This window comes from Aminobacter anthyllidis (assembly GCF_018555685.1).
GTDB lineage: Bacteria > Pseudomonadota > Alphaproteobacteria > Rhizobiales > Rhizobiaceae > Aminobacter > Aminobacter anthyllidis.
This window is the reverse complement of record NZ_JAFLWW010000015.1, coordinates 56,527-113,100: the sequence shown is the minus strand read 5'-3', so window position 1 is coordinate 113,100 and position 56,574 is coordinate 56,527. Positions and strand designations below refer to the sequence as shown.

49 protein-coding genes and 1 pseudogene (1 of these 50 only partly in view) are annotated in these 56,574 nt (G+C 63.8%); 27 read left to right on the top strand and 23 right to left on the bottom strand.

Going from position 1 to position 56,574, the window contains the following annotated elements; translation table 11 throughout:
• Positions 1–191: 191 nt before the first annotated feature.
• From J1C56_RS31130 to J1C56_RS31115, 4 genes are all read right to left on the bottom strand, one after another.
• A complete protein-coding gene (locus J1C56_RS31130; RefSeq protein WP_214393784.1) occupies positions 192–803 on the bottom strand; it encodes an AlbA family DNA-binding domain-containing protein in 612 nt (203 codons plus the stop codon).
• 77 nt (positions 804–880) lie between these two features.
• Complete coding sequence (locus J1C56_RS31125; protein WP_214393783.1) at positions 881–2,791, bottom strand: DUF262 domain-containing protein; 1,911 nt, start codon at positions 2,789–2,791, stop codon at positions 881–883.
• Between the two features lie 51 nt (positions 2,792–2,842).
• The gene (locus tag J1C56_RS31120; RefSeq protein WP_214393782.1) at positions 2,843–3,178 is read right to left on the bottom strand and encodes a hypothetical protein; all 336 of its coding nucleotides are present in this window, start codon (positions 3,176–3,178) and stop codon (positions 2,843–2,845) included.
• A 164-nt stretch (positions 3,179–3,342) separates the two neighbouring features.
• Entirely contained in the window at positions 3,343–5,631 is a 2,289-nt protein-coding gene (locus tag J1C56_RS31115; RefSeq protein WP_214393781.1) for an NADP-dependent malic enzyme, read from the bottom strand.
• Positions 5,632–5,835: 204 nt separating this feature from the next.
• Here J1C56_RS31115 and mutS point away from each other — a divergent pair, with 204 nt between their 5' ends.
• Together mutS and J1C56_RS31105 are read left to right on the top strand one after the other, a co-directional pair.
• A complete protein-coding gene (gene mutS / locus J1C56_RS31110) occupies positions 5,836–8,484 on the top strand; it encodes a DNA mismatch repair protein MutS (protein ID WP_246592211.1) in 2,649 nt (882 codons plus the stop codon).
• A gap of 33 nt (positions 8,485–8,517) precedes the next feature.
• A complete protein-coding gene (locus tag J1C56_RS31105) occupies positions 8,518–8,916 on the top strand; it encodes a VOC family protein (RefSeq protein WP_214393779.1) in 399 nt (132 codons plus the stop codon).
• A 47-nt stretch (positions 8,917–8,963) separates the two neighbouring features.
• On the opposite strand, the gene arsK is transcribed toward J1C56_RS31105, so the two are convergent.
• The 5 genes and pseudogenes from arsK to J1C56_RS31085 form a co-directional block, all read right to left on the bottom strand.
• The gene (arsK, locus tag J1C56_RS31100; RefSeq protein ID WP_338001538.1) at positions 8,964–10,193 is read right to left on the bottom strand and encodes an arsenite efflux MFS transporter ArsK; all 1,230 of its coding nucleotides are present in this window, start codon (positions 10,191–10,193) and stop codon (positions 8,964–8,966) included.
• Positions 10,194–10,215: 22 nt separating this feature from the next.
• Positions 10,216–10,941 carry an arsenical resistance protein ArsH gene (gene arsH, locus J1C56_RS31095; protein ID WP_214393778.1) on the bottom strand — a complete coding sequence of 242 codons (726 nt, stop codon included), beginning with the start codon at positions 10,939–10,941 and terminating at the stop codon, positions 10,216–10,218.
• Entirely contained in the window at positions 10,916–11,338 is a 423-nt protein-coding gene (gene arsC, locus J1C56_RS31090) for an arsenate reductase (glutaredoxin) (RefSeq protein WP_214393777.1), read from the bottom strand. Before arsC ends, arsH begins: the two co-directional genes overlap by 26 nt.
• Positions 11,338–11,430 (bottom strand): annotated as a pseudogene (locus J1C56_RS33850) (arsenic resistance protein); the annotation flags it as partial. The gene arsC and the pseudogene J1C56_RS33850, both read right to left, overlap by 1 nt.
• The gene (locus tag J1C56_RS31085) at positions 11,409–11,741 is read right to left on the bottom strand and encodes an ArsR/SmtB family transcription factor (protein ID WP_214393776.1); all 333 of its coding nucleotides are present in this window, start codon (positions 11,739–11,741) and stop codon (positions 11,409–11,411) included. The pseudogene J1C56_RS33850 and the gene J1C56_RS31085, both read right to left, overlap by 22 nt.
• A 42-nt stretch (positions 11,742–11,783) precedes the next feature.
• Between J1C56_RS31085 and J1C56_RS31080 the strand changes: the two genes are divergently transcribed.
• Positions 11,784–12,332, top strand: coding sequence for a DUF6428 family protein (locus J1C56_RS31080; RefSeq protein ID WP_214393775.1), 549 nt, complete (start codon positions 11,784–11,786; stop codon positions 12,330–12,332).
• A 269-nt stretch (positions 12,333–12,601) separates the two neighbouring features.
• On the opposite strand, the gene J1C56_RS31075 is transcribed toward J1C56_RS31080, so the two are convergent.
• Both J1C56_RS31075 and J1C56_RS31070 read right to left on the bottom strand, forming a co-directional pair.
• On the bottom strand, positions 12,602–13,090 hold the full coding sequence (locus J1C56_RS31075) for an SRPBCC family protein (RefSeq protein WP_214393774.1): 489 nt from the start codon (positions 13,088–13,090) through the stop codon (positions 12,602–12,604).
• Entirely contained in the window at positions 13,087–13,419 is a 333-nt protein-coding gene (locus tag J1C56_RS31070) for an ArsR/SmtB family transcription factor (RefSeq protein WP_214393773.1), read from the bottom strand. The genes J1C56_RS31075 and J1C56_RS31070 overlap by 4 nt, the downstream gene beginning before the upstream one ends.
• A gap of 214 nt (positions 13,420–13,633) precedes the next feature.
• Here J1C56_RS31070 and J1C56_RS31065 point away from each other — a divergent pair, with 214 nt between their 5' ends.
• From J1C56_RS31065 to J1C56_RS31050, 4 genes are all read left to right on the top strand, one after another.
• Positions 13,634–13,789, top strand: coding sequence for a hypothetical protein (locus J1C56_RS31065; RefSeq protein WP_214393772.1), 156 nt, complete (start codon positions 13,634–13,636; stop codon positions 13,787–13,789).
• 93 nt (positions 13,790–13,882) lie between these two features.
• Positions 13,883–14,869 carry a methyltransferase gene (locus J1C56_RS31060; RefSeq protein WP_214393771.1) on the top strand — a complete coding sequence of 329 codons (987 nt, stop codon included), beginning with the start codon at positions 13,883–13,885 and terminating at the stop codon, positions 14,867–14,869.
• Positions 14,870–15,015: 146 nt separating this feature from the next.
• Positions 15,016–15,681, top strand: coding sequence for a helix-turn-helix transcriptional regulator (locus J1C56_RS31055; protein ID WP_214393770.1), 666 nt, complete (start codon positions 15,016–15,018; stop codon positions 15,679–15,681).
• A gap of 80 nt (positions 15,682–15,761) precedes the next feature.
• Positions 15,762–16,886, top strand: coding sequence for an epoxide hydrolase family protein (locus tag J1C56_RS31050; protein ID WP_214393769.1), 1,125 nt, complete (start codon positions 15,762–15,764; stop codon positions 16,884–16,886).
• A gap of 60 nt (positions 16,887–16,946) precedes the next feature.
• Here J1C56_RS31050 and J1C56_RS31045 read toward each other — a convergent pair whose 3' ends face one another.
• The gene (locus J1C56_RS31045; RefSeq protein ID WP_214393768.1) at positions 16,947–17,972 is read right to left on the bottom strand and encodes a helix-turn-helix domain-containing protein; all 1,026 of its coding nucleotides are present in this window, start codon (positions 17,970–17,972) and stop codon (positions 16,947–16,949) included.
• A 139-nt stretch (positions 17,973–18,111) separates the two neighbouring features.
• Between J1C56_RS31045 and J1C56_RS31040 the strand changes: the two genes are divergently transcribed.
• Positions 18,112–19,167, top strand: coding sequence for an alpha/beta hydrolase family protein (locus J1C56_RS31040; protein WP_214393767.1), 1,056 nt, complete (start codon positions 18,112–18,114; stop codon positions 19,165–19,167).
• A gap of 60 nt (positions 19,168–19,227) precedes the next feature.
• On the opposite strand, the gene J1C56_RS31035 is transcribed toward J1C56_RS31040, so the two are convergent.
• The gene (locus J1C56_RS31035; RefSeq protein WP_214393766.1) at positions 19,228–19,854 is read right to left on the bottom strand and encodes a TetR/AcrR family transcriptional regulator; all 627 of its coding nucleotides are present in this window, start codon (positions 19,852–19,854) and stop codon (positions 19,228–19,230) included.
• 109 nt (positions 19,855–19,963) lie between these two features.
• On the opposite strand from J1C56_RS31035, the gene J1C56_RS31030 reads away from it, so the two are divergent.
• Both J1C56_RS31030 and J1C56_RS31025 read left to right on the top strand, forming a co-directional pair.
• The gene (locus J1C56_RS31030; protein WP_246592187.1) at positions 19,964–20,524 is read left to right on the top strand and encodes a GFA family protein; all 561 of its coding nucleotides are present in this window, start codon (positions 19,964–19,966) and stop codon (positions 20,522–20,524) included.
• The gene (locus tag J1C56_RS31025; protein ID WP_214393765.1) at positions 20,508–20,810 is read left to right on the top strand and encodes a DUF6958 family protein; all 303 of its coding nucleotides are present in this window, start codon (positions 20,508–20,510) and stop codon (positions 20,808–20,810) included. The genes J1C56_RS31030 and J1C56_RS31025 overlap by 17 nt, the downstream gene beginning before the upstream one ends.
• Positions 20,811–20,822: 12 nt before the next feature.
• On the opposite strand, the gene J1C56_RS31020 is transcribed toward J1C56_RS31025, so the two are convergent.
• On the bottom strand, positions 20,823–21,341 hold the full coding sequence (locus J1C56_RS31020) for a Clp protease N-terminal domain-containing protein (RefSeq protein WP_214393789.1): 519 nt from the start codon (positions 21,339–21,341) through the stop codon (positions 20,823–20,825).
• A gap of 10 nt (positions 21,342–21,351) precedes the next feature.
• Positions 21,352–21,570, bottom strand: coding sequence for a hypothetical protein (locus J1C56_RS31015; RefSeq protein ID WP_214393764.1), 219 nt, complete (start codon positions 21,568–21,570; stop codon positions 21,352–21,354).
• A 388-nt stretch (positions 21,571–21,958) separates the two neighbouring features.
• On the opposite strand from J1C56_RS31015, the gene J1C56_RS31010 reads away from it, so the two are divergent.
• A complete protein-coding gene (locus tag J1C56_RS31010) occupies positions 21,959–24,418 on the top strand; it encodes an EAL domain-containing protein (protein ID WP_214393763.1) in 2,460 nt (819 codons plus the stop codon).
• 71 nt (positions 24,419–24,489) lie between these two features.
• Positions 24,490–24,795: a hypothetical protein gene (locus J1C56_RS31005; RefSeq protein ID WP_214393762.1), complete on the top strand. Its 306-nt coding sequence runs from the start codon at positions 24,490–24,492 to the stop codon at positions 24,793–24,795.
• Between the two features lie 19 nt (positions 24,796–24,814).
• On the opposite strand, the gene J1C56_RS31000 is transcribed toward J1C56_RS31005, so the two are convergent.
• Complete coding sequence (locus tag J1C56_RS31000; RefSeq protein ID WP_214393761.1) at positions 24,815–25,660, bottom strand: aldo/keto reductase; 846 nt, start codon at positions 25,658–25,660, stop codon at positions 24,815–24,817.
• Between the two features lie 663 nt (positions 25,661–26,323).
• Here J1C56_RS31000 and J1C56_RS30995 point away from each other — a divergent pair.
• Complete coding sequence (locus J1C56_RS30995) at positions 26,324–28,315, top strand: TonB-dependent receptor domain-containing protein (protein ID WP_338001537.1); 1,992 nt, start codon at positions 26,324–26,326, stop codon at positions 28,313–28,315.
• A 186-nt stretch (positions 28,316–28,501) separates the two neighbouring features.
• Here the strand turns inward: J1C56_RS30995 and J1C56_RS30990 are convergent, their stop codons facing one another.
• Positions 28,502–30,994, bottom strand: coding sequence for a heavy metal translocating P-type ATPase (locus J1C56_RS30990; protein WP_214393759.1), 2,493 nt, complete (start codon positions 30,992–30,994; stop codon positions 28,502–28,504).
• Between the two features lie 138 nt (positions 30,995–31,132).
• Between J1C56_RS30990 and J1C56_RS30985 the strand changes: the two genes are divergently transcribed.
• The 9 genes from J1C56_RS30985 to J1C56_RS30945 all read left to right on the top strand — a co-directional run bounded on the left by J1C56_RS30985 (position 31,133) and on the right by J1C56_RS30945 (position 42,728).
• On the top strand, positions 31,133–32,200 hold the full coding sequence (locus J1C56_RS30985; RefSeq protein WP_214393758.1) for a glycosyltransferase family 10 domain-containing protein: 1,068 nt from the start codon (positions 31,133–31,135) through the stop codon (positions 32,198–32,200).
• 79 nt (positions 32,201–32,279) lie between these two features.
• The gene (locus J1C56_RS30980) at positions 32,280–35,075 is read left to right on the top strand and encodes a [protein-PII] uridylyltransferase (protein ID WP_214393757.1); all 2,796 of its coding nucleotides are present in this window, start codon (positions 32,280–32,282) and stop codon (positions 35,073–35,075) included.
• A 228-nt stretch (positions 35,076–35,303) separates the two neighbouring features.
• Entirely contained in the window at positions 35,304–36,902 is a 1,599-nt protein-coding gene (gene murJ / locus J1C56_RS30975; RefSeq protein WP_214393756.1) for a murein biosynthesis integral membrane protein MurJ, read from the top strand.
• A 134-nt stretch (positions 36,903–37,036) separates the two neighbouring features.
• A complete protein-coding gene (locus J1C56_RS30970; protein ID WP_246592183.1) occupies positions 37,037–38,299 on the top strand; it encodes an acyltransferase family protein in 1,263 nt (420 codons plus the stop codon).
• Positions 38,300–38,423: 124 nt separating this feature from the next.
• Positions 38,424–38,975, top strand: a complete 552-nt coding sequence (locus J1C56_RS30965) for a dTDP-4-dehydrorhamnose 3,5-epimerase family protein (RefSeq protein ID WP_246592180.1) — start codon at positions 38,424–38,426, stop codon at positions 38,973–38,975.
• Between the two features lie 2 nt (positions 38,976–38,977).
• Positions 38,978–40,291 (top strand): glycosyltransferase family 2 protein, encoded by a 1,314-nt coding sequence (locus J1C56_RS30960; protein ID WP_214393754.1) that lies wholly within the window; start codon positions 38,978–38,980, stop codon positions 40,289–40,291.
• 81 nt (positions 40,292–40,372) lie between these two features.
• Positions 40,373–41,440 carry a tryptophan--tRNA ligase gene (gene trpS, locus J1C56_RS30955; protein ID WP_214393753.1) on the top strand — a complete coding sequence of 356 codons (1,068 nt, stop codon included), beginning with the start codon at positions 40,373–40,375 and terminating at the stop codon, positions 41,438–41,440.
• 83 nt (positions 41,441–41,523) lie between these two features.
• Positions 41,524–42,015: a universal stress protein gene (locus J1C56_RS30950; RefSeq protein ID WP_214393752.1), complete on the top strand. Its 492-nt coding sequence runs from the start codon at positions 41,524–41,526 to the stop codon at positions 42,013–42,015.
• A gap of 137 nt (positions 42,016–42,152) precedes the next feature.
• Positions 42,153–42,728 (top strand): NifU family protein, encoded by a 576-nt coding sequence (locus J1C56_RS30945; RefSeq protein ID WP_214393751.1) that lies wholly within the window; start codon positions 42,153–42,155, stop codon positions 42,726–42,728.
• 111 nt (positions 42,729–42,839) lie between these two features.
• On the opposite strand, the gene J1C56_RS30940 is transcribed toward J1C56_RS30945, so the two are convergent.
• On the bottom strand, positions 42,840–43,460 hold the full coding sequence (locus J1C56_RS30940; RefSeq protein WP_214393750.1) for a L,D-transpeptidase: 621 nt from the start codon (positions 43,458–43,460) through the stop codon (positions 42,840–42,842).
• Positions 43,461–43,756: 296 nt separating this feature from the next.
• Here J1C56_RS30940 and J1C56_RS30935 point away from each other — a divergent pair, with 296 nt between their 5' ends.
• Positions 43,757–44,257, top strand: a complete 501-nt coding sequence (locus tag J1C56_RS30935; protein ID WP_214393749.1) for an MmcB family DNA repair protein — start codon at positions 43,757–43,759, stop codon at positions 44,255–44,257.
• 90 nt (positions 44,258–44,347) lie between these two features.
• On the opposite strand, the gene J1C56_RS30930 is transcribed toward J1C56_RS30935, so the two are convergent.
• From J1C56_RS30930 to hrpB, 3 genes are all read right to left on the bottom strand, one after another.
• The gene (locus tag J1C56_RS30930) at positions 44,348–44,908 is read right to left on the bottom strand and encodes an ActR/PrrA/RegA family redox response regulator transcription factor (protein WP_214393748.1); all 561 of its coding nucleotides are present in this window, start codon (positions 44,906–44,908) and stop codon (positions 44,348–44,350) included.
• A 175-nt stretch (positions 44,909–45,083) separates the two neighbouring features.
• Positions 45,084–46,409 (bottom strand): ActS/PrrB/RegB family redox-sensitive histidine kinase, encoded by a 1,326-nt coding sequence (locus J1C56_RS30925; protein WP_214393747.1) that lies wholly within the window; start codon positions 46,407–46,409, stop codon positions 45,084–45,086.
• Positions 46,410–46,457: 48 nt separating this feature from the next.
• On the bottom strand, positions 46,458–49,007 hold the full coding sequence (gene hrpB / locus J1C56_RS30920) for an ATP-dependent helicase HrpB (protein WP_214393746.1): 2,550 nt from the start codon (positions 49,005–49,007) through the stop codon (positions 46,458–46,460).
• A 265-nt stretch (positions 49,008–49,272) separates the two neighbouring features.
• Between hrpB and J1C56_RS30915 the strand changes: the two genes are divergently transcribed.
• On the top strand, positions 49,273–50,004 hold the full coding sequence (locus J1C56_RS30915; protein WP_214393745.1) for a hypothetical protein: 732 nt from the start codon (positions 49,273–49,275) through the stop codon (positions 50,002–50,004).
• Positions 50,005–50,098: 94 nt separating this feature from the next.
• Here J1C56_RS30915 and J1C56_RS30910 read toward each other — a convergent pair whose 3' ends face one another.
• Complete coding sequence (locus J1C56_RS30910; protein WP_214393744.1) at positions 50,099–51,241, bottom strand: Gfo/Idh/MocA family protein; 1,143 nt, start codon at positions 51,239–51,241, stop codon at positions 50,099–50,101.
• Between the two features lie 108 nt (positions 51,242–51,349).
• Here J1C56_RS30910 and J1C56_RS30905 point away from each other — a divergent pair, with 108 nt between their 5' ends.
• Together J1C56_RS30905 and ilvD are read left to right on the top strand one after the other, a co-directional pair.
• Positions 51,350–52,228 carry a MurR/RpiR family transcriptional regulator gene (locus J1C56_RS30905; protein WP_214393743.1) on the top strand — a complete coding sequence of 293 codons (879 nt, stop codon included), beginning with the start codon at positions 51,350–51,352 and terminating at the stop codon, positions 52,226–52,228.
• A gap of 138 nt (positions 52,229–52,366) precedes the next feature.
• Complete coding sequence (ilvD, locus tag J1C56_RS30900) at positions 52,367–54,208, top strand: dihydroxy-acid dehydratase (RefSeq protein ID WP_214393742.1); 1,842 nt, start codon at positions 52,367–52,369, stop codon at positions 54,206–54,208.
• A gap of 84 nt (positions 54,209–54,292) precedes the next feature.
• On the opposite strand, the gene J1C56_RS30895 is transcribed toward ilvD, so the two are convergent.
• Complete coding sequence (locus tag J1C56_RS30895) at positions 54,293–55,216, bottom strand: MerR family transcriptional regulator (RefSeq protein WP_214393741.1); 924 nt, start codon at positions 55,214–55,216, stop codon at positions 54,293–54,295.
• A gap of 270 nt (positions 55,217–55,486) precedes the next feature.
• On the opposite strand from J1C56_RS30895, the gene J1C56_RS30890 reads away from it, so the two are divergent.
• Positions 55,487–56,574, top strand: partial view of a pyridoxal-phosphate dependent enzyme gene (locus tag J1C56_RS30890; RefSeq protein ID WP_214393740.1) — the 5' portion only. The gene runs 301 nt beyond the window's last position; only the first 1,088 of its 1,389 coding nucleotides appear in the window; it begins with the start codon at positions 55,487–55,489; the stop codon falls past the right edge of the window.

Sequence of the window (56,574 nt, the reverse complement as noted above, 5' to 3'; positions counted from 1 at the left end):
GTGTGGAAAAACGGAGGGGGGGGTGAGGGGAAGATTGCTGACAGATGGTGACAGATCGGAATCATCGATCATATCAAAAACGGGGCGTCAGTAGAGCTGAATATTAATCACTTCATTTCAGAATTTTCGTATCATCTTATAATGTTTCTGTATATCCTCATAATTTACCGTAATAGATCTCGTTCCAGACCTCACGAATAGCTCAGCGCCGCCCCCTTCTTCATAAATGTTAGTTCGCTCCTTGCTGCAACCTGTATACGAACAAAAACATTTCCCTCTTTTACAAGCGGTTCTGTTCTCACGTAAGCGTTGATTGATTTTCCATCGAAGAATCTCGATTCGACCTGGGCGCGCAGATATTGCTCCCAACCGTCGTAGTCACCGCGCTTCTTATTTGTCAGCTGAAAATCCTTTTCGAGACCACAGATAGAACCATCATCTGCGACGCCGACAAATATTACTCCGCCATCGGTGTTTGAAAACGCAGCTATCGTCTTCATTACCGAGTGAACTAATGCTTCCAATCGGTACTCCTCAGCGTCATCGTTTTTTTCTTTAAGATACTTCTTCCAATCAAATAACAATGACGATTTGAATTCCACACGAGATGTTTCACCTCCTAAGACATCGGAAAGCGCTGCATCAAGTGAACCGCGATTACCATCGGAAAGTACACGAAGATCATCAAGGCCCAAATCACCTATCTTTGGCGAACACAAGATACCGAAATAATCAAACGACTCTTGCAGTTTTCCCAAGCTAATAAGCAGACATATACCTCTATCTAACTCATACTCTTCCAACAGTATGCTTATTGTAGTCTCGACAGGTGCACTCAACGCCCTTGCGGCTGTAGGACATAGGAGTTTCATGAGGAAACTCACACAATGGTTCGACCGAAAATTTCTTGGGAAATAGCATCAGCCCGCATTTTCCAAAACGCAGTCACCCCGCCCTCACCCAGGAGCAACTCGTCGAAAGAATCCCGACTTACAAAATATCTCGCCCACACATCTTGGTTGTTATCGTAGGAGGCACCAGTTTGCGCTAGGAACGTAGCTGGTGAGAGCTTTCGCCATTCGTTATTGGTACGTCTATGCATTGGAATAAGGTTCGCTGCGGAATTTACCCAGTCCCTCTCCGCAACAGTATGGTCAAGAATTTCCTGAAGTGGGCCTCCTGCATTGTTCTTACACCAATCCTTTGGATAAATATGATGTAAGTCCATCGTTCCAGATTCCAAATTTATGCTTAGATCTGGATTTATTGGATCAACTCCCGCACGAGCGTGAAGAAGCAATAACGCCCCTCGCCGCAGTGCACCTTTCTCATCACCATCCGTCACCACCTGCCCAATATCTTCGATAGATGGGCGTGGACCAACTGCATTGTCCAACCACAAGTTCGCTTGAGTGCGCCAGAAATCGTCTGCCGTATCAGATCTTGTGCTCTGCAAGAATTCTTTCATTTGCCTAATATCAGTTCCGATCTGAGTAAGAAAACCCTGGTCGTACCTGGTATGAAGAACATTTCGCCAGAAAAAGGCACGAAATAGACGGTCAAGCTTGTCAATGTTCCAATGAACCGCTGGAGTCGAATCGAATTCCAGGAACCAGCGAAGAGCAACATAAACAGCAGCACTCGCTGGATAGGGACACTCGGACATCCCGAAGTGCCCTCCCGCGACTGCATTCTGGAATCCGCCTATAAATCCAGCAAATATAGAATTATTCTCGAAAACTTTACGCCAGAAACCACTCGGTATAGCCAGGAGGTCTCCAGACTTAACGCTGGTTATCCTGACCTCTTTTTGCCCAGCAGTCTTACGTGGCGTCGGCTTGGTATCAAGGGCCACGTGGGCAGCAGCTACAAACTGAGCAATCAACTCCGGGCGGTCCTTCGACGAAGACCATCCTACAGCACCATCAAGTTCACCTAGCGAATCAATCTCTTCACGCAGAAGTACCGGTCCCCCGACGTCAGTCGCCGTGTCATTGAATAGACCGCTATGGATGAGGTCTACGGGAGAAACTTTCGTACCTGTAGTGTTTAATGTTTCAAATATGTCACAAATATCTGCCAGATTGTATTCGTTTGGGACGATGTAAACGGCCAATTTAGTATTAAGGATACCAGCAAAAGCGCGGGAAAGAACCTGATTGCGGCGTTCCAACTCATCTACATCTGGAAGTTTCCCGCCCGTATAGTAATCCGGATTGCGGATGTGCTGTAGGTATGACATCCACTGCCCCATCAAACTATCCGGGTCTTCGGAGGCTAGTGGAAAGAGCCCCTGCGATATCGCGCCAGCAAGGGTTACTATTTTTCGTCGTTCAACCTCTTTCAACGATACGAATTTCACACGTTCGTTTTCATCTGTGGCCGCGACGTCGAGATAGAAATTACCTGAGTGGCGGTAAAGGCCAGATTGCGCTCTAAGGCCACCAAAGGCCATTGCCAATGCAGTAGAGCGCTGTCGTCCATCAAGCACGGCATAGTATCTGCCAGGCCTTGAACTTTCAGACGTGTATTGTCGCTGTCCAGTTCGCCCGACTTCCGGGTCCCAGTCGGGGATGGATATCGGCTCCAAGACCAAGGCTGACTGATCTTGTTGCTCCCAAAGGGTGATCATGCCGATTGGACGCGCATCAATAATGGAGTTCACAAGCGAGATTACAGCAGCGTTACTCCAGACGAATTCCCTTTGAAATTGAGGCACCAACCATTCATTGGTCTTGAGCTTCTTGAGCAAATTTGGGACATTTATGTCTGTGACTTGAAGTTGCGCCATCTCTACTGACTGCCGTATATTTGAGAGCTCAATATAACCGATCGCTTCAGCTTAATTCACATAAATGCGAAGCGCCAGTAGCACGCCTTCCCTCTGGCCCCCGAGTAACATGTCGCGACCGCCGCCATGTTGACGACGGGCGTCGACCGGCACGATCTGGACCGGATTGCTGAAGCCGGCGAACAGCGGGCCGATTACGAGGGAGCCGCCGAGTACCTGCGGCATCCTGATCGAGATCGAAGCCGAGGTCAGAATAGCCAGCACGCAGGCGGCAGAACTGCAGCTCGGCACTGGAAGCCTGGCGATCCTTCGCACCCCCCTCTGCACTGCCGGGCGTTCGTCGTTCGAAAAGCCAAGCAATTGGCTTTCGTTGCCTGCGGCAACCACTCCTCCCCCCCCCACAGGGGGGAGATTAGCAGCTTTGGCGCCTCGCCCAATCGGCTGACGGCGCAAGGAGGCCGGCAGCGCTATGCCCTTCGCTACGGCTCAGGGCCTTGAGGCGCTCGAAAAGCCCATTTTGGGGCTTTTCGTTCGCTGGCGCGAACCGCTTCTCAAGTCCCCGCGTTGTACGCCGCGATTGCCGCCATGTTGACGATGTCGGAATCCTTGGCGTTGAGCGAGACGATCTGCACCGGCTTGTTGAGGCCGACCAGCAGCGGGCCGATGACGGTGGAGCCGCCGAGTTCCTGCAGCATCTTGGTCGAGATGGCAGCCGAGTGGAACGCCGGCATGACCAGCACGTTGGCGGCACCCGAGAGGCGGCAGAAGGGGTATTGCTGCTGCATCAGGCGGTGGTTGAGGGCGACGTCGGCGGCCATTTCGCCGTCATATTCGAAATCGACGCGGCGCTTGTCGAGGATCTTGACCGCCTCCTGGACACGCTCGGAACGCTCGCCGGCGGGGTGGCCGAAGGTCGAATAGGCGAGCATGGCCACGCGAGGTTCATAACCCATCCTGCGCGCGAAATGCGCGGCTTCCTCGGCGATGTCGGCGATCTGCTCGGCGTTGGGCATGTCGTGGACGGCGGTGTCGGCGACGATGACGGTGCGGCCGCGGGCGAGCACGATCGACACGCCGATGACGCGGTGGCCGGGCTTGGCGTCGATGACGCGGCGGACGTCTTCGAGCACTGTCGAGTAGTTGCGGGTGACGCCCGTCACCACGCCGTCGGCATCGCCAAGGGCGACCATGCAGGCGGCGAAGTGGTTGCGGTCGTTGTTGATCAGGCGCTGGCAGTCGCGCAGCAGGTAGCCCTTGCGCTGCATGCGCTCGTAGAGGAAGTCGGCGTAGATGGCGTTGCGGCGCGACAGGCGCGCATTGATGATCTCGAGGCCCGGCTTGTTGAGGTCGATGCCGGCTTGCCTCGCGTTTTCCTTGATGATGTCGTCGCGGCCGAGAAGGATGGCCGTGCCGAGCTTCTGGTTCACATAAGAGACGGCGGCGCGCATCACCTGCTCCTCCTCGCCCTCGGCGAAGACGATGCGCTTGGGCTGGCGCCGGACGCGGTCGTAGATGCGCTGCAGCGTGGACGCGATCGGGTCGCGGCGGGCGGAAAGCTCGTTGGCGTATTTGTCGAGATCGAGGATCGGCCGGCCGGCGACACCCGATTCCATGGCGGCCTTGGCAACGGCGATCGGGATCGCCGAGATCAGGCGCGGGTCGAACGGCACCGGGATGATGTAGTTGGGGCCGAATTTCGGCCGGTTGCCCTGGTAGGCGGCGGCGACATCGTCGGGCACGTCCTGGCGGGCGAGCTCGGCCAATGCGTTGGCGGCGGCGACCTTCATGGCGTCGTTGATGGTGGTGGCGCGGACATCGAGCGCGCCGCGGAAGATATAGGGGAAGCCGAGCACGTTGTTGACCTGGTTCGGATAGTCCGAACGGCCGGTCGCCATGATGGCATCGGTGCGGATCTCGGCGACCTCCTCGGGCGTGATCTCCGGATCGGGATTGGCCATGGCGAAGATGATCGGGTTCTTGGCCATGGACTGGATCATGGCCGGGGTCAGCGCGCCCTTGGCGGAGAGGCCGAAGACGATGTCGGCGCCGTCCATGGCGTCGGCAAGCGAACGCGCCTCGGTCTTGACCGCATGCGCCGACTTCCACTGGTTCATGCCTTCGGTGCGGCCCTGGTAGACCACGCCCTTGGTGTCGCACAAGATGACGTTGTCGGGGGTGAAGCCCATCGACTTGATCAGCTCGATGCAGGCGATGCCGGCGGAACCGGCGCCATTGCAGACGAGCTTCGACGTCTTCATGTCGCGGCCGGTGATGGCAAGCGCGTTGATCAGGCCGGCGGCGGCGATGATGGCGGTGCCGTGCTGGTCGTCGTGGAAGACGGGGATGTCCATCAGCTCGCGCAGGCGCTGCTCGATGATGAAACACTCGGGCGCCTTGATGTCCTCGAGGTTGATGCCGCCGAAGGAGGGGCCGAGGAAGCGCACGCAGTTGATGAACTCGTCGGCGTCCTCGGTGTCGACCTCGAGATCGATGGAATCGACGTCGGCGAAGCGCTTGAACAGCACCGCCTTGCCTTCCATGACCGGCTTGGAGGCGAGCGCGCCGAGATTGCCGAGGCCGAGGATCGCGGTGCCGTTGGAGATGACGGCGACCATGTTGCCGCGCGTCGTGTAGTCATAGGCGCGCGAGGGATCCTCGGCGATGGCCTTCACCGGAACGGCGACGCCGGGCGAATAGGCGAGCGACAGGTCGCGCTGGGTCGCCATCGGCTTGGTCGGCACGACCTCCAGCTTGCCGGGCCGGCCCATGGCGTGGAACTCGAGCGCCTCCTCTGATGAAACAGAGGGGCCGGAATTGTCGGGTTTCCTGGTGGTTGCCATGGCGAGAAGCGTTCCTGTCCCTTAAATTTCTTTTTGTGGAGCGTTTTGGATTAAGGCTACACATCGGCGCTGTAAACCGCCAAGCAGAGCGGTGGATTTGCTTTTTTCGAAGGTTCAGGCGTGAACGATCGACCGACAATCATTGCGGAAGCTGACTTGACGGAAGCCCAGGCGGAAACGCCGGTGCACGCAGCACCTACGCCGATGATGGAGCAGTATATCGAGATCAAGGCGGCGAACCCGGATTCGCTGCTGTTTTACCGCATGGGCGATTTCTACGAGCTGTTCTTCGACGACGCCGAGAAGGCGAGCCGGGCGCTCGGCATCGTCTTGACCAAGCGCGGCAAGCACCAGGGCCAGGACATCCCGATGTGCGGGGTGCCGATCCATGCGGCGGACGACTACCTGCAGAAGCTGATCGGGCAGGGTTTTCGCGTCGCGGTGTGCGAGCAGATCGAGGATCCGGCGGAGGCCAAGAAGCGCGGCTCGAAGTCGGTGGTCAAGCGCGACGTGGTGCGGCTCGTCACGCCAGGCACCATCACCGAAGACAAGCTGCTTGCACCGCAGGAATCGAGTTTCCTGATGGCGCTGGGACGGGTCAAGGGTGCGGGCGAAGCGAGCCTGGCGCTTGCCTGGATCGAGATCTCGACCGGTGTATTCCGCGTCGCCGAGACGACGCCGGACAAGCTCGCCGCCGACATCTTCCGCATCGACCCGCGCGAGCTGATCGTCGCCGAGCCGGCGTTCCATGACGAGGAGCTGAAGCCGACGTTCGACCTCGTCGGCCGCATCGTCAACCCGCAGCCGCCGTCCCTGTTCGACTCGACCTCGGCGCCGGGACGCATCGCGCGTTTCTATGAGGTGGCAACGCCTGACAGCTTCGGTGCTTTCTCCCGCGCAGAGCTGTCGGCGATCTCGGGCGTCATCGCCTATGTCGAAAAGACCCAGAAGGCCGAGCGGCCGCCGCTGTCGCATCCCGAGCGCGAGCAGGAAGGCTCGACGCTGTTCATCGACCCGGCGACGCGCGCCAATCTCGAACTTTTGCGCACGCTGTCGGGCGGCCGCGACGGCTCGCTGTTCCGCGCCATCGACCGCACGGTGACGGGCGGCGGCGCGCGGCTGCTCGCCGACCGGCTGATGTCGCCGCTGACCGATCCCGACGCCATCGGCGCCAGGCTCGATGCCGTGTCGTTCTTCATCGGCGAAACCAGGCTTGCCGAGGCGCTCAGGCTCAGCCTGAAGGGCGTCGCCGACATGCCGCGCGCGCTGTCGAGGCTGGCGCTCAACCGCGGCGGCCCGCGCGATCTCGGTGCGCTGCGCTCGGGCTTTTCGGCGGCGCAAACGATTGCCGGGCTGTTTGCCGACATGGCGGTGCCGCATGAGCTCGGCGCAGCGCTTGCGGCGATTTCAGCCCTGCCCGCGGCCTTTGCCGGACATCTCGACGCCGCCCTTGGCGACGAGTTGCCGCTGCTCAAGCGCGACGGCGGTTTTGTCCGCGCCAGCTACCACGCCGAGCTCGACGAGATGCGGGCGCTGCGCGACCAGTCGCGGCGGGTGATCGCCGGCATGGAGCGCGACCTGATCGAGGAGACGGGCATCCGCTCGCTCAAGATCCGCCACAACAACGTGCTCGGCTACTACATCGAGGTGACGGCCAACAACCAGGCGGCACTCAACGGCAGCGACGAGGCCAAGGCGCGCTTCATCCACCGCCAGACAATGGCGAGCGCGATGCGCTTCACCACCACCGAACTCGCAGGCCTCGAGACCAGGATCGCCAACGCCGCCGACCGGGCGCTGACCATCGAGCTCGCCGCCTTCGACGCACTGGTCGAGGAGGCGGTCGCGCATGCCGACGCGATCCGCGCCGGGGCCAACGCGCTGTCGGTGCTCGACGTTTCGACCGGCCTGGCGGCACTTGCGGCAGGCGAAGCCTGGTGCCGGCCGCAGGTCGACCTCAGCCTTGCCTTCGAGGTGACGGGCGGCCGCCACCCTGTCGTCGAGCAGTCGCTCAGGCGCACGGCCTCGGCACCCTTCGTTGCCAATGATTGCGACCTGTCGCCGGCGCCAAATGGCCGCAACGGCGCGATCTGGCTTCTGACCGGCCCGAACATGGGCGGTAAGTCGACCTTCCTGCGCCAGAACGCGCTGATTGCCATCCTCGCCCAGATGGGTTCTTTTGTCCCTGCCGAGCGCGCGCACATAGGCGTGGTGGACCGGCTGTTTTCCCGCGTCGGCGCCTCCGACGACCTGGCGCGCGGGCGCTCGACCTTCATGGTCGAGATGGTCGAGACCGCCGCCATCCTCAACCAGGCGAGCGAGCGCTCTCTGGTCATCCTCGACGAGATCGGCCGCGGCACCGCGACCTTCGACGGCCTGTCGATCGCCTGGGCGGCGGTCGAATATCTGCACGAAAAGAACCGCTGCCGCGCCGTTTTCGCCACCCATTTCCATGAGCTTACCGCACTGTCGGGCAAGCTCGAGCGCCTGCACAATGTGACGATGCGGGTCAAGGAATGGGAAGGCGAAGTGGTGTTCCTGCACGAGGTCGGCAAGGGTGCCGCCGACCGCTCCTACGGCGTGCAGGTGGCCCGCCTCGCCGGTCTGCCCGACGCTGTGGTGGCGCGCGCCAGGGAGGTGCTGCACCAGCTCGAGGAAGGCGAAACGTCAGGCAAGGCCAACCGGCTCGTCGACGATTTGCCGCTGTTTTCCGTGGCGGTGAAACGCGAGGCGGCAAAACCCGTCGCCAACGACGCGCTGACCAAGGCGCTGGAGGGCCTGAGTCCCGATGAAATGACGCCGCGCGAGGCGCTCGACGCGCTGTACAGGCTGAAGGGGCTTTCGGGCCGCTAACCGCAGACTTTCCTGCATTGGAGTTGGCGTCGCATGCTTCACCATATCTCGCTTGGCGTCGCTGATATCGAACGCGCCGTTGCCTTCTACGACGCGGTCCTTGCCCCGCTCGGCTATGTCAGGGTCTGGGAAGACCTCTCACCCGGGGATGACGACCAGGCGGTCGGCTATGGCTCGCCCGGCGGCGGCGACAAGCTGGCAATCAAGCTGCGCCGCAAGGGACAGCGCCCGCCCGGCCCGGGCTTCCACCTCGCCTTCGCCGCGCCAGACCGGCAGGCGGTCGCGGCGTTCCACACAGCGTCACTCGCCCATGGCGGCACCGACAATGGCGGTCCCGGCCTGCGGGCGCATTATTGCCCGGGCTATTTTGCCGCCTTCGTGATCGATCCCGACGGACATCATATCGAGGCAGTGTTCAACCAGGCCATCTAGGCGGGCGAGAAGCTCTCAGCGATCTGCAAGGCTGCGCCCTGAAGAGATCACGCCTCCGTCGCCAATTCGGGCGATGGCCGTTTCCAGCCAATGCTCGCGAACGCGGCAGCCGCACCGATCCCCAAAACAATAGACACGGACAGGGCAGACCAGATTCCGACATGAGCCATCAGCACCGAAAACAGGAACGGAGCCAACGCCGAAACGATCAGCCTGATGGCAGAGATTCGACCCAGCAACGCGCCGTATCCTTCGGAGCCGAACAAAACCAATGGCAAGGAGCCTTGGACGATGCTCGTCAGCCCCGAACCAAGGCCGAAAAGGATGGCGAAAGCCGCCGCACCGTAGATCCAGGGAGCCGATACCAGCAAGGTAGACAGCCCTGCCACCAAGAGAGCGGCCGAGATCACGGCCAGCACCAGTTGGGAGAGCCCTCGGCCGGCCAGCATGTTGATGAAGCGGCTGAACACCTGGGAAGGGCCGAACAGCGTGCCCACCAGCACTGCGCTGGCTCCAAGCCCGACGGCTGTGAGGAGCGGAACCATGTGGACGAGCAGTGCCGACAGCACGAACCCTTCGAGCGCGAACCCCAGCCCCATCAGAGTGAACGCTCTCCGGCGATCCCAATCTGCGATGCTTCCTTCGATCACCGCCGCGGTTTTGGCCGTGTCCTTCCCGTTACTCCTGCGATCGGCGTGCATCGCTCGTGCAAGCCAGAAATGAAACGGAAGACACACGACGAGATGCAGGACCGCGAAGGCCAGATAAACTTCCCGCCACGTCAGATGCTCGTGCAGTTGGGTGGTTATCGGCCAGAACAGGGTCGAGGCAAAACCAGCAATCAGCGTGAGATGGGTGATACTCTTCTGACCTGTTTGAGGCGTTATCTGCACCAGAGCTGCAAAGGCAGCATTATAGAGGACGAAGGCCGAGGCAATCTCCATAGCGATCATACCAGCTACGAAGGTGAGGCGATCGGGCGCGAGCGCGCATACGACCAGAGAAAAGGCTGCGACCAGTGAGCCTAATGCCATCATCGGGCCTGCGCCATGGCGATCGATGCGGCGCCCGATAGAAGGGGCGGCGAAACCGCCGATTAGCAAGGCAGCCGAAAAGACACCGAACACCCATTCCTGCGTCCAGCCGAGGTCCCTGGCCATCTCCGGTGCAAGGATGCTGAAGCTGTAATACAGAGTGCCGTAGCCAACGATCTGGGTCAGGCCCAGGCCCCAGATGATTGCGCCGCGTCGGTGTTCAATCGAAACAGGCGATGCCACCTTGCAACTCCCTCATGCGATCCTAGATGGCCTTGAACTTGACGCGAGCCTCGAGTTTCTCGACGTCTTCCTTCCGCTCGCTGTAACGGCTCGTCAGGTAGCCTGAGACATCGCGGGTGAGCAGCGTGAACTTGACCAGTTCCTCCATCACGTCGACCACGCGGTCGTAGTAGGATGACGGCTTCATGCGGCCTTCCGGGTCGAACTCCTGATACGCCTTGGCGACCGAACTCTGGTTCGGAATGGTGAGCATACGCATCCAGCGCCCGAGCACGCGCATCTGGTTGACTGCGTTGAACGACTGCGAACCGCCCGAGACCTGCATCACGGCCAATGTGCGCCCTTGCGTCGGCCTGATTGAACCGACGGCGAGGGGAATCCAGTCGATCTGCGATTTCATCACGCCGCTCATCGCTCCGTGACGCTCCGGGCTGCTCCATACCTGGCCTTCCGACCAAAGCGAAAGCTCGCGCAGTTCCTTGACCTTCGGGTGATCGGTCGGCGCTCCGTCCGGCAGGGGAAGGCCAGAGGGATCAAATATGCGAGTTTCGGCTCCGAAATGTTCGAGCAGGCGGGCCGCTTCCTGGGTCAGGAAGCGGCTGTAGGAACGTTCGCGGAGCGAGCCGTAGAGCAACAGTATCCGAGGCCTGTGAGCGGAGAATGGCTGCGAAAGCCGGGTATGATCAGGAAGCTCGAGGGCTTCCGGCGTTATGTTGGGCAGGTCAAGCAACGCGGTTTCCTTCGGCATCGATCAGCACTTCGCCGTCCTCTTTGTGAAACGGCCCCTTTTGAGGAAGCGGCAGGATGTCGAGCACGATCTCGGAAGGACGGCTCAGACGCACGCCCCATGGCGTGACAACAAACGGCCGATTGATGAGGATGGGATGCGCGAGCATCGCGTCCAGCAACTGGTCGTCGGTCAGCTTCGGATCGTCCAGGCCCAGTTCCGCATAGGGCGTTCCTTTCTGCCTGATGGCTTCGCGCACGCTCAGGCCCGCAGAGGAAATCAGCTCCTGAAGCACCGCGCGTGTCGGCGGCGTTTGCAGATATTCGACGACAGTGGGCTCGACCCCGGCGTTGCGAATGAGCGCGAGCGTGTTGCGCGACGTGCCGCAGGCGGGGTTGTGGTAGATGGTGATGTCCATCAGACGGTCCTTTCACTTTGTTTGGCGGCGGAAACGGCGAATCCGCGCTCGTACCAGCCCTTGCTGCGGTTCACGATCCAGACGACCGACAGGCGAGTGCCGGCTGGCAGATGGCCGGATTGCCTGCGCAGCAGTCTTCCATCAGAAACCGGATCAAGCCGCTCAGGGCCTGGTAGTCTGCCGAGTAGACGATGGAACGCGCATCCCGGCGGGCGGTGACCAGGCCGCCGCGTTCCAGTTCCTTGAGGTGGAACGAAACGTTCGACGCGGATACCCCTGCGGTTTCCGCAATGATTCCTGCAGCCATGCCTTCCGGCCCAGCCTTCACCAGCAGCCGAACGATCTTCAGTCGCGTCTCTTGGGACATTGCCCCAAACGCGATCAGCGCTTGACGTTCATCCATATTTCAACAATCCTATAAATGTCAAAATGAGGAATAACGCAGATGCTGACCCCTGACAACCGCGAATTTGCCAGCTCGACCAGTTTCCGAAGCGACGACATTTCGATTGGCGAGCTGTTGTCCTTCCTCGCCGGGCACAAGGAGAAGCCGTTGGTCTTCAGCTATGACGGCCGCTCCGTAAAGCCAGGCTATCACGTCACCGAGGTGAAGGCGGGATCGTTTGCCGCGCTTGATTGTGGCGCCAATACTGAGTCCTGGGCAGAGCTCTTCATCCAGCTCTGGGATGTGAACGAGGACGAGCGGACCCACATGCCCGCTGGAAAATTCTCAGCTATCATACGCAAGGTCAGCGAACACGTGGCTCTGGATCCCACTGCAAAGCTGACCTTTGAGGTAAGCGACGGCATCGCGCCGATGCAGCTTCACAAGGCATCGATGCCGCTGATCCGGGGCAGCGAAATCCATGTCGCACTGTCTGCCCGGGCGGCGAGTTGCAAGCCACGAGACCGTTGGCTGGCGGAGAAGGCGGCCAAGACAGCCTCCTGTTGTGGCGACGGCTCAGCATCATCAACCCAAACCCGCTGCGGCTAGGCGGCCAGGCCGAGCGCCCTCGCACACGACCGATGCCATTGCGTCTCGCCATAACTCCGGCAAGACTGCCCTCGATGGAGAGACTGGCGGCCGAGATGCGTAGGTCACGAAAACTGGAGGGCTGGTCGTCGCCGCTTGTCGAGGCGGTGACGCGGACCAGGTTTGGCGGCTGCGGCACCATGACCAGCCGTATGGCTGCCGGGACGTGTTCACTTTCAGGAATGCGGACACGACCACCGGCCTGACCACCACTGCCCTCACCCGACGGCTCAACCGTCCAGCCAGGCGGCGAGGCCATCCAGCGTCTGCAGGCCGTATTCCACCGCGCCGAAGCCGATGACGACCTGACGCCGCTTGGCGGTGGGGTGGAGCTGGCGCATGGTCAGCACTGTCTTGCCGTCGCTCTGCTCGTCGAAGGTCACCGTGACGCGGAAACGGTCGGGGTCGTTGGGCTCGGGCGTGCCGTAGTCCATCACGATGCGCTCGTTGGGCACGATCTCGACAAAGCGCATGAGGTTGGGGAAGCGCTGCTGCTTGCCCTCGAACACGCCCACCATGTCGAAGCGCCAGACCCCGCCCTCGCGGATATCGGCCTCGTGGCTTTCGATGCTCAGGCCGGCGGGGCCGTACCATTCAGCCAACGCCTTGGGGTCCATCCAGGCGGCAAAGACCTTTTCGCGCGGGTGGTTGAGCAGCTTGACCAGCACGATCTCGCGATCGAGCGACCAGGTCTCAAACAGGTTTTCCATGTGCTTCATCCTCTTTCGGTGTTGTCCAGGTAAACTTCCAGCCGATCCAGCCGCTCGGCCCAGCGCCGGCGCTCCGCTTCCATCCAGTCTGCCGCCTCGTCGAAGCGCGCCGGCACCAGCTTGCACCAGCGGCTGCGCCCGCGCTTTTCGCTGACGATCAGCCCGCATTCCTCCAGCACCTTGAGATGCTGGGCGAAGGAGGGCAGCGCCATGTCGAAAGGTTCGGCCAGGGCGCTGACCGGCACCTCGCCCGCGGCCAGCCGCGACACCACCGCGCGGCGGGTCGGGTCGCTGAGAGCGTGAAAGGCGAGATCGAGGGGGGTCGAATGGTAAGGCATATGCCTTAGTAACGAAGATCGGCGGCACCTGTCAAGGACATTAAGGCACTTGCCTTAGTATGCGTCGACAGGCCGGCAGATCCAGGCCGTTCGGCAACGCGCCTTATTTCATTCATTGACGTCATCGCTGCCGCAGCCCCTATGCTGGCGGCGCGCGCGATATCGCCGGCAATCTTGTTTGCTGGCAAACGACGACGCGCCAGATGGAGGACGGATGCCCAAGGTCAAAGGTCAAAGCGGCCTCGACAAGGAGCGCGCCAAGACAGAGAAGCTGCTCAAGAAGGTGGGATACACGGCCTTGAAGGAGGCCGGGGTGAAATCCAGGCGACCCGACCTGCCGGACCTGAAGATCGAAAAGCGCGCGAAGTAACGCGGCCGCATTTGCCAGCCCGGTTGATTCCGATCTTGCGAGGTGCTTCAAAGTCGATCGCGGCAGGGCCCGGATCGCCCAAGGGGATGCGACATGGTGGATTCCGAGCGGATCGACAAGCTGATCGCGGCGGTGCCCCCCGCCCTGGCGCTTCGCGCCGGGCTGGACCTTGGCATCTTCACCCGGCTCGGCGGCGGTGCCGCGACTGCTGATAGCCTTGGGGCGGCGCTCGGCGTCGCGCCCGATCGCCTGTCGCGGCTGCTCTACGCGCTCGCCAGCATCGGCCTGCTCGAGGTCGAGGATGGCCAGTTTCGCAACGGCGCCGAAGCGGCGACGTTCCTCGACGCGTCCAGGCCGAGCTATCGCGGCGGCGATCATGCGCTGCTGCGCGAACTCTGGGGTGCCGACCTTCTGACCGCGGAGTCGCTGCGGCAGAACCGGCCGGCTGCGCTGCACGACTTTTCCGAAGCGGGCCCGGAGTCCGCGGCGGCCTTCAGCCGCCTGCTCGCACCGGGCGGGGTGATTTTCGGCCGGCAATTGGCCCAGGAGATCGACCTTGAGGCGGTCGGTTCGGTGATCGACATCGGTGGCGGCGCAGGCACCATCCTCGTCGGCCTGCGCGAGGGCCGGCCGCAGATTGCGGCGACGCTGATGGAACTGCCGACGGTCGCAGCGGTCGCGCCAGCTATCCTGTCGGAATACGGCGCCGGCGACGTGGTCGTCGAAGCAGGCGACATCACCGTCGCGCCTTCGATCGGCCGGCACGACCTGGCGATCCTGAAGGCCGTCGTCCAGGTGCTGCCGCCGGAGCAGGCGCGCCGTTCGATCCTCAACGCGGCGCGTTGCCTGACACCCGGAGGCGAGATCGCCATCGCCGGGTGGGGTGTCGTCGATGACGACCGCCTTGGCCCGCCGGAGGGGGTCTTTCTGAACCTCACCTTCCTGAACCTCTATCGCCACGGCGAGGCCTACACGGAAGGCCAGTATCGCGCGTGGATGACCGAGGCCGGATTGCTTGACATCTCGAGGTCGCGCCTGAGCGACGGCACCACCTTGTTTCGTGGGCGCCTGCCGGGCTGATCGTGGCTGGATGGCTGGTTTCGGAGGCAAGGGGCTCAGCGGCGCCCCGCCCCCTGCAAGCTTCAGCGCCGAGCGCGTTTGCCCGGGCCATTGCGTCGCACCGCAAATCTGGCAAGACTGGGCGTGCGGGGAGACTGGCGGCCAAGATGCATGACGTCACGAAACTGGAGGGCTGGTCGTCGCCGCATGTGGAGGCGGTGACGCGCACCAGGTTTGCCACCGGCGGCAGCATGAAGATGCAGCCGGATGGCTGCTGGGACGTGGTCATTTTCAGGAACGCCGATACCACCACCGTTCTGCGCACCGGCATGACCACCACTGCCGTCACCCATGACTATGCCGCCGGCGACGAGATCCTCGCCATCGCCTTCAAGGCCAGCAGCTTCATGCCGCTGATGCCGGGCGAGCTGATGCGCGACCAAGGTGTCGTGCTGCCCCTGATCGGCAAGGACCGCTTCCGGCTCGGGGCTGACGTGCTGGAGATCCCGACATTCGACACGGTCGATGGCTTTGTCGGCAAGCTGGTGCGCAGCAGCATCGTCGAGGACAACCGCGTTGTCGCATCGATCGTCTCGGGTCATCCCATGGCGATGTCGGAGCGGACCCTGCAGCGCCATTTTTTGAAGACGACCGGGGTCACCTACAAGACCTTCACGCAGATCGAGCGCGCCCAGAAGGCGCTCGCCCTGCTGCAGCAGGGCCGGCCGGCGGCGGATGTTGCCTTTGCGCTCGGCTATGCCGACCAGCCGCACATGATCCGCTCGGTGAAGGCGATCATGGGCGTCACCCCGGGGCAGATCGGGCGCAGCTGAAACTGTCGGAAATCTTCAATCCCTGGGACCCAGCCGCCGGTTAGAAAGGATGCACTTTCAACCCAACGAGGACGCGGCAAATGTCTGACATCACACCCTTCAAGATCGCCATATCAGAGGCCGAGTTGACCGACCTCAAGGCACGCCTCGCCAACACGCGGCTTGCCAACGAGATTCCGGGCGCGGGCTGGAGCTACGGCATGTCGAGCGATTTCGTCACCCGCGCGATCGACCGGTTGCGGAACGGGTTCGACTGGCGTGCCCAGGAGGCGGCGATCAACAGCCATCAGCAGTTCGTCACCGAGATCGACGGCCAGACCATCCATTTCCTGCACGTGAAGTCGGCGACCGCCAATGCCGTGCCGCTGCTCCTGCTGCACGGCTGGCCGAGTTCGTTCGTCGAATTCCTCGGCGCCATCGGGCCGCTGACTGCGGCCGGCTTCGATGTCGTCATCCCCTCGCTGCCCGGCTTCGGTTTCTCCGGCCCGACGCGCGAAGCCGGCTGGAATGACGGCCGCATCGCCAGCGCCATGCTCGAGCTGATGTCACGCCTCGGTTATCAGCGCTTCGGCGTGCAGGGCGGCGACGCAGGCGCAATCATCGCACCCGCCATCGGCCGCGCGGCACCGGATCGTGTCATCGGCGTCCACGTCAATGCGGCAACCATGGGCTTCATTCCGCTCGGCCCGATCGACCCAAGCGAGATCGCCTCGTTCAGCGATGCCGAGAAGAGCCGGCTGCAGCGCCTGCAGCAGTTCATGGCCGAGCGCTTCGGCTTCAACGCACTGCAGTCGAGCCGGCCGCAGACGCTCGCCTATGGCATCACCGACTCGCCGGCGGGGCTGATCGCCTGGCTGGGCGACATGTTTGCCGGCTTTGGCGACAGTCCTGACGCGGTCGACCAGGACAGGTTCCTGACCAATGTGCTGGTCTACTGGTTCACCGGCACCGCGGCCTCGTCGATCCGGCTTTACCATGAAAACGCGCACGACCCCGAGGCCTGGTCGCCGAAGCCGAATTCGGGTGTGCCGACGGGCGTTGCCGTGTTCGCCCGCGACGAGGTCGCCATCCGCCGCTATAGCGAGGGAGGCAACACCATCGTGCGCTGGAGCGAGCTTACCAGCGGCGGCCATTTCGCCGCGATGGAAGTGCCCGAGGTCTGGGCGGAAGAGGTCGCGGCGTTCTTTGCCGGGCTGCAGCGCTAGGCTGCCTTGGGGTGGCGGAACAACGCCACTTCTCTTTGCGGCAGGTGTCGGACGCCGGCCTCAGGCAACCGCCTGGGGCCGGTTCTGTTCGCGCCAGGAGGCCGGGCTGAGCGCGGTGACGCGCCGGAACTCGCGGTTGAAGTTGGACTTGGTCTGGAAGCCGGAGTCGAGCATGGCAGCGGTGACCGACATGTCGGTGTCCCTGAGCAGGCGGCAGGCTTCGGAAATCCTGATGTCGTTGATGTATTGCGAGACGTTCTTGCCGGCGAGGCGGTTGACGGCGCCGGAGATCTGCCGCGCCGGCACGCCCGCGCGCCGGGCCAACCGCGACAGGGTCAGATTGTCGTCGCGATAGAGCCTCTGGTCGACGAGCAGGCGCTGGACCTGGTCGAGGATTTCGCGGTCCTGCTCGGACGGCGACGGCTCGGGTGGATTGGGCTGGGTCGGCGCGGAGGGATGGGCGCGCGAGGCGACGAACGCCGTCAGGCCGATGAAGAACAGGCCCAGCAGATTGGCGTTGCTGGCGATGATGGCGGCATCTTCGCCCTTCGACCATTCGAAGGCGAGCAGCACGCCGAGGTCGAACAGGGCCGACAGGCAGAGCGCGACAGCGGCGATGACCAGCGCGCGGTGGGCGGCGACCGCGCTGTCGAGGCGCGCCTCGACCAATGCGTCCGGACCGCTGCGCCCGAGGTTGAGCACGGCGATCGCATAACCGACGAAGAGCACGATCAGCGCCGCATCAATGAGGGCTGGCAGGAACAGCACAATGGCGGTCATGACCACCGGCGGCAAGGCGTGAAGCCAGCGCATGCGGCCGCCTTCCAGATCGTCACGCTGGAGCAAGGTGCGGAAACTGAAGAGCACCAGCGGCGGCAGGCAGCTTGCCAGGATCGGCTGGGCGTAGCGCGCCGCCTCGACATGATAGCCCCAGCGCAGGCCGACGACGACCGACTGCAAGGCACAGAGGGCGACGAGAAAGAGGAATGCCGTGTTGCCGCCGGTGGTTTCCCGGGCGCGCAGCGCCGAGACGAGAAGGATGACCAGCAGCAGGGCGGCGACGAAGGACAGGGGCACGAAGATCAAGGCGAATCCCACCGGAGAGCAGACGGCCGATCATGGCCTGCATCGCGATCGAGCACGACCTGAATCGCGATCCAGGACGAAGATGTAGCCCACTTTTGCCATGCCTCGCCCATCGTTTACTCAAACAGGGCAAGGTTCCATGTTGCAGTTCCTATCAACCATCCCGATGGTCGTCGGCTTCGTTTCGGCCTGTTTCGCCTCAGAAGTGGGCGTGCGCGAGATAACGGTTGCCCAGCCCGACCGCGACCTTGCCGTGACCGTCTGGTATCCCGCCACGGCCGGCGGCAAGCCGGTGCTGACCGGCGACAACAAGATCTTCAAGGGCGCAGAGGCCGCGACGGATGCACCGCCTTTGCCAGGGCGTTTTCCGCTGGTGCTTTTGTCGCACGGCTCGGGCGGGCGCGTCGAAGCCATGAGTTGGCTCGCCACCGAGCTTGCCAAGGCAGGCTTCGTTGTCGCCGGCCCCAACCATCCCGGCACGACCAGCGGGAACTCGACGCCTGCTGCTACGCCGAAGCTGTGGCAGCGCACCGGCGACCTGTCGGCTGTGATCGACTCAATGACCAAGGACGCGTCATGGAACGGCTTGCTCGATGCCGACAGGATCGCCATCGTCGGCTTTTCGCTGGGTGGTGCCGCGGCCATGGAGATTTCAGGCGCGCGCGCCAATCTCGAAGCCTATGCCAGCTACTGCGACAGCTACGGCAAATGGGATTGCGCCTGGTATGCCGGCGGCCAGGGCTACGTCAACGACGAACCCGTGAAGGTGGACAAGGTCGACTTGCGCACCGTCGACAAGGCGCGCTTCGAGCAGTCGAACCTCGACCACCGCATCCAGACCGCCGTGCTTGTCGATCCCGGCCTCGCCCAGGCCTATGACGAGCAAAGCCTGAAGGAGATCGGGATTCCGATGCACTTCATCAATCTTGGCAGCGCCGAAACCATCCCGCTGGCCGTCATCTCCGACCGGCTGGCAAAACTGACGCCTAAGGGTACCTACGCCACGGTTGCGGGCGCCACGCATTTCAGCTTCCTGCCGGAGTGCAAGGAAGGTGGCGCCGAGTTCCTGAAGTCGGTGGGCGAGATCGACCCGATCTGCGCCGACGAGGGCAGCAGGCCGCGCGCTGAGCTGCATGCCGAGATCACCGGTTTGGTGAAGGGTGCCCTGATACGCGACCTCAAGGCCTCGAAATAGCGATACCTGCCCGGCGCCGACGCTCCCATCGGCGCCGGGCAGATGCATGAGTGGTCGTCGTCAGCGCGGCGCGAAGGCCGCGAGGAAGATACGCACGCTCTCCTGGGCATGGCTGCGGCACGCCTGGGCAGGCAGGATGGCGCCGTCGCCCAACAGCATGGCGTCGTTGACCGGGCCGCCCATGACCAGCCAGTTGAAGAAGGATGCCGCGGCCTCCAGGTCGTCGGCCTTGATCTGGCCGAGCTTGCGGTAGTGAGCAAAGGCCCTGGAGAGGCGGTTGATCGAGCGCTGCGGGCCGAGCGCGTGCAGCGCCCTGCCAAGTTCGGGAAAACGCTCGACCTCGCCGATCACCAGCCGCCGCAATTGCATCAGCCTGGGCGTCATGACGATGGTGAGCTGGAGCTCGGCGAATTCCTGGAGGTAGTCGCCGATGGGGCGGTCGTCCAGCGGCTCGGCGACCTGCTCCTGGTGCACGTCGCCGGCAACGCCGGTCAGGCCCCTGACGACGTCGAGGAACAGCGCTTCCTTGCTGTGGAAATGGGCATAGACCGTCTGCTTGGAAACGTCGGCCACCGCCGCGATCTCGTCCATGTTGGCGCCGAGGAAGCCGTTGCGGAGAAACAGCCCGGCGGCGGCATCGAGGATGGCGTCGCGCGTCCGTTCCTGGCGAGTTTTCGCAACGGTCATGAATGCTCTTCCCTGTGTCAGCAGTCGCAACCGGAGCATAGACCGAACCCGTTGACAAATCAAACTGGACGGTCCAGTCTAGTTTGACGAGCAAGGACGAGGTGAGGACATGGCTGGTATCGGGAAGGACATGCGACGGGTCGCCTGCCGGTGCGGACAGGTGGCGTTCGAGGCGAGCGGCGCGCCGATCGTTGGCGCGGCTTGCTACTGCTCAAGCTGCCAGAAGGCGGGCAAGATTTTCGAGGAACTGCCGGGCGGCGAGCCGGTGCTGGAGAGCGATGGCGGCACGAATTATGCGCTCTACCGCAAGGACCGGATCCGCTGCGTGCACGGCGCCGAGCTTTTGCGCGAACATCGGCTGAGCCCGACTGCGCCGACCCGGCGCGTGGTGGCCACGTGCTGCAACTCGCCGATGTTTCTCGAATTCAAGGGCGGGCACTGGCTGTCCGTCTATAGCGAGCGCATCGACCCAGACGAGCGGCCGCCGGTCGAGATGCGCACGTTGACCGCCGACCGCAGGCCCGGCGTCGAGTTCTCGGATGGCTTGCCAAGCTACGCCAAGCATTCCGGCCTGTTCATGTGGCGGCTGTTGACGGCCTGGGTGGCGATGGGTTTCCGCGCACCCAAGCTTGAATATGTGAAGGGAGAGCTCGATGTCCAAGGCGGCTGAGAAGATCGAGATCCGCAACATCGTCTCACCCAACCATGTCGTTCGCGTCGACAAGGCCAAGTACACAGCGATGCGAGACGCACTGCTTCAGGTGCTGCCGGACAATGGCCCCGGCCTGACGGTGATGGAAGCCAAGGCGGCCCTGCTGCCGATCCTGTCGCAGGAGCTGTTTCCAGGCGGCGAGAAGGCCGGCTGGTGGCTGAAGGCGGCGCAGCTCGACCTCGAGGCGCAAGGCATCATCCAGCGCGAGGCGACAAAGCCGCTCAGGCTTCACCGGGCGCGGTGAGCACGGCTCCGCTCAGGACCGCGCATCGGCCCTGGCGACAGCTTCGGCGGCGGACCTGAGGAGGTCGGGATCGACACCCATCGCCCGCAACGCGCGGACGGCAACGCCGTGCGGCATGCCGGCGACGATGGCGACGACATGCGCGCCGAGCAGCGGAGCGTGCTGGCTTCGATTCGCCGCCAGAGCCTGCATGACCTCCTGTCCGGAGGGCGACGCGTTGTAGGCGCCCGGCCGGGCGGCAAGTGGCTCCGGCCCGCCCGAAGCCGCTGGTGGCGAACCAATGTCCAGGCCGATGGCGGCAAGGGCATCACCATACTGGCGGGCGATGGCATCCTTCAGCATCGCCGGGTCCGCGCCAACCTCTTCGAAGGCGCGGCGCGCCGTGCCATCGGGCAGGTCGAGCGCCGCGAGCAGGAAATGTTCGGCGCCCGGTTCACGCTGCTCGTCCCGCAGCGCATGCCGCTCCGCCCCAGTGCACAGGGTGCCGATCGTGCCGATGTCGTTGAAACGCGCGTTGATGCGGCTGAACATGCATTGTCTCCTAAGTCGCCGGCCCGTTGCCGATGTCGGAAAGCCGCTTGTGCGCGGCCTGCTTGCTGACGCCGAGCGCCTGGGCGATCCGCGCCCATGACCATCCCTGTCCGAGCGCCGACCTGACGGCGCGCCGCTCAAGCGTGTCGGCCAGCCGCCGCAAGGCAACCACCGCAGCCAAGGCTTCGTCTGGATCGTCGGGCAGGTGCAGGGCGTTCAGGTCAAGCATGCGTCAACATTAGTTGACGCAGAGTCATTCGTCAACATAGGTTGACAGATTGGGCTAGAAGGTCTACCCATCGTGCACGGCTCGGTGCCGTTGCTGGTGACCCTCGGCGGACTGTTGTTCGCCGGCGAGCGCCTCGGCGTATCGGAGATGCTGGGCGTCGTGCTGGTGGCGGCAGGCATCATCCGCCTGTCCTTCGGCAAGAGCAGAGCCGGAGCATCGTCGACTGCCGCCGCTCGAGCAATCGACCTTCCGCAACGTCACTATTCTGAATTCTACTTTGAACCTTACAGGGAAAGGAATTTTAAAGCTTGCTCATATAGCTGTAGCAACTATTCGCGCCGGAAACGCGAGGAGAACAAGCTGGGGGGCGAGTTCGTTCGCCAAACATGTGACAAGACAACGCGACATCAGATCAAAGTTCCAGCTTTTCGGGCTGTTGTGGCCCTTCATCGCCGTTGTCCTGATCCAGACCGTCATTGCCGGTGCCAGCCTCTACACGCTTTCGGCCGTGCGCGCCTATGCCGCCGGTGAAAGCGCCTGGTCGAAAGGCCACAAGGACGCGATCTACTATCTGACGCTCTATGCCAATACAGGCGAGGTTGAGTATTTCGAGCGTTTCCGCCACGCCATCGCGGTGCCGCTGGCCGATCGCGACGCGCGGCTGGCGATGGAAAAGCCGCTGCTCGACTATGACGCGGCCTATGACGGCTTCATCCGCGGCGGCAATCATCCCGACGACAACCCCGGCCTGATCTGGCTGTTCCAGAACTTCCGCCACGTGCCTTACCTCTCCAACGCGGTCGACCGCTGGGTCGATGCCGATCCGAAAATCCTGGAGATCGCAGCACTCGGCGAGGCCATGCATGCCGGCATCTCGAGCAAAAATGTCTCGGAAGAGCAGCTCGCCGCGTGGAAAGAGGACATCCATCGGCTGCACGAGGAAACGGCGCCGCTGGCCGAGGCCTTCTCCGTTTCGCTCGGCCGTGGATCGCGCGACATCACCGCGCTGCTGCTCTGCGTCAACGTGGTGACGGCGGGCGCGCTGATCCTTTTGGCGATGCGGCGCACGGGCAACCTGCTGGAACAGCGCAGGGCCTTCGAAAGCGCTTTGAACGCCGAACGCGAACGCGCCCAGATCACGCTGGCCTCGATCGGCCAGGCGGTGGTTGCGACCGACGCCGAGGGCCGGCTCGACTACATGAACGAGGCGGCGGAGACGATGCTGGACTGGCATGGCGCCTGCGCCAAGGGCAAGCCGCTCGACCAGCTGTTCAGGCTGGTCAGCAAAGAGAGCGACGAAGAAGACAATGGCTTCATCGCGCGCGTGCTGGCCGGCGAGGCGATCGGCGGCAGCGGCGTGCCGCAGCAGCTGATGCGGCCGGACCTTTCGAGCGTCGCGGTGTCGCTTGTGGCAGCGCCGCTCTATGTCGACCAAAAGGTCGCGGGCGCGGTGCTGGTGTTCCACGACCGCACCAAGGAACAGGAATTCATGGCGCAGCTGTCGTGGCAGGCGACCCATGACACGCTGACGTCTCTGGCCAACCGCCGCGAATTCGAGGCGCGGCTGAATGCGTCGCTCGCGGCCCTGGCCAAGCGTCCGGCGGTGCACGCGCTGATGTATCTCGACCTCGACCAGTTCAAGATCGTCAACGACACCTGCGGCCACGCTGCCGGCGACGAGCTGTTGCGCAAGGTATCGACGGCGCTGCGCAACCAGCTGCGCTCGGGCGACCTGCTGGCCAGGCTCGGCGGCGACGAATTCGGCATCCTGATGGAGAACTGCCCCGAAGAACTCGCCGCCAGCACCGCGGAGCGGCTGCGCAAGGCGGTCGACGAGCTGCATTTCGTCTGGGCCGGGCGCGCCTTCAACACCAGCGTCAGCATCGGCGTGGTCGGCATGTCGGACGCCAGCATGACGCTGGAAGAGACGCTGCGCAGTGTCGATGTCGCCTGCTACATGGCCAAGGAACGCGGCCGCAACCGCATCCAGATCCAGCAGATCGGCGACATGGAAGTGGAGCAGCGGCTGAGCGAGATGGCCTGGGTGCAGCGGCTGCGCGAAGCGCTGGAGCAGAACCGTTTCCGTATCTACGCGCAGGAGATCGTGCCGCTGCAAGGGGATGGCCCGCAAGGCGCCCATGTCGAGCTGCTGATCCGCCTTGCCGATGCCGAGGGCAAGCTGATCGCGCCGGGCGTGTTCATTCCGGCGGCCGAACGCTACGGGCTGATGCCACTGATCGACCGCTGGATGGTGCGCCAGGCCTTCGACATCCTGGCCAGGCAGACAGCGGACGCTGCACCGATCAGCACGTGCGCCATCAACCTGTCGGGCGCGAGCTTCGGCGACGACAGTTTCGCCGACTTCGTGCTGGAGCAATTCGCCCGCAGCCGCATTTCGCCTGCAACGATCTGCTTCGAGATCACCGAGACCAGCGCCATCGCCGACCTCGACCGGGCGGCGCACTTCATCACCACCCTGCAGGCGCATGGCTGCCGCTTCTCGCTCGACGATTTCGGCTCGGGCATGTCGTCGTTCAGCTACCTCAAGGCCCTGCCCGTCGACTACCTCAAGATCGACGGCGGCTTCGTCAAGGACATGCTCGTCGACCGCATCGATCGCGCCATGGTCGAGATGATCCAGCATATCGGCGAGGTGACCGGCAAACGCACGATCGCCGAGTTCGTCGAAAACGACGACATCGCCAGGGTGCTGCGCGACATCGGCGTCGACTACGCGCAAGGATTTGGCATCGCCAAGCCGCGGCCATTCGGCGAGCGCTATGTCGGCATCAAGAGCCGCAGCTTCGAGGCGAGGAGCGATACGCCTGCCGTGGCGCTGGCGAGCTGACCGCGCTTGCTTGCGCAAAAGGCTATGCGGCGCGACAATGCCGGCTGTCGTTCCAACATGGGAAAGCCGAAATGAACAAGGCCTTCGCGGGTACTGCCATTCTTGCTGCTGCCTTCGGAATCGTGACGCAGGCACATGCGTCGATCCCGCTGGTCAATGCCACCTGCCCCGGCAAGATCGAGGTCCATGCCGACGAAGGCGGGCCGGTCTACATCAACGGCAAGGAAGGCACGCTGAAAAAATTCAACGACAATTACTTCGAGATCAAGGGCGGCGGGGTGACGGTCTCGCTGAGCATCAACCCGGACGGCTCGCCCAGCGTTTCCTATACCGGCAAGGGCGGCGCCAACGGCATCTGCACCGTGAAGGCGGGCTGACCGGCGTCAGAATATCCGATCAGATCATTTCCAGCGGACGCTTGCGCTGAGGCGGCGGGAACAGGCTGTCGAGTTCGGCCAAGTCCTGTGCCGTCAGCGCGATGTCGCGCGCGGCGGCGTTCTGGCGGACATGTTCGAGGCGCGTGGCCTTCGGAATGGCGATGACGCCGGGCTGTGCCATCACCCACGCAAGGGCCACCTGCGCGGCCGTCGCGTCGTGGCGGGTAGCGATGGCAGCAAGGCCCTTGTCGTCGGCCAGTGCGCCCTGCTCGACCGGCGAGTAAGCCATGACTGGCAGGCCGCCTGCGCGGCACAAAGGCATCAGATCGAACTCGATGCCGCGTCGCGTCAGGTTGTAGAGCACCTGGTTGGTCTGGGCGTTCTTGCCCTTGGACAGCCGGCTCATTTCCTCCATGTCGTCGGTGTCGAAATTGCTGACACCCCAGTGGCGGATCTTGCCCGACTGGCGTAGTTCCTCGAACACGGCGATGGTTTCGGCCAACGGCACGCCGCCGCGCCAGTGCAGCAGATAGAGGTCGATGCGGTCTGTATGCATGCGCTTGAGGCTCGCCTCGCAGGCACGGATCACGCCATTGCGCGAGGCATTGGACGGCAGCACCTTGGAGACCAGGAACACCTCGTCGCGACGTCCGGCGATGGCCTCGCCCACCACCTTTTCCGCACCGCCGCTGCCATACATCTCTGCGGTGTCGATCAGCGTGACGCCAAGGTCGAGCCCCAGCCGGAGCGCCGCGACTTCATCGGCTGTGCCGCTGCGGTCCTCGCCCATCATCCAGGTGCCCTGGCCCAGTACGGGAACGGCTTCGCCCGAAGGCAGCGTCGTGGTTACGGATGGTGAAGGCATGGCGGTTTCCTCGGCGATTTTCGCCAGCTTATCGTACCGGGGCAAGTTGGCTACAGCGACGACGCTGCAAGTGTTTTCATGTCGCTTCGCTGGATGCCCCAGCTCGCGGGCCATTCCGGACAGAAGGCCGATACTGCCGTCTTCGGGAGGTGTTGCAAACACGCTGGATGGCACGGATATCGCCGTCCGCATGCGCTTGTGGGTCGAGAGAAAATCACTTCGCTTAAACTTGACTCCAAATATCAAGTTAATGTAGCTCAATTCCATGGCCGTCGACCGGCCCGTGGGGTGGTCAAGCAACATACTGATATATCGACGTCTTCTCTCGGATGCCTGAACGAGAGTCCGACCGCCCGTGCTTCGGTTCCCATCGCCAGTGTTTTCAATGGTGAGTCGAGAGCCCGAGTTCTTCATCATCAATCAGGCGCCTAGTCTTCCCGAGCGAAGACGCGCATCAGAAGCTAGCAGTTCTTTCTCCATAGCAAGCCACTGATTCCTAGCATTCCGAGGAACACAGTGAACAATCATCACATCATCCGTTGCAGCACATTCGCGTTGGCGGCCGTCTGCAGTACCATCGCGCTTAGCGTGGCGAACGCCCAATCCAACAGCGTGGAGCAGCCGGCCAAGTCGGACCGAAAGGCCCCAGCAACGAGCCCATTGGTGCTGCCGCCCATCACCGTCAGTGCCGGCAGCGACACGAAAGCGCCGTATCAGACGCCCGGAGGCGTGAGCGTCGTCGACGGCAAGATCGTCCAGGAGAAATATGGCGGCGACGCCAATGCCATCGTTCGCGGCATGCCGGGAACGTTCACGCGCATCTCCTCCAGCCAGCCCGGCGTGTCCGTCAATATCCGGGGCTTTGAATCCGACGGCCGCGTGAACACCATGATCGACGGCGTGCCGCAGACGTTCAGGAACACGGCCGGCCACGCCTCCACCGGCGGCGAGCTGCTCTATATCGACACCAACCTCCTTGCCGGCATCGGCGCGGAACGGGGAGCGGTCAACGGCGCCTATGGCATGGGCTCGTTGGCCGGCGCCGTCAATTTCCGCACCATCGACTTCGAGGACGTCGTGCTCGAAGGCCAGGACCGGGGCGTCAAGACCACGGCCAAGGCAGGCACCAACGGCTTTGGCGCTTCGGGAATGGTCGCGGCAGGCGCGCGCACCGACCTGTCCGGCGGCGGACAGGCGTCTATCGTCGGCGCGTTCAGCTATGGCGAGCATGGCAACTACCAGCGCGGCGACGGCACCTACAACAAGCCCGACGCCAGCAACAAGCCGGGATCCGGCCTGGTGAAGCTGCATTTCCAGCCCGACGACGTGCACGACCTGAAGCTGGGCGCGCGCTGGTACAAGAACGACTTCCTGGTTTCAGGCTACAATTGGGGCGTCGACAACGCCACCTACACGGCGAACTACAAATACCAGCCCGGCAGCGACTGGATCGACCTCAGGATCAACGGCTACTACAACCGCACCGACATGTCCTACGATCCGACCACAGGTGGATCGTACCGCAAGCGCAACACGCGCGACTTCGGCTACGGCTTCGACATCGCCAACACCAGCCGGTTCGACATCACCGACGAGCTCAGCGCGCGCTGGGACTATGGCGCGGCCTATTCTTCCAACGACTACAAGGTCAACCTGTTCCGTGGCGCCAACCCGCCCGGGCACATGCAGAAGGCGCGCGCCTTCTCCGACCTCACCCTGTCGCAGGGCATGTTCGAACTGAGCACCGGCCTCAACTACGACTATTGGGAGCTGAGCGGGCGGCAGAGCCCGTGCCGGCCGGATATCGGCTTCTGCCCGCCTACGGGCGGCAATGTCGACGTCTCCAGGCACGAGTCCGCGCTCAACCCCAAGGTCACGCTTTCGGCCAGGCCGCTGGACTGGCTGCAGCCCTATGTGACCTACGCGCACACATTCAGGCCGCCATCGGCGCGCGAGGCGCTGTGGGCGCTGGTCCCGATCGGATCGGGCGTCGGCGGCGGCCAGTATTCCAACTTCTACCTAAACCCCGAAACATCAAAGGGATGGGAGGTCGGCGCCAACATCCTCAGGAACGACGTGCTCTATGGCGGAGACGAGCTGCGCCTGAAGGTGAACTACTTCAACAACGCCATCGACAACTACATCGTCAACAACCTGATCAGCATTCCGGGCGATCCCTACGAACGGGCGATCTGGGTCAATGTGCCTGGCACCACCCACTCGCGGGGCTTCGAGATCGAGGGCGGCTATGACGCAGGCGTCGCCTACGTGAACCTTTCCTACACACAGGCGAGCAACAACCAGCCAGTCGGCTGGGGCGCGGGCATCGGCAACGGCGATTCGACCTTCCTGCCGGAGAGCAAGGTCACCGTCGATGTGGGAATCCGGGCCTTCGAGGAAGCCTTGACCGTAGGCGCGACGATGAACCATGTCGGCGGCAGCCGCTACGCGGTCGGCTTCGGAGATACCACGACCAAGGAGGCCTACACGCTGTTCAACGCCTACGCCTCGTACAAGTTCAACAGGAACGCCACCGCGTTCATGAACGTCGAGAACCTGACCGACGTGGCCTACAGCCCGGCGGTGTCGGGCGAGATGGGCGAGAAGACCGGGCGCGGGCGCACCATCACGGTGGGACTGACGACCCAGTTCTGAGGACGGCGTGCCAGTCGGCGAGGAGCAAGGTGGGAACCCTGCTCCTCAGAGGTGCCGCGCTGGCCGCCGTGGCCAGCCTAGACCGGTGCCGTCTCAAGCAGCACGGCGACCAGCATGCCCGCCGCCATCAGGGCCAGCACGGTCTTTTTCATCAGGTTCATTCGAACATCCTTGTTGGGCCGGAGCTCAGAGCTTGACCGCCCTGAGCCGCAGCGCGTTGGCAATGACCGACACCGACGACAGGCTCATCGCGGCGGCGGCAATCATCGGCGACAGAAGCGTGCCGAGGACCGGATATAGGACGCCAGCCGCCACGGGAACACCCAGGACGTTGTAGACGAAGGCGAAGAACAGGTTCTGCTTGATGTTGCTTATCGTCGCCTGCGCCAGCTTGCGGGCGCGGACGATGCCGCCCAGATCGCCCTTGACCAGGGTGATGCCGGCACTTTCCATGGCGACATCGGCACCGGTGCCCATGGCGATGCCGACGTCGGCGGCGGCAAGGGCAGGTGCGTCGTTGACGCCGTCGCCGGCCATGGCGACACCCTCACCCTTGGCGCGCAGTTCGTCGACCAGCGCCTTCTTGCTCTCGGGCAGCATGTCGGCGCGGACCTCGTCAATGCCGAGCTTCTGGGCGACGGCCCGGGCAGTGCGCTCGTTGTCGCCGGTCGCCATGATGATCCTGAGGCCGAGCCCGTGCAGGGTGCGGATCGCCTCGGCGGCGGTCGCCTTGATCGGGTCGGCGACGGCGACGATGCCCGCCGGCCTGCCGTCGATGGCAACGAACATCGCGGTCTTGCCGTCGCCGCGCAGGCTGTCGGCGCTGGAAGCGAATTCAGTGAGATCAAGCCCGAGGTCGGCCATCATCGCAGCGTTGCCGAGCGCCACCTTGCGGCCGGAAACGGTACCCGACACGCCCTTGCCGGTAATCGATTCGAAGTCCTGCGCGTCCGGGACAGTGACGCCACGCTTGGCCGCGCCCTCGACGATGGCCTCGGCGAGCGGATGCTCCGAGCCCTTTTCGAGGCCGGCGGCGAGCGACAGCAACTCGTCCTCGGCAATGCCCTTGGCAGGGACCACGTCGGTCAACTGAGGCCGTCCTTCGGTCAGCGTGCCGGTCTTGTCGACGATGAGAGTGCTCACCTTGGAGAAGCGCTCCAGCGCCTCGGCATCCTTGATCAGCACGCCGGCCTGGGCGCCACGGCCGGTTGCGGTCATGACGGACATCGGCGTGGCGAGGCCAAGCGCGCAGGGACAGGCGATGATCAGCACCGACACCGCCGAGACGGTGGCGAAGACCATGCTCGGCTCGGGGCCGAAGACAGCCCAGACGACGAAGGCGACGATGGCAATCAGCACGACGGCGGGCACGAAGTAGAACGAAACCCGGTCGGCGAGACCCTGGATCGGCGCGCGGCTGCGCTGGGCCTTGGCGACCATCTCGACGATCTGCGACAGCACAGTGTCGACGCCGACCTTGTCGGCACGCATGATCAGCGAACCGTTCTTGTTGAGCGTGCCGCCAGTGACCCTTTCGCCCTCGACCTTTTCAACCGGAACAGGTTCGCCCGTGATCATCGATTCATCGACCGAGGAGCGGCCTTCGAGCACGACGCCGTCGACCGGAACGGCATCGCCGGGGCGGATGCGCAGGCGGTCGCCGCTGACGACGTCCTCCAGCGGCACCTCGGTTTCCGCGCCGTCATCGGCGATGCGGCGGGCCGTCTTGGGCGCGAGGTCGAGCAGCGCGCGGATGGCCGAGCCGGTGCGTTCGCGCGCCCTCAGTTCCAGCACCTGGCCGAGGAAGACCAGCGCGACGATGACAGCGGCGGCCTCGAAATAGACCGGTACCGAGCCGCCATGGCCGCGGAACTGATGCGGGAACAGGTCGGGGAACAGGGTGGCGACGACGCTGTAGATGTAGGCGGCGCCGACACCGAGCGAGATCAGCGTCCACATGTTGGGGCTGCGGTTGACGATCGAGTCCCAGCCGCGATGGAAGAACGGCAGCGCCGCCCACAGCACCACGGGTGTTGCCAGGATGAACTCGAGCCAGGCGGCCAGCGGCTCGCCGATCCAGTCGCGTGCCGGCAGGCCGACCATCGGCCCCATGGCGATGACCAGGAGTGGGATGGAAAGTGCGGCACTGACCAGGAAGCGCCTGGTGAAATCGACGAGTTCGGGATTGGGACCGTCGTCGGCGCTCGGCATCATCGGCTCCAGCGCCATGCCGCAGATCGGGCAGGAGCCGGGCTTGTCGCGGATGATCTCGGGATGCATCGGGCAGGTGTATTGCGAACCCTTGGGCGCAGGCGCCGCAGCCGGCTTGCCGGACAGGTATCTTGCCGGCTCGGCGGTGAACTTGCCCTCGCAGCCCGACGAACAGAAATAGTAGCCCGCGCCTTCATGCTTGAGGAAGTGCCTTGCGCTGTCGCGGGCGACGTCCATGCCGCAGACAGGATCCTTGGCGCTCACATACTTGTCGGGCGCCGCCTGGAACTTGTCGCGGCAAGACGCGCTGCAGAAATGAAACAGGTGGCCGTGATGTTCGAGCGTCGGCTTGCCGGCGGCGGGATCGACGACCATGCAGCAGACCGGGTCGCGAACCACCGTTTCGGGTGCGGACGCGTGACCCTGTTTGTGGTGAGCGTGTCCGGCGTGATCTTCGGTATGTTTCATCTGAAAAAATCCAGTATATGCAGCAGCATGAACCAGCAGGGTAAATGTTCCACCTGCTGGAAGGTCAAGGCTTCCACGGGATGGAATGTCGTCCGGGCTGCACGAAGCTGGGACGGCTTACGCGAGTACAGATGCACGATGACCGATACAGCCAGCGCAAACGAGACGTTTCTGCCAGGCCAGGCTGCGGTGAAGGTTCATGCCTGCCATTTCTGGCAGGAAATGGAACCGAAGCTGGCGGTCGAGACCTACGTTGTGCCATGGGCACAGGCGTGCGGCGTGGACGTCGAATTCTGCCATGACATCACCCAGGCCGACCTCGTGCTGATCGGGCCGTTCGCGCCCAAGAACCAGAATGTCGGCCGTACGCGCATGCCCGACGTGGCAGCAGGCGACTATGAGCGCGTTTTCCTGACGGGCGAGAACGCGACGCCGCTGATGGACCATTGCGAATGGGCGCTGGCCTTCGACTACGAAGCCGACATCGGCAGCGAACGCTACATGCGCTACCCGCTCTATGTCTGGAGCAGTGGCGGCGATTCGATCCTGCACCGGCTGGCACGACTGCCGCGCGAGACGCCCGAACAGCGCGCGGCCCGTCCACATTTCTGCGCCTTCATCTATGGCAACAAGCGCGCCAAGCTGCGCCGCTGGCTGTTCCGGGCGCTGTCGCTCTACCGCCGGGTCGACGCGCCGGGCCGCGTACAGCGCAACTGCCCGCCGATCGGCAACTCCCGCGACGACAAGATTGCTTTCCTGAAGGACAGGCGCTTCACCATCGCCTTCGAAAACAGCAGCGCGTCGGGCTACACGACCGAAAAGATCGTCGATGCGATGCTTGCCGGCAGCGTGCCGATCTACTGGGGCAATCCGAGGGTCGCCGAAGACTTCGACGAGCGCTGCTTCATCAACTGGCATGCCCATGAAGGGCGCATCTGCGATAGGCTCGCGCTCGGCTGGGCGCCACTGGCGCGATCGCGCCTGATGCGCAAGCTGGCGACGCCGCTGACGCTGATTTCGGTCGCGCGACGAACGGTCAGGGCCGATCGCGATGCGGCGACCTATGAAGCATTCTTCGCGCAAAGCCCGCTGACCGAGTATTCGCGCCAGTTCCTGGACGAGAAGGCAATCGCCGGGCGCTGGGAAACGATCCTGCAGGCAGCACAGGCGCGGGCCAGGGCCAAGCTCGACGCCACCGCCAACTGACACTTCGGACGTCGGCCATACCCATGGCAAAAAAATCGCGCTATAGACGCCGCCACAGGGGCGAGGCCAGCCGAGGCAGATGAACAAAGTTCCGCTCAAACTCGAAGAGCTGATCGACGCGGACGCGCTGCGCCGCGAACTGACGGCGCTGACCAGCGACGGCGACGGCACCGACCCCGCCGTGCGTGCCAAGGCGCTGCAGCTGTTCAAGGAGCGCATCGCCGCCGGCCAAGCCGTCGCCGAAACGATGCTGATGGAAGACGCCGGCGGTACCTGCTGCGCCGTGCGGATTTCCCATCTGATGGACGAGATCATCCGCGTCCTCTACGATTTCGCCGTCACCCACGTCTACCGCGCCAAGAACCCGTCCTCGGCGGAGCGCATGGCGGTCGTCGCCGTCGGCGGCTATGGCCGCGGCACGCTGGCCCCCGGCTCCGACATCGACCTGTTGTTCCTGCTGCCCTACAAGCAGACGCCGTGGGGCGAGCAGATCGTCGAATACATGCTCTACATGCTGTGGGACATGGGGCTGAAGGTCGGCCACGCCACCCGCAACATCGACGAATGCCTGAGGCTTTCGCGCAGCGACATAACCATCCGCACAGCAATCCTCGAAGCCCGCTTCGTCTGGGGCGAAAAGCCGCTCTGCGACGAGCTGATCGACCGCTTCGACAAGGAGCTGGTGAAGGACACCGGACCTGAATATGTCCAGGCCAAGCTCGCCGAACGCGATGCCCGCCATGCCAAGGCGGGCGAGAGCCGCTATCTGGTCGAGCCCAACATCAAGGACGGCAAGGGCGGCCTGCGCGACCTGCACACGCTGTTCTGGATCGCCAAATATTACTACCGCGTGCGCACCGGCGCCGAGCTGATCGACAAGGGCGTCTTCACCGAAGGCGAATACGGCCAGTTCGTCGAGGCCGAGGACTTCCTGTGGGCGGTGCGCTGCCACATGCACTTCCTGACCGGCAAACCGGAGGAGCGGCTGCATTTCGACATCCAGCGCGAGATCGCCCAGCGGCTCGGCTACACCACGCATCCCGGCCTTTCGGCGGTCGAACGCTTCATGAAGGACTACTTCCTCGTCGCCAAGGAAGTGGGCGACCTGACGCGCATCTTCTGCGCCGCGCTCGAGGAAGAGCAGGCCAAGGACGTGCCGGGCTTCAACCGCTTCCTGCAGGGCTTTTCGCGGCGCAGGCGCAAGCTTGCCGGCACCAGCGACTTCATCATCGACAATCACCGCATCACCGTCGCCGACGACAAGGTGTTCGAGCGTGACCCGGTCAACATGGTGCGCTTCTTCTGGTTCGCCGACCGGCACGGGCTCGAACTGCACCCCAACGCGCTCAAGCTCCTGACCCGCTCGCTAGGGCTGGTCGACAAGACGCTGCGCCGCAATGTCGAGGCCAACCGGCTGTTTCTCGACGTGCTGACCTCGGACCGCAATCCCGAGCTCAACCTTCGGCGCATGAACGAAGCCGGGCTGCTCGGCCGGCTCATCCCCGACTTCGGCAAGATCGTCGCGATGATGCAGTTCTCGATGTATCACCACTACACTGTCGACGAGCACCTTTTGCGCTGCATCGGGGTCCTGTCGGAGATCGAGCACGGCGACGGCGCCAAGATCCACCCGCTCAGCCATTCGCTGATCGGCGGCCTGAAGAAGCAGCGCGAAGTGCTCTATGTCGCAGTGCTGCTGCACGACATCGCTAAGGGCCGGCCAGAGGACCATTCGGAAGCCGGCGGCAAGATCGCCCGCCGCATCTGCCCGCATATGGGGTTGTCGCAGACCGACACCGAAACCGTTGCCTGGCTGGTCGAGAACCACCTGGTGATGTCGATGACGGCGCAGACGCGCGACCTCAATGACCGCAAGACGATCGACGACTTCGCCGACGTGGTGCAGTCGGTCGAGCGGCTGAAGCTGCTGCTGATCCTGACCGTCTGCGACATCAGGGGCGTCGGCCCGGGCGTGTGGAACGGCTGGAAGGGCCAGCTGTTGCGGACGCTCTATTACGAAACCGAGCTGCTGCTGACCGGCGGCTTTTCGGAGCTGTCGCGGGCCGAACGGACAGCCGCCGCGCGCGAGACACTGGCCACGGCACTTGCCGACTGGCCGGAGAAGGCGCGGCAGAAATACGTCAAGCTGCACTATGACAACTACCTGCTGACCGTCGACCTGGAAGACCAGAAGCGCCACGCCGAGTTCATCCGCGGCGCCGACGCGGCCGGCAAGCAGCTGTCGACGATGGTGCGAACGCATGAGTTCGAAGCCGTCACCGAGATCACCATCCTGGCGCAGGATCATCCTCGGCTCTTGTCGGTGATTGCGGGGGCCTGCGCGGCGGCCGGCGGCAACATCGTCGATGCGCAGATCTTCACTACCGCCGACGGGCGCGCGCTCGACATCATCCTGATCTCGCGCGAGTTCGACCGCGACGAGGACGAGCGGCGCCGGGCCGAACGCGTCGGCCAGCTTATCGAGGACGTGCTGTCGGGCAAGAGCTGGCTGCCGGAGATGATCGCCAAGCGGGCCAAGCCCAAGCGCGGCCAGAAGACCTTCCGCATCCAGCCGCGGGCCGAGATCCGCAACGCGCTGTCGAACCGCTTCTCGGTGATCGAGGTCGAGGGCCTCGACCGCCCCGGCTTCCTGTCGGAGATAACAGGCGCGCTGTCGGACCTGTCGCTCGACATCGCCTCGGCGCACATCACCACTTTCGGCGAAAAGGTGATCGACACCTTCTACGTCACCGACCTGACCGGCCAGAAGATCGACAATCCGACCCGGCTCGAAAACATCCGCGCCCGCCTGATCGCCACGCTCGAAGGCCCAAATGCCGAGCGCGCACGGGCCAAGGCAGCGGCGGCGGAATGACGGTGGCACCTTGATCCTTCGAGCGCCCCCTCACCCGGCCTCCGCTTCGCTCGGCCACCCTCTCCCCGGTGGGGAGAGGAGGTTGACGCATTTCGCGCCAATTTTGCCCCATTCCTTTGAGCGAACTGGATGCTCGCAAATCTCCTCTCCCCACCGGGGAGAGGGTGGCCGAGCACAGCGGAGGCCGGGTGAGGGGGCCGACGCCAACGACAAGCAGCGGTGGGTCCTTTGAGCCTGATCAAGAAGTTCGCGACCGTTGCGTCGGGCACGCTGATGAGCCGGGTGCTGGGATTTGCGCGCGAGATGCTGATGGCGGCAGCGCTTGGCACCGGGCCGGTGGCCGATGCCTTCTATGCAGCGTTCCAGTTTCCCAACACCTTCCGCCGGCTGTTTGCCGAAGGCGCCTTCAACGCCGCCTTCGTGCCGCTGTTTGCCAAGGAGATCGAGGCCAACGGCGTCGAGGGTGCCAAGCGCTTTTCGGAAGAGGTGTTCGGCGTGCTGTTTTCGGCACTGCTGGTGCTGACGATCGCCATGGAACTGGCGATGCCGCTGATCGTGCGCTTCGTCGTGGCCCCCGGCTTCGCCGACAATCCCGAGAAGTACGACCTGACGGTGGCGCTGGCCACCATCATGTTCCCTTACCTCATCTGCATGTCGCTGGCGGCGATGATGAGCGGCATGCTCAATTCGCTGCGCCGCTATTTCGCCGCGGCAATCGCGCCGGTATTCCTCAACATCATCCTTGTCGGCGTGCTGGCCAACGCCTGGTATCGCGGCCATGACGGACTGACTGTCGGCTACGCGCTTGCCTGGGGCGTGCTGGCGGCCGGCCTGGTGCAGCTGATCATCGTCTGGATCGCGGTGCGCCATGCCGGCATTGCCATCGGCTTCCGCCGCCCCAAGCTGACGCCCAACGTCAAGCGGCTGCTGTGGCTGGCGCTGCCGGCGGCGATCACCGGCGGCATCACCCAGATCAACACGCTGATCGGCACGGCCATCGCGTCGGGCCAGGACAGCGCGGTATCGTCGCTGAACCTCGCCGACCGGGTCTACCAGTTGCCGCTCGGTGTTGTCGGCGTTGCCGTCGCCATCGTGCTGTTGCCCGAGCTGTCGCGGGCGCTGAAGTCCGGCAACCTCGTCGAGGCCGCCAACCTGCAGAACCGCTCGGTCGAGTTCACGCTGTTCCTGACCCTTCCGGCGGCGGCGGCACTGCTGGTCATTTCCGAGCCGATCGTGCGCGTGCTCTACGAGCGCGGCGCGTTCGCGGCCTCCAACAGCACGCCCGTGGTGTCGGCGATCCTTGCCATATTCGGCCTGGGCCTGCCGGCCTTCGTGCTGATCAAGGCGTTCACGCCCGGCTTCTTCGCCCGCGAGGACACCCGCACGCCGATGTATTTCGCCGCCATTTCGGTGGCCGTGAACATTTCGGTGGCACTGACGCTGTTTCCCTCCTGGGGTGCGCCGGGCATCGCCGCTGCATCCGCGGTCGCCGGCTGGGTCAATGCGGCAATGCTGCTTGGCACGCTGGTCTGGCGTGGTCACTGGGGTCGCGACGCCGCCCTGTTGAGACGCGTCCCGCGCCTTGTCGTCGCGTCGGCCATCATGGCAGGGGGACTTTGGTTCGCCACCCGCGAGGCCGAGCAGTGGCTCGGGTCGGCGGCACCGTTCTATACCCAGGCGACGGCACTCGCCGTGCTGGTGACGGGCGCGATGATCGTCTATTTCGGCGTTGCCTTCGGCATCGGCGGCGCGGATGCCGGCATGATCCGCCGCAACATCAAGCGCAATCGCGCCAACGCGACCCCCACCGCGGTCGAGCCCGACTGACAATTTGCTGTGTCATCTTGGCTGGTTTCTTAAGCTTTCGCGGGCGATAAGTTCGGCTGATGACATATTGACCTGTGAATGACTTCGGTCGTGCATAGTGCAGCGGAATGGGACCCGGCCCGATGCAACAAAGCATGAGGCTTCACTATATCGACTGGCTGCGGGTTTCAGCTTTTGCCATACTGATCCTGTATCATTCTTCGATCGCCTTCTTCCCCGACCTTTCGTGGCTGATCAGCAGTCCGGAACGGAGTGCGGAACTGTCGCTGGTGATGATGTTTCCGCGTGTCTGGCGGCTGGCACTGCTGTTTTTCGTTTCCGGCATGGGCACGTGGTTTGCCTTCCGCTCGGAAACCGGGCTCGCCTTCCTGCGCGGCCGCTTCACCAGGCTGTTTCTGCCGCTGATCTTTGCCATGTGCGTGATCATCGTGCCGCAGGTCTGGTACGAGCGCCTGCTCGACGGCAGCTTCGACGGCTCGCTGATGGAATTCTGGGTGCTGAATTACTTCACCGAAGGGCGCTACCCCACGGGCAATTTCTCCTGGGCGCATATGTGGTTCGTCGCCTACCTGCTGGTCATGACGGTGGCCTGCTATCCGGTCTTCCTGGCGCTCGTCAGCCCACGGATGCGGGCGATGACGGACCGGTTCGAGCGCACGGCGCGTTCGCCAGCGATCTATCTGCTCGTGCTTTTGCCGCTTGCGCTCAATCTCGCGCTGTCGCCGATCTTCCCGCGCCAGACCAACCTGCTCTACAATGACGGGGCCTGGTTTGCCGCCTATGCGAGCTGGTTCGGGCTCGGCTTCCTCATCGCCAGGCACCACCAGGCGGTGATCGGCGGGATCATCGGCAGGCGCTGGCTGAGTGCCGCCGTCGCAACGGTGCTCACCGCAATCCTCTACCGTTTTGCCTGGGTGGACGAGGTGCATGGCATCGGCGGCGCGCATGGCGGCATGAACGAGGTGCTGTACAAGACGCTGTCATTTACGCTGGCCTGGTGCGTGATCCTGACCGCTGTCGGTTTTGCCGCCCTTTACGTAAACCGTCCGAGCAAGTCGCTGGCCTGGCTCAACGCCAAGATCTTCCCGCTCTACATCGCCCACCAGACATTCGTCGTGATGGCGCTGTATTATGTGCTGCCGCTCGACATGCCATTGATGGCCAAGTACGCGCTTGTGGTGGCCGTCACCACCTTGGGGTCCCTGGTCTTCGCGGTCATCGCGGAACGCCTGCCCGCGCCCTACCGGACGCTGGTCGGGCTGGCGGACAAGAAGACGGCACAACCGGCACCAGCGACAAAGCGCCTTGTCGTGGCGCAGACGCCGGGGCTCGATCCATGGCAAGCGATCGCCACGCTAGCGGCGGAAAAGAGGCCAATCGCGAGGGCCGAGAACTAACCCAAGCGGCTTCACGGCCGAGCCTCGCATCTTCACAACAGCTATCTAATTCAGCATTGCCTTCTGTGGCGACGAGACAGATACAGGACAAAGACGGCGAGCCCCACATGTGGATTCGCGCGCCATGACATTGGAGGAACGTACTGTGGATATGTTGTCGCTTGAGGACTTCGTCGACGACAAGCCGTGGGGCGACGACGTCCCGTTCCTGGAGGACGTTCGCGTCGCCGATCAGATTGAGGGGGTGCGGCTCCAGCGGTTAGCCACGCGTGCCGACAAGCGTGGGGACCTCACAGTCCTTTTGTCGGCGTTGAAAGAACCCATCATGTCGCCGCCCCATGTCTATCTGGTGTCGGCAGAACCGAGGTCGATCAGGGCATGGGTCTACCACAAGCGGCAGTCCGATCGTCTCGCCTACACAAACGGTGACGTAAGGGTCGTTCTGTACGATCTGCGCACAGACAGCCCTACCTACCAGAAGCTCAACATTCTTGACGTTGGCGCGGCAAACAAGGTGCTCCTGACAATTCCACCCTTTGTGGTCCATGGTGTTCAGAACAGGGGTATGGCGGCGGCGACATTCGTGAACATGCCGACGAACGTCTATGATCCAGAAAACCCGGACAAATCGCGCGTCCGATACGACCACCCGGGTATCCCTTACAAATTCGACTGAGCATGCCAACATTTTCCGTCGTCATGGCCACCTACAATCGGGGAAGACACATCCTTCCGTCGATCCAATCCGTTCTGGCCCAAACCTTCCAGGACTTCGAGCTGCTCGTCGTTGGCGACTATTGCACTGACGACACGGTCAACGTCGTGGCGTCGGTCGCCTCGCCTAAGATCCGGTGGCTGAACCTGGCCGAGCGCGGCGGCAGCCAATCTTTCCCCAACAATGCCGGCATCCAAGCATCGCGCGGTCGTTACATTGCCTATCTCGGCCATGACGACATCTGGGCACCTGACCACCTCGACGGGCTCGCAGCTTTGTTCAGGGGAGAGCCGCGACTGGATTTCGCAGTCAGCGGAACTCTTTTCCACGGGCCGCGCGCCAGCAACTTCCGCCTTGTGACTGGCATGTTCTCCGACAGCCGTGCTGCATTCGAGCATTTCTTCCCACCCTCCAGTTTTGGCCATCGGCGCGATGTGACGGACCGCATCGGGCCATGGCTGGATCCGCGCAAGATCGCTCCGCCCGTCGATGCCGAGTTTCTGATGCGAGCAGCGAATGCCGGCATGATGTTTGCTTCAACGCGGCGGATAGGTGTCCACAAGTTTGCCGCGGGCCACCGGTACCTGAGTTATCTTAGGCACACATCGGACGAGCAGGAACGGATGGCTCAGCGGATGCTGCGTCCAGGATTTGAAGGCTATCTGGCCGCCGAACTCGCCAGAGCCAAAGCCGACAATGCATTCATGACCACCACCCACCCCGACTACTCACACTACGAAGCTGGTGAGCTTGCCGCGCGCAACGCCAGCAACAAAGGGATCGTGCGACCGCCGTTGCTCGAACTCAGGCAACCCGAAGTTATCGTCCAGGACAATGTATCGAAAGCACTGGATTGGTGCCCATTGGAGCCTGGCGATACAAAGCTGCGATGGGCTGGCTGCAATCCCCGTCCGAAACTGCTCGTGCCGTTCAAGTACCCGGGTCGGACAGAAATCCGTCTGTCTATCTGGCATCCTGTGGCTGAAGGGCTGGATCGCTTGACACTTGCGGTAAACGGCCAACCTGCAACCGCACGGATTTCGACGCCACGCAAGGCGGGCGATCTTTGGAACGCGACGGCGACGATACAAGCCCAATTGCTGGCGGACGACCATACTGTCTTGCAATTGCACTTGAGCAAGTTACAGAGGCTTGCCAGGAACCGGCCAGGGCTCGGCGTTGCCGACATCAGCGTTGTGCCATTGGGGTGGCGGCGCGTCACCAACCGCCTCGCACAGCTGTTTGCCTCGATTTGCCCAGCGCGCCGACCCTCTTGATAGCAAAGGCGCCATCGTCCATAAGCGCCACTCGAATTTCGCCGCGCGCGAAACGGCCCTCCACAAGCCACGGGATCCATCATGACCGCCTTCAAACCGCTCATCTTCTCCGGCGTCCAGCCGACCGGCAATCTCCACCTCGGCAACTATCTCGGTGCCATCCGCAAGTTTGTCGCGCTGCAGGACACCAACGAATGCATCTATTGCGTCGTCGACCTGCACTCGCTGACCGCCCAGCTCGTCCATGACGACCTGCAGAGCCAGACGCGCTCGATCACCGCGGCGTTCCTGGCTTCCGGCATCGATCCCAAGAAGCACATCGTCTTCAACCAGGCCCGCGTGCTGCAGCATGCCGAGCTGGCATGGATCTTCAATTGCGTGGCGCGCATCGGCTGGATGAACCGGATGACGCAGTTCAAGGACAAGGCCGGCAAGGACCGCGAGAACGCCTCGCTGGGGCTGCTTGCCTATCCGAGCCTGATGGCTGCCGACATCCTGCTTTACCGCGCCACCCACGTGCCCGTCGGCGAAGACCAGAAGCAGCATCTGGAGCTGACCCGCGACATCGCCCAGAAGTTCAACAACGACTTCTCGGCCCGCATCGCCGACCTCGGCATCGGCGTCGAGATGCAGGTGGGCGAAGAGACGGTCAACGGCTACTTCCCGATCACCGAGCCGATCATCGGCGGGCCTGCGGCGCGCATCATGTCGCTGCGCGACGGTTCGAAGAAGATGTCGAAGTCGGACCCGTCCGACCTGTCGCGCATCAACCTGACCGACGATGCCGATACGATCTCGAAGAAGATCCGCAAGGCCAAGACCGATCCGGCGCCGCTGCCGAGCGAGCTCGACGAGCTCAAGGAACGCCCGGAGGCGGAAAACCTCGTCGGCATCTATGCCGGCCTGGCCGACACGACCAAGGAAGAGGTGCTGCGCCAGTTTGCCGGCCAGCAGTTCTCGGTGTTCAAGCCGGCACTTGCCGATCTCGCGGTCGAGAAGCTGGCGCCGATCGCCAGCGAGATGCGCCGCCTGATGGCCGATCCCGGTCATATCGACGCCGTGCTGCGCGACGGCGGCGACCGCGCCCGTGCCATCGCCGAAACGACGATGAAGGACGTGCGCGATATCGTCGGCCTGCTCGGCGACTGACAGCAGCATCAGTGCTGGCTGCTTGCGGGCAGCCGGCGCCGGTGGCAGATTGCCGATCGAAACGTGGCGCAGCAAGGTAGCACATGGTCTCCAAACGCCTCAGCAAGGAAGCCGGCCACCGGCGCAAGTTCCTGGCAATCATCGACGACACGCCGGAATGCGAGCGTGCGGTCGCCTACGCCTCAAAGCGCGCCAAGAGCACGAGCGGCGTGCTGGTGCTGCTCTATGTCATCGAACCGGACGACTTCCAGCACTGGCTGGGCGTCGAAAAGATCATGCGCGAGGAAGCGACCGCCACTGCCAACGCCGCCCTCGACGGGCATGCCGCGAAGGTGCGCGAGAACCTCGGCATCGAGCCGGAACTCGTGGTGCGCGAAGGCCGCCCGGCCGACGAGATCCACAAGCTGATTGAAGACGACCAGGATATCGCTATCCTGGTGCTGGCGGCAGGTGCCGGCAAGGAAGGCCCCGGGCCGCTTGTCGCCTCGATCGCCGGCAAGGGTGCCGCTTTCCCGATCCCGGTGACGGTGGTGCCGCAGAACCTGTCCGACGAGGACATCGACAGCCTGGCCTGATAGAGGCCTTGGCCCAATGGATCGGGCGCAACATATTGGCGCGGAGGCGCGCCAGCGGCTTGAATGTCGGCCGTGTAAAGCCTAATTAGAACTATTCCAAACTGAGATCCCGCGCGCGCGGGCACGGAGACACGTCCATGTTCATCCAGACCGAAGCGACCCCCAATCCGGCGACGCTGAAGTTCCTCCCGGGCAAGGAAGTCCTGCTCGAAGGCACGGCCGATTTCCGCGATGCCGACAGCGCGCGTGCGGCTTCGCCGCTTGCCGGCCGGTTGTTCGACATTCCCGGCGTCACTGGCGTGTTCTTCGGCTACGACTTCATCACCGTGACCAAGGACGGCCCGGACTGGCAGCATCTCAAGCCGGCGATCCTCGGCTCGATCATGGAGCATTTCATGTCGGGCGTTCCGGTCATGGCCGGCCAGGCCGCCGGCGGCGGCGGTCATCATGACGACCAGAACGAATTCTTCGACAAGGCCGATGCCGAGATCGTGGTGACGATCAAGGAACTGCTCGACACGCGCGTGCGCCCGGCCGTTGCCCAGGACGGCGGCGACATCACCTTCCGCGGCTACGAGAACGGCACGGTGTTCCTGCACATGAAGGGCGCCTGCGCCGGCTGCCCGTCGTCGACCGCGACGCTGAAGCACGGCATCCAGAACCTGCTCCGCCATTTCGTGCCTGAAGTGCAGCAGGTGGAACAGATTTCCTGAGACCCCGGAATTCTCGAAGCGGTCTCAAACTTCTGATCGACAAAACAAAAAACCGGGCCAAAGAGCCCGGTTTTTCATTTTGGACGTCCGTGTTGCCTGGACGGTCCGCAGCTATTTCACGATGACCTTGGCGCCGACTTCGACGCGGTTGTAGAGGTCGATGATGTCCTGGTTCATCAGGCGGATACAGCCCGACGACATGGCCTTGCCGATGGAGCTCCACTCCGGTGTGCCATGCAGGCGGTAACCGGAGTCGCCACCCTTGTTGAAGAGGTAGAGGGCGCGGGCGCCGAGCGCGTTCTTGGGGCCGCCGGGCATGCCGCCCGACCACTTGGCGAGCTCGGGCTGGCGCCTGATCATCGCGGGCGGCGGCGTCCACACCGGCCATTCGCGCTTGACCGCGATGCGCGCCGTGCCCTGCCACTCGAAGCCCTCGCGGCCGACGCCGATGCCGTAGCGCACCGCCTTGCCATCGGGCTGGACGAGGTAGAGGAACTTCTGCCCGGTATCGACGACGATGGTGCCGGGCTGCTCGTCGGTCTCGTAGCGCACGATCTGGCGATGGAACTGGCGCGGAACCTTGCTGATCGGGATCGTCGGCAGCTGGTAGCCGGCATCGACGCGGCCGCCGTAATCGTTGGAGAACATGCGCGACACGCCGTCGGTCGAACAGCCCGCCAGTGCGGTGGTCAGCGCCAGGGCGGCGACAATGGCAAGAGACTTCAATCGCATGTAGGGGTTCCCAAGCAAGAGCGCATCCGGACCGATTCGGCCTCATTTTTGCCACCATTCTTACCGGGCAGGCGTTTTGCTTGCCAAGCCTTGCATGCCCGTTAAGCCTCGTCCGGGTTAACGTAAGGGACAGGTTATGACATTTCGGCAACACGCATCACGGGAAAATCCAACAGATTCAACGACAGGCAGCAATGATGCAACCTGAAGCTACTTACGGATGCCTGGCGGGAGCGTGTCTGGAATAATCCAGCAGGCGGGTTCAAAACGTGAACAAATGATGCGATGATTGGTCCATGCCGATCATTTCACCTGTCATATACAACCCTCTCATCGATGGTCGCCAGTCCGAGCGGGCGATGCTGGTACGCCGCGGCGTGCAGCGCCTGCTGATGCAGATGGGCGCCCATGTGCTGCCAGAGATTTCGCTGGCGACGGGCCGCCGCGCCGACCTCGTGGCGCTGACCCGCCAGGGCGACATCTGGATCATCGAGGTCAAGTCGTCGATCGAGGATTTCCGTGTCGACCGCAAATGGCCCGACTACCGTCTGCATTCCGACCGCTTCTTCTTTGCCACCCATCCCGAGGTGCCGGCCGAGATTTTCCCCAAGGAGTGCGGCTTCATCCTGTCGGACGGCTATGGCGCGGAGATCATGCGCGACGCGCCGGAACACCGCATGGCGGCGGCGACGCGCAAGGCGCTGATGCTGCGCATTGCACGCGCCGGTGCGGCCCGCCTGCTTGCTGCGGAACTGGCAGGGGTGTCGGTGCCGGCGCTGGAGGGTGAAAGCGAATAGGGAATAGGGAATAGGGAATAGGGAATAGCAGAACGAGAAACGGCGCCCGAAGATCAAGCGCCGCCCACTATTCGCTACTCACTACTCGCTCTATCTCGGCGCCCGCTTGGCGAGGATACGCTGCAAGGTGCGGCGGTGCATGTTGAGCCGGCGTGCGGTTTCAGAGACGTTGCGCTCGCACATCTCGTAGACGCGCTGGATATGCTCCCAGCGGACACGATCGGCCGACATCGGATTTTCGGGCGGGGCGGCACGCTCTCCGGAGGAATTGGTGAGCGCGGCATAGACGTCATCGGCATCGGCCGGCTTGGACAGGTAGTCGATGGCGCCGAGCTTTACAGCGGTGACGGCGGTGGCGATGTTGCCGTAGCCAGTGAGGATGACCGTGCGGGTGTCTTCGCGGCGTTCGCGGATGGCCGAGACCACGTCGAGGCCGTTACCATCGCCAAGACGCATATCGACGACCGCGTAAGCAGGCGGATTGGCGCGTACCTTGGAAACTGCTTCCTCAACGCTCTCGGCGGTGTCGACGGCAAAGCCGCGGCTTTCCATGGCGCGGGCCAGACGTGTCAGAAAGGGCTTGTCGTCATCGACGAGCAGCAATGAGTGGTCTTCGCCCGGCAGCCCGCCTGCAATGTCCTGGGTGGTCATCGCCTTTGATCCTTTTTGTCGTTGATCCCAGTCGTTCTTATAGTTTTTCCATGCAGATATAGGTGCAAAGCCGCGATGTCCAATGGCTGGGCGTATCCAGCAACCATCGGCAACAGGTTCGCGGACAGGACCCTGGCCGGATTCGACGTTTGGCGAAGCCTTCCAGACGTCACCTTCATGCCGTGTCGAACATCGTCGAGCCGGCAGGCAGCCGGCTGAGGAAGGCCGCGCGCGGCCAGGAGATTTCGACGACGGCGCCCTCGCCCGGTCCGCTCGAATTGGTGAAGCGGATTTCGGCGCCCGAACGCTCGAGCAAGGTCTTGGCGATGAACAGGCCGAGCCCCAGGCCGCCGCCGGGTTCGGCACCCTGGCGGGTCGACATATAGGGCTCGCCGATGCGATCGATGATGTCGGGCGGAAAGCCGGGGCCGTCGTCGAGGATGCTGAAGCTGACATCCTCGTCGTCCCAGCTCCAGCGGATTGTCACGCGGCTGCGGGCGAAATCGACGGCGTTCTCGACAAGATTGCCGAGGCCGTAGATGACGCCCGGGTTGCGATGGCCGACCGGCTCGGGGCCGATGCGCTCGCCGGGATCGAGCTTGATCGAGATGCCGAAGTCGCGATGCGGGGCAATGACCTCCTCGACCAGCGAGGTCAGCGGCAGGCGGGCAAGGTGTTCCTCACCTTCCGACGACAGGCTGGTGAGGCGCTTCAGGATCTCGCGGCAACGCTCGCTCTGGCTGCGCAGCAGGATGACGTCCTCGCCATATTTGGGATCGTTGCCGAGCGCACGCTCCATTTCCTTGGCGACAAGCGTGATGGTGGCAAGCGGCGTGCCGAGCTCATGGGCGGCGGCGGCGGCGAGGCCATCGAGGGCCGACAGGTGCTGCTCGCGCTGCAGTACCAGTTCGGTGGCGGCAAGCGCGTTGGCGAGCAGGCGCGCCTCGTCGGCGACGCGGAAGGCATACATGGCGGTGAAGGCGATCGAACAGCACACCGCGATCCAGATGCCCGAGGTGTAGATGAAGGGCATGGCCAGGACGATGCCGTCGTACCAGGGCAGCGGCAAATGGAAGAAGGCGAGCAGGCTGACCATGACGATGACCAGCACCGCCAGCATGGCGGTCAGCCGCAGCGGCAACGACGTCGCCGAGATGACGACGGGCACCGTCATCAGCAGCGAGAACGGATTGGTCAGCCCGCCGGTCATGAACAGCAGGCCGGCAAGCTGCAGGCTGTCGAAGGTGAGGATGCCGAAGGCGGCGAACGGATTGAGCCGGTGCGTTGCCGGATAGCGGAAGGCGAGAAACAGGTTGAGCCAGGCGGAGCTGGCGATCAGCGCGAAACACAGGCTGACCGGCAGCGGGAATTCGAGCCAATAGGCGACCACGACGACGGTGAAGCTCTGGCCGACGATGGCGAGCCAGCGCAGGCGGATCAGCGTGTTGAGCCTGAGCCTGTGGCTTTGCTGGAGGTCGGGGGCGCGCATCAGTGAGTTCATGCCAGCTATATGCGCTGCAAGGCGCGCCCGCGCCAAGCCCCTATCGCGTCAGGTGCCGCGCGGCTTCGCGCGGGCGGTTGCCTGGGCTTCCAGCGGATTGTCGGGCCAGACATGCCTGGGGTAGCGGCCACGCATGTCGGAGCGCACGTCGGCCCATGAGCCGCGCCAGAAACCAGGCAGGTCGCGCGTCGTCTGGATCGGACGATGCGCCGGCGAGAGCAGTTCGAGCGTGAGCGGCACCGTGCCTTTGGCGATCGACGGGTGCTTGTCCATGCCGAACAGTTCCTGCACACGTACCGCCAGTACCGGCCACTCGCCATCATAGCGGATCGGCACATGGCTGCCGGACGGGGCGCTGAAATGGGTCGGCGCGAGCGAGCCGATCTTGCGCTGCAGCTCGTGCGGCACCAGCGACATCAGGCCATCGTGCACCGTGCCCGCGCCGATGCGCGCGAACGACGCCTCGCCGCGCAGGAAGGGCAGCAGCCAGTCGTCAAGGCGATCAAGCAGGGCCTGGTCGGACATGTCGGGCCAGGGATCGCCGAGGCCACGATGCAGCCAGGACAGGCGCTGGCGCAAGGTTTCGGCCTCCTTGCCCCAGTCGAGCACGTCGAGGCCGTGGGCGCGCAAGGCTTGCAAGATGGCGCGGTCGGCTTCTTCGCCCTTGGGTGCCGGCAGCATGCGTTCGGACAGGGTGACCGCGCCGATGCGGACGGTCTCGCGCACCCGCACCGAGCGCTTGTCCTTGTCGAAGCTGGCTTCGGTCTTGCGCTCCAGATGGCTCGCCAGAACATCTCGAATGTCGGCCTCGCTCACCGCCGCGGCGGATGAGATGCGCGCGTTCTGGGCCTTGCCCTGCAGGTCGGCGACGACGAGGTACTGCTCGCCGGCGAGTGGATCGGCGGCGTCGACAGCCGCACCGCTGCCGTTGGCCAGCACGAAGCGGCCGCGCTCGCCGCGCGCCTTGGCGACACGGTCGGGCCAGGCGAGGAGAAGGAGCGCGCCTATGCCTTCACCCTCCCCCCTGTGGGGAGGGTCGACCCGCAGGTCCGGGTTGGGGATAGACTTTCCGCCCTCACTCCCACCCCGCCCCGCTTCGCGGGTCGACCCTCCCCACAAGGGGGAGGGTAACGCCTGCCGCGCCAATCTCTCCGCCAGTTGCCGGGCGGCGTTGGCGCGGGGCGAGCGCTCGGAACGGAAGCGCTGCAGGCGGCGTTCGAGGTCGGCGCTGTCGCCGCCCAGACCGCGCTCGGTCATCAGGACGGCGAGTTGTGCCGCCTCAAGGGCCGCACCGTGCTGCACCGCCTCGGCGACCATGTGGGCGAGACGGACGGGCAAGGCCAGCTTGCGCATCGCCTGGCCGGATGGAGTCAGGCGGCCGTCGGCGTCGATGGCGTCGAGTTCGACGAGAAGTGCCTTCGCCTCGGCCAATGCCGGCGCCGGCGGCGAGTCGAGGAAGGCAAGGGTTGCCGGATCGGCGACACCGAAGGCGGCGCAGTCGAGCAGGAAGCCGGACAGGTCGGCCTCAAGGATCTCGGGCGGCGAGAAGGCGGGCAGTGCGGCGGTCTGTTCGGCGCGCCACAGGCGGATGGCAATGCCCGGACAGGTGCGGCCGGCGCGTCCGGCGCGCTGGTCGGCGGCCGCGCGCGAGGCACGCACGGTTTCCAACCGGGTCAATCCGCTCGCCGGCTCGTATTTCGGCAGGCGCGACAGGCCGGAATCGATGACGACGCGGACGCCGTCGATGGTGATCGAGGTCTCGGCTATTGCGGTCGCCAGCACGACCTTGCGGCGGCCTGCCGGCGCGGGCTTGATCGCCGCGTCCTGGGCCTTGCCGTCGAGCATGCCGTAAAGCGGCACGACGTCGACATCCGCGGCGACGCGGCCTTGCAGGCGTTCGGCGGTGCGCTCGATCTCGCGCTGGCCGGGCAGGAAGGCAAGCACGCTGCCCGGCTCGTCGGCGAGCGCATCGCGGATCGCCTTGGCCATGGCGTCCTCGATCGGCACGCCGGCCGGCCGCTCGTCATAACGGACATCGACCGGGAAGCTGCGGCCCTGGCTTTCGATCACCGCGGCACCATCGAGCAGCCTTGAAACGCGAGCACCGTCGAGCGTCGCCGACATGACGATGAGCCGGAGATCGGGACGCAACGCGCCCTGCACGTCGAGCGCCAAGGCGAGGCCGAAATCGCCATCGAGCGAGCGCTCGTGAAACTCGTCGAACAACACGGCGGCGACACCGGGAAGCTCCGGATCGTCGAGGATCATGCGGGCGAGCACGCCCTCGGTAACGACGAGGATTTTTGTCCGCGCGCTGACCTTGTTTTCCATGCGCATGGCGTAGCCGACGACACCACCGGGCTCCTCGCCGAGCAGCGAGGCCATGCGCCGGGCGGCGGCGCGGGCGGCAAGCCGGCGCGGCTCGAGCAGGATGATCTTGCCGTCTCCGCGCCACGGCGCGTCGAGCAGCGCCAGCGGCACCAGCGTGGTCTTGCCGGCGCCGGGCGGCGCGACGAGCACGGCGCTGTTGCCGGCCGACAGGGCGTCGGCAAGTTGCGGCAGGACCGCCGTCACCGGCAGGTCGGGGAGCTTGATCATCGGCAATCGTTCCGGCCTTTTTGCGCCGCGTGGGCGGTGAGCCGGCAATATCAGCGGAAGCGGGCACGAGGCAACACGGTCGAGGCCGGAAGCGCGGGTGCCCGCAGCAACAACGACTGCGGCGCGGACGTTGCTGCCAAAGCTTGCCGCACATTCTTACGGTCCGTCGCGAGGATTGATCGGGACGGTGGCCGGCAGCCCTTTCCCCGCCCGAAACGAGGCTCATGTGACGATTAGCTGACATTTTTGCGACAGGAGAGGGTCCATGGCGCAGGTTACCGGCACGGCGACGCATGACGCTCCGGCGAACGTGGAGCAGCGTGACCGGTCCTGGTTGCTGGCATGCGCGATATCAGTGGTGGGTGCGGTTACTGTCACTGCTGCGCTCGCGGCTGTTTTCGCGCCCGGCATCCGCTCGCTGCTGCTGCAGGAGGACGGCATCATCGAGATGGGCACCGTGCTCTTCCTGGCGGCGGCGGTGATTGGAGCGGGCGCCGCGACAGTCTTTTGGGGGCCGCGCCTGCCGCTGGCATTGGCGGGGCTGATCGGGCTTGCCGAACTGCTCGACGAGACCAGCTTCGGATCGCGCCTGTTCGGGTTCGAGCCGCTGCCGCTTCATGGCGGCGGGCAGCTCGACGGATTCCACGACCTGCTGATCCTGGCATTTCGGATGCTGCAGGGCGTCAGCCAAAATCTCGCCTGGCTGCTGGTCGGCCTCATGCTGGTGCTGTCGGCCGGGCTTGTCCTGTTTGCGCTGCGCCAGACCGCGCGGAACATGGCGGGGTCAACGACATGGCTCTCCGGCCACGTGCTGCTGTTACTGCATGTCGGCCTGATCGGCCTGGCGCAGGTCATCGACATCGCAGCATCGTCGCGCGTGCTCGCCGCTGTCGAGGAGGTGCTTGAGCTCAACGCCGCGATGTTGCTGGCGTTTTATGTGGTGCAGGTGGGGTGGTTGGAATTCGCTCAAGGCATTTGGGCAAGGAAGGCGCTCTGAAACGCCCCCTCTCCGTCACGGCTTTGCCGTGACACCTCTCCTGGTGACACCTCTCCCCCACTGCGTGGGGGCGAGGAACCCAAGCTGGAATGCCCTACCTTACTCTCACCCACTTCTGCTCGGCAAACGACTTGGCCATCGCGTGCACTGTCCGCTCGATCTCCAGCCCGTCGTCGAAGTCGATGACGCGCGCGGGCTGGCCGGCGATGCGGGCGAGAAGTTCGCGGCACTCGATGGTCTTGAGATCGTTGAAGCCGAGGCCGTGGCCGGGCGCGGGGATGAACTTGCCGTAGGGCTCGTGCGCGGGGGCCGCCAGGATGGTGCGGTAGCCCTGCTCGGTCGCACGGTCGGAGGTGACGTAAAGCTGGATCTCGTTGAAGCGCTCCTGGTCGAAGACGATCGAGCCCTTGGAGCCGAAGATCTGCACCTGGATGCGGCCCTTGCGGCCCCAGGCCGAGCGGTTGACCAGAAGCGTGCCCGACACGCCGTTCTCCAGATGGATCAGGCTCGAGGCGATGTCGTAGGTCTCGACCGCGCGGCGACCCCCTCCCGCCACCTGCCGGTCCGGATAGGGTTTTGCCATGTCACACATGACGCTTCCGACACGGCCGAACAGCGCCGAAATCAGCGACAGCGGATGGACGGCGAAATCGTCGAGCGCGCCGTAGCCTGAGGTTGCCTCGTGCTTCCAGAAGAAAGGGGCGTCGGGATCGGCCATGAAGTCCTCGTCCATCTCGACACGGAGATGGTTGACGTCGCCGATGATCTTTTCGTCGAGCAGCTGGCGGATGTGGCGGATGGCCGGGCTCTGGATGTAGTTGTAGCCGAGTACGGCAACCTTGCCGGACTTGCGCGCGGCGGCAGCCATGGCTTCGGCCTCGGCAAGCGTCGGCGCCATCGGCTTTTCACACCACAGGTGCTTGCCGGCTTGAAGGATGGCGATGGCCATTTCGGGATGGAACTGGTTGGGCGTGGTCAGCGAGACGACATCGACCTCGGGATCGGCGATCACGGCGCGCCAGTCGCCGGAGGATTTCTCGAAACCGAGCTCGGAGGCGCGTTGGGCGGCGAGGTCGGCATTGGCCTCGCCGAGATGGACGAGCCTTGGCTTTTCCACGTCGCCGAACACCGTGCGCACCGAATTCCAGGCCAGCGCATGGCACTTGCCCATGAAGCCGGTTCCGATAAGACCAACACCTGTCACTTCACGCTCTCCCGGTTTATAGAATGAGGTCATTGCCCGCGACGGATTGAATAGTCGAATTTTGGCTAAAATGGAACATACGGTTCATTTTATTTGGACAGCCCGTGGTCCCGGCGTTATGGTGGAATAGGCGGAGGCGGAATGGACGATATGGCAGAGACGATTTCGGAGGCGCTGCCGCGCGATTTCGAAGCGCTGAGGGCGCTGATCCTCGACCGCCGCCAGAGCCTGCCGAAGCGCATCGCGCAGGTGGCTGCCTATGCGCTCGACAATCCCGACGAGATCGCCTTCGGCACCGCCGCCAGCATCGCCACATCGGCCGGCGTGCAGCCCTCGACGCTGATCCGTTTCGCCCAGCATCTCGGCTATGACGGCTTCACCTCCCTGCAGCAGGTCTTCCGCGAAAGGCTGCGCGAGCGCACGACCTCCTATGAAGAGCGGCTGACGGTGGTGCGCGGCGACGCAGACGAAGGCACCTCGAACCGCCGCATCGTCGATGGCTTCCTGGCCGCCGCCAGCAAGTCGCTCGACGTCATGTCGCGCAACCTCGACGACGACACGCTTGACCGCGCCATCGACATCCTCAACGGCGCCGAGACGATCTACATCCTGGCGCGCCGGCGCTCCTATCCTGTCGCGAGCTACATCGCCTATGCGCTCGGCAAGCTCGGCGTGCGCAGCCAGCTGATCGAGTCCGCCTCGGGATTGAGCCCTGAAATCATCTCGTTTGCCTCGTCCAGGGATGCCGTAATCGCCATCAGCTTCTCGCCCTATGCCTCGGCGACCGTCGAGGAGGCACGCATTCTGTCGGCCAACAATGTGCCGGTCATCGCCATCACCGACAGCGCGTTTTCGCCGCTGGCGCAGTTCGCCAAGGTATGGTTCGAGGTCGCCGAGGCCGATTTCGGCGGCTTCCGCTCGCTGGCCGCGACCATGGCGCTGGCGATGGGGCTGACTGTTGGCGTCGCCGAGCTGAGGCGCGGCCGAAAAGGCAAGAAATCGGCCAATTCCAAGGGCTGAGCGGCCCTTGTACTGCGCGGAGCGCATGGCAGCCGCCCGCAAACGGCATGCCAGGGCGCCCCGAAGGTGGAAAATAGTTGACGCAGGGGCGATAGTGGCTCAATCCCAAGCTTAGCCATCTATCGTATGAGAGAGCCCATGCCTATTTATCGTTCGCGCACCACCACACACGGCCGCAACATGGCTGGCGCGCGTGGCCTATGGCGCGCCACCGGCATGAAGGACACCGATTTCGGCAAGCCGATCATCGCCGTGGTCAACTCCTTCACCCAGTTCGTGCCGGGACACGTCCACCTAAAGGATCTCGGCCAGCTCGTCGCCCGCGAGATCGAGGCGGCCGGCGGCGTGGCCAAGGAGTTCAACACCATCGCCGTCGACGACGGCATCGCCATGGGCCATGACGGCATGCTGTATTCGCTGCCGAGCCGCGAGATCATTGCCGACAGCGTCGAATACATGGTCAACGCGCATTGCGCCGACGCCATGGTCTGCATCTCCAATTGCGACAAGATCACGCCCGGCATGCTGATGGCCGCGATGCGCCTCAACATCCCGGCGGTGTTCGTCTCCGGCGGCCCGATGGAAGCCGGCAAGGTGGTGCTCGGCGGCAAGAACGTCGCGCTCGACCTGGTCGACGCCATGGTCGCCGCCGCCGACGACAAGGTTTCGGACGAGGACGTCAAGATCATCGAGCGCTCGGCCTGCCCGACCTGCGGCTCGTGCTCGGGCATGTTCACGGCCAATTCGATGAACTGCCTGACCGAAGCGCTCGGCCTGTCGCTGCCCGGCAATGGCTCGACGCTGGCAACGCATGCCGACCGCAAGCGCCTGTTCGTGGAGGCGGGACACCTCATTGTCGACCTCGCACAGCGCTATTACGAGCAGGACGACGAAAGCGTGCTGCCGCGCAACATTGCCTCCAAGGGCGCGTTCGAAAACGCCATGGCGCTCGACATCGCCATGGGCGGGTCGACCAACACCGTGCTGCACATCCTGGCCACGGCGCATGAAGGCGAGATCGACTTCGACCAGGACGACATCGACGCGCTGTCGCGCAAGGTGCCGGTGCTGTGCAAGGTCGCGCCGGCCAAGGCCGACGTGCACATGGAAGACGTCCATCGCGCCGGCGGCATTTTTGCCATCCTCGGCCAGCTCGACAAAGCCGGCCTGCTCAACCGCGACCTGCCGACGGTGCATACGGCGACGATCGGCGAAGCCATCGATCATTGGGACACCTCGCGGACCAAGAGCCAGGCAGTGCGCGACTTCTACCTCGCCGCCCCCGGCGGCGTTCCGACCCAGACGGCCTTCAGCCAGGACCGGCGCTGGGACGATCTCGACCTCGACCGTGAAAAGGGCGTCATCCGCTCAGCCGAACATGCCTTCTCCAAGGACGGCGGCCTTGCCATCCTCAAGGGCAACATCGCGCGCGACGGCTGCGTGGTGAAGACCGCCGGCGTCGACGAGTCGATCCTGAAATTCTCGGGTCCGGCTCGGGTGTTCGAGAGCCAGGACGCCTCGGTCAAGGCGATCCTCAGCAATGAGGTTGTGGCCGGCGACGTGGTGGTGATCCGCTACGAGGGCCCGAAGGGCGGCCCCGGCATGCAGGAAATGCTCTACCCGACCAGCTACCTCAAGTCGAAGGGCCTGGGCAAAGCCTGCGCGCTGCTGACCGACGGGCGCTTCTCCGGCGGCACGTCGGGCTTGTCGATCGGCCACGTTTCGCCCGAGGCGGCGAATGGCGGCACGATCGGGCTGGTGCGCGAGGGCGACATCATCGACATCGACATCCCCAACCGCACCATCAGCCTGCGCGTCGACGAAGCGACACTCGCCACCCGCCGCGCCGAGCAGGATGCCAAGGGCTGGAAGCCGGTGGAAGTGCGCAAACGCAAGGTGACCAAGGCGCTGAAGGCCTATGCCGCCTTCGCCACCTCGGCCGACCGCGGCGCAGTGCGCGACCTCGGCGAGTTCGAGTAAGCCTCTTCGATACGAATTCAAAGGGCCCGCAATGCGGGCCCTTTTTCGTTGGCAGACGTTCCTCAATCCAGGATGGTCGCCAGACTACAGCGCCCCGGCCATGGCGGCGTTGATCCAGCTCCACTCCTCGCTGATCTTGTCGGGCTGGCGTTCGCCGCGCAGGATGCGAAGCAGTTCGTAGTAGCGCGCCGACCGCGAGTGGTACTTGCGGTACTGGTCGTTGTGCCATTCCACGAACGCCTTGTCGGGCGCCTTGTTCATCGCCTTGGCCGAGTTCTCCAGCCATTCACGGGCGATCGCCTTGCCGGTTTCCGATTCCGGCACAGCCCCCTCGTCGATGGCTTGCCTGACACGGGCGAAGGTGGCGTTGGAGGCCTCGGCATAGGCGGCGGGGTCGAATTCGCCGTTCCACATCGACGACATGCTCTTGCGCAATTCGGCGACATACTCCTTGTCCGAAACGAACGCCATGATCTCGGTCCAGGCGTCGACCTGCTCGGGTGTCGGGTCATCGGGCAGATCGGGCGTCGAGGCATCGATCATCTGCTTCTTCCATTCCGGCGACATCTTCGCGTCGGAGGCGACGTCGTCGAAGAAACGCTCGATGGCGGCGCGGAACTCGCTCTGGGAAAGTTTGGTCACGGTCCATATTCTCCTTAGGTCGTCTGTTGTCGGGTCGGGAACCCGGATGGCCGCCCTGAGGGCGGCCGCGACACGGCGCTTGGACTTGATTTCCGCCTCGAGCGCCTTGAGCCTGAGCTCCAGCACGGCCGAGATGGCGAGGCGGTTCGACAGGATCTTGCCTATCTCGGTGAGGCTCACGCCTGCATCGCGCAGAGCGAGGATGAGCCCGAGGCGTTCAAGGTCGGCTGCCGAATACATGCGGTAGCCGCTCGCAGCCCTTGTCGTCGGCGGCAACAGCCCCTTGTCGGAATAGAAACGGAGCTTGCGCACCGAGATGCCACTCAGCTTTGAGACTTCGCCAATGCTGTAGATCTTGTCGTCCATGATCGCCCTTGTAGGTGCTCCACCAAGTGGAGAGTCAACAACGTCAGGTGAGGAAAGATATTGCCTTGGGGTGGAACTATTGAACCGCCCCGGGAATTTCCTTCTCAAGGTTTGCTCCGAAACGAAATCCGTTACCTTTGTTCATGGCAGCTGCCTCCGGTAAATGCGGCGATACCGGCTGATGCGGCCGAAGAACAACCGGACGGCAGGTGCCTGCCCGCCTGACATGGGATATGCTCAATGAGCTTGCTTGACGTGGGAGACGCTGCCATGAGCCGTTTGAACCCGCCTTTCAGGTCCGTGCTCGACTTGATCGGCGAAACGCCTGTTGTCGAGCTGACGCAATTCGACACCGGGCCGTGCCGGCTGTTCATCAAGCTCGAAAGCCAAAACCCCGGCGGCTCGATCAAGGACCGCATCGCGCTGTCGATGATCGCGGCGGCTGAGCGCGAGGGCAAGCTCAAGCGCGGCGGCACTATCGTCGAGGCGACCGCCGGCAACACCGGCCTGGGGCTGGCGCAGGTCGGCATCCCCAAGGGTTATCGCATCATCCTGGTGGTGCCCGACAAGATGAGCCGCGAGAAGATCCAGCACCTGCGCGCGCTCGGCGCGGAAGTCCGGCTGACGCGCTCCGACGTCGGCAAGGGCCATGCCGAATACTACCAGGACATGGCCGAGAAGATCGCCGCCGAGATTCCCGGCTCGTTCTACGTCAACCAGTTCGCCAACCCGGCCAACCCCGAGGCACATGAGACGACGACCGGCCCGGAAATCTGGGAGCAGCTCGATGGCGACGTCGACGCTGTCGTCGTGGGCGTCGGCTCGGGCGGTACGCTGACCGGGCTCGGGCGCTTCTTCGCCAAGGTCTCGCCCAAGACCGAGATGGTGCTGGCCGACCCACTGGGCTCGGTTCTGGCGCCGCTGGTCAAGACCGGCAAGCTGGAGGAAGCCGGCAGCTGGACCGTCGAAGGCATCGGCGAGGATTTCGTGCCGCCGAACTGCGACCTGTCGCTGGTCAGACGCGCCTACACGGTCAACGACAAGGCGAGCATGCTGGCGGTGCGCGACCTGCTCGCAAAGGAGGGCATCCTCGCCGGCTCGTCGTCGGGCACGCTTTTGTCGGCCGCACTGCGCTATTGCCGCGAGCAGAAGACGCCGAAACGGGTGGTTACCTTCGTTTGCGACAGTGGCAACAAGTATCTCTCCAAGGTGTTCGACGATTTCTGGCTCGCCGAACAGGGGCTGGACGAACGCGAGGCGCATGGCGACCTGAGCGACCTGGTGGCACGCTCGCATCGCGAGGGCGGGACGGTGTTCGTCGGACCCGGCGACAGCCTGCTGACCGCCTATGGCCGGAT

Bases quoted from the DNA above. Each gene is read 5' to 3' on its own strand.
- J1C56_RS31075 (WP_214393774.1), bottom strand. From the start codon at position 13,090: ATGAAGCACATGGAAAACCTGTTTGAGACCTGGTCGCTCGATCGCGAG.
- J1C56_RS30940 (WP_214393750.1), bottom strand. From the start codon at position 43,460: ATGCGATTGAAGTCTCTTGCCATTGTCGCCGCCCTGGCGCTGACCACC.
- J1C56_RS31080 (WP_214393775.1), top strand. From the start codon at position 11,784: ATGCTGACCCCTGACAACCGCGAATTTGCCAGCTCGACCAGTTTCCGA.
- J1C56_RS31005 (WP_214393762.1), top strand. From the start codon at position 24,490: ATGAACAAGGCCTTCGCGGGTACTGCCATTCTTGCTGCTGCCTTCGGA.
- hrpB (WP_214393746.1), bottom strand. From the start codon at position 49,007: ATGATCAAGCTCCCCGACCTGCCGGTGACGGCGGTCCTGCCGCAACTT.
- J1C56_RS30895 (WP_214393741.1), bottom strand. From the start codon at position 55,216: ATGGACGACAAGATCTACAGCATTGGCGAAGTCTCAAAGCTGAGTGGC.
- J1C56_RS31000 (WP_214393761.1), bottom strand. From the start codon at position 25,660: ATGCCTTCACCATCCGTAACCACGACGCTGCCTTCGGGCGAAGCCGTT.
- J1C56_RS31015 (WP_214393764.1), bottom strand. From the start codon at position 21,570: ATGCTTGACCTGAACGCCCTGCACCTGCCCGACGATCCAGACGAAGCC.
- J1C56_RS31025 (WP_214393765.1), top strand. From the start codon at position 20,508: ATGTCCAAGGCGGCTGAGAAGATCGAGATCCGCAACATCGTCTCACCC.
- ilvD (WP_214393742.1), top strand. From the start codon at position 52,367: ATGCCTATTTATCGTTCGCGCACCACCACACACGGCCGCAACATGGCT.
- J1C56_RS31030 (WP_246592187.1), top strand. From the start codon at position 19,964: ATGGCTGGTATCGGGAAGGACATGCGACGGGTCGCCTGCCGGTGCGGA.
- J1C56_RS31105 (WP_214393779.1), top strand. From the start codon at position 8,518: ATGCTTCACCATATCTCGCTTGGCGTCGCTGATATCGAACGCGCCGTT.
- J1C56_RS31055 (WP_214393770.1), top strand. From the start codon at position 15,016: ATGCATGACGTCACGAAACTGGAGGGCTGGTCGTCGCCGCATGTGGAG.
- J1C56_RS30990 (WP_214393759.1), bottom strand. From the start codon at position 30,994: ATGAAACATACCGAAGATCACGCCGGACACGCTCACCACAAACAGGGT.
- J1C56_RS31085 (WP_214393776.1), bottom strand. From the start codon at position 11,741: ATGGATGAACGTCAAGCGCTGATCGCGTTTGGGGCAATGTCCCAAGAG.
- J1C56_RS30935 (WP_214393749.1), top strand. From the start codon at position 43,757: ATGCCGATCATTTCACCTGTCATATACAACCCTCTCATCGATGGTCGC.
- J1C56_RS30965 (WP_246592180.1), top strand. From the start codon at position 38,424: ATGACATTGGAGGAACGTACTGTGGATATGTTGTCGCTTGAGGACTTC.
- arsC (WP_214393777.1), bottom strand. From the start codon at position 11,338: ATGGACATCACCATCTACCACAACCCCGCCTGCGGCACGTCGCGCAAC.
- arsH (WP_214393778.1), bottom strand. From the start codon at position 10,941: ATGCCGAAGGAAACCGCGTTGCTTGACCTGCCCAACATAACGCCGGAA.
- J1C56_RS31070 (WP_214393773.1), bottom strand. From the start codon at position 13,419: ATGCCTTACCATTCGACCCCCCTCGATCTCGCCTTTCACGCTCTCAGC.
- J1C56_RS31065 (WP_214393772.1), top strand. From the start codon at position 13,634: ATGCCCAAGGTCAAAGGTCAAAGCGGCCTCGACAAGGAGCGCGCCAAG.
- J1C56_RS30985 (WP_214393758.1), top strand. From the start codon at position 31,133: ATGACCGATACAGCCAGCGCAAACGAGACGTTTCTGCCAGGCCAGGCT.
- J1C56_RS31035 (WP_214393766.1), bottom strand. From the start codon at position 19,854: ATGACCGTTGCGAAAACTCGCCAGGAACGGACGCGCGACGCCATCCTC.
- J1C56_RS31115 (WP_214393781.1), bottom strand. From the start codon at position 5,631: ATGGCAACCACCAGGAAACCCGACAATTCCGGCCCCTCTGTTTCATCA.
- J1C56_RS31020 (WP_214393789.1), bottom strand. From the start codon at position 21,341: ATGTTCAGCCGCATCAACGCGCGTTTCAACGACATCGGCACGATCGGC.
- J1C56_RS30910 (WP_214393744.1), bottom strand. From the start codon at position 51,241: ATGACCTCATTCTATAAACCGGGAGAGCGTGAAGTGACAGGTGTTGGT.
- J1C56_RS30960 (WP_214393754.1), top strand. From the start codon at position 38,978: ATGCCAACATTTTCCGTCGTCATGGCCACCTACAATCGGGGAAGACAC.
- J1C56_RS31050 (WP_214393769.1), top strand. From the start codon at position 15,762: ATGTCTGACATCACACCCTTCAAGATCGCCATATCAGAGGCCGAGTTG.
- J1C56_RS30915 (WP_214393745.1), top strand. From the start codon at position 49,273: ATGGCGCAGGTTACCGGCACGGCGACGCATGACGCTCCGGCGAACGTG.
- J1C56_RS31125 (WP_214393783.1), bottom strand. From the start codon at position 2,791: ATGGCGCAACTTCAAGTCACAGACATAAATGTCCCAAATTTGCTCAAG.
- J1C56_RS30930 (WP_214393748.1), bottom strand. From the start codon at position 44,908: ATGACCACCCAGGACATTGCAGGCGGGCTGCCGGGCGAAGACCACTCA.
- mutS (WP_246592211.1), top strand. From the start codon at position 5,836: ATGATGGAGCAGTATATCGAGATCAAGGCGGCGAACCCGGATTCGCTG.
- J1C56_RS30905 (WP_214393743.1), top strand. From the start codon at position 51,350: ATGGACGATATGGCAGAGACGATTTCGGAGGCGCTGCCGCGCGATTTC.
- J1C56_RS30925 (WP_214393747.1), bottom strand. From the start codon at position 46,409: ATGAACTCACTGATGCGCGCCCCCGACCTCCAGCAAAGCCACAGGCTC.
- J1C56_RS30970 (WP_246592183.1), top strand. From the start codon at position 37,037: ATGAGGCTTCACTATATCGACTGGCTGCGGGTTTCAGCTTTTGCCATA.
- J1C56_RS30945 (WP_214393751.1), top strand. From the start codon at position 42,153: ATGTTCATCCAGACCGAAGCGACCCCCAATCCGGCGACGCTGAAGTTC.
- J1C56_RS30950 (WP_214393752.1), top strand. From the start codon at position 41,524: ATGGTCTCCAAACGCCTCAGCAAGGAAGCCGGCCACCGGCGCAAGTTC.
- trpS (WP_214393753.1), top strand. From the start codon at position 40,373: ATGACCGCCTTCAAACCGCTCATCTTCTCCGGCGTCCAGCCGACCGGC.
- J1C56_RS31060 (WP_214393771.1), top strand. From the start codon at position 13,883: ATGGTGGATTCCGAGCGGATCGACAAGCTGATCGCGGCGGTGCCCCCC.
- J1C56_RS31040 (WP_214393767.1), top strand. From the start codon at position 18,112: ATGTTGCAGTTCCTATCAACCATCCCGATGGTCGTCGGCTTCGTTTCG.
- J1C56_RS30980 (WP_214393757.1), top strand. From the start codon at position 32,280: ATGAACAAAGTTCCGCTCAAACTCGAAGAGCTGATCGACGCGGACGCG.